Raw genomic sequence first — 56,734 nt, forward strand, 5'->3', positions numbered from 1 at the left:
TGGTACGATAGACATGAAAAACATCCTTTCCTTGGTAGATGTTGGTTTAGGCAACTTCATTTTACCAAAGGATTGGGTGTTTTTCGCGTTTTTTGGCCAAATTCCCCAGTTAAATCAAGGGATTCTCGTGTTTTTCAAGGTGCGAAAGTTGAGTTATAGAAAAGTCTATACTTGGTCGGAGACAAGGAGAAGACCAAAAGAACCACTCTGTTTACAAGGAGTGTGTTTTTTGGTCTTCTTTTTGTTTGCTGCAAGGCGTAAAATGTAAGCGTTGTAATCCGGATGCAAATCAAACCCGAGGGAGGCGATGGGATGTCTGCGTTTATTGGTGAATTGGTAGGAACCATGATCTTGATTATCTTTGGAGGAGGTGTGGTTGCTGGTGTAGTCCTTAACAAATCTAAAGCACAAAATAGCGGCTGGATTGTGATTACGTTAGGGTGGGGACTGGCTGTGGCGATCGCTGTCTATGCTGTTGAAGGGATTAGCGGAGCCCACATCAATCCTGCTGTTACCATTGGTCTGGCTGCGGTAGGGGAGTTTCCTTGGTCACAAGTTCCTCTCTATGTGATCGCCCAATTCCTTGGTGCTTTTCTGGGAGCTGTGATTGTTTGGTTACATTATTATCCGCACTGGAGATCAACCCAAGATAAAGGGGCTAAACTCGCAGTGTTTTCAACTGATCCGGCTATTAAACATACACCCTCTAATCTTATCAGTGAAATAATTGGTACGTTTACCCTTCTCTTTTGTTTATTGGCCATAGGCGCCAACCAATTTACGGAGGGTTTAAATCCCTTGATTGTTGGTTTTCTTATTGTTGCAATTGGTTTGTCACTTGGGGGAACCACCGGATATGCCATTAATCCTGCTCGTGATTTAGGGCCCAGAATCGCCCATTTCCTGCTTCCTATTCCCGGTAAGGGTGATTCAAATTGGGGGTATGCCTGGATCCCTGTCATTGGTCCGCTTATTGGCGGGGTTTTGGGGGCCTATTTTTATAAATTGGTTTTTGAAAACGGTTCTAGTGGAGCAGTGATTGGCTTTGTTGCAGCCTTGACCATCTTAGCTTTGTTTGTCCGGCTGCGCTCCTCTTCCGTTGGCGATGAAGAAAAAAGATGCATGGACTCTCGTCCTAATTAGGGGATGATGAAAAGGAAGCTTTAGCCTTTATTGAAGCCTTTCTTCAAATAGGTTAAGAATTATTTTCTAGTTACAAAACAAGGAGTGAGCAAAATGGATAAAAAGTATATCTTAGCCCTTGATCAAGGGACCACCAGTTCCCGGGCCATTCTGTTTGACAAGCAAGGTCAAATTGTGGGCATCGCCCAGAAAGAATTTGAACAAATTTACCCCCAACCGGGTTGGGTGGAGCATGATCCCATGGAAATCTGGGGCACACAGAGCGGGGTAGCCAGAGAGGTACTGGAGCGTACGGGGATTAAACCTCAAGAGGTGGCTGCCATTGGCATTACCAATCAAAGGGAAACCACGGTGGTGTGGGATAAACAAACCGGCAAACCCATTTATAACGCCATTGTCTGGCAAGACCGGCGCACGGCTGATATCTGTGATGAACTGAAACAAAAAGGGTTGGAAGAATACATTAAAGAAAATACAGGCCTTGTTATTGATGCCTATTTCTCTGGAACAAAAGTGAAGTGGATTCTGGATCATGTGGAGGGGGCGAGAGAGAAAGCTGAGGCGGGAGAGCTCCTCTTTGGCACCATCGATTCCTGGCTGATTTGGAAACTGACCGGAGGCCGGGCCCATGTGACCGATTATTCCAACGCTTCCCGCACCATGTTGTATAACATTAAAGAGTTGGCTTGGGATGAGCGGTTGCTTAAGGAGCTGGATATTCCGTCTTCTGTTTTGCCGGAGGTGAAGCCGTCCAGCCATGTGTATGGCGTGACTGACCCGTCTACGTTTGGTGGAGCCCAGATTCCCATTGCTGGAGTAGCGGGGGACCAGCAGGCAGCATTGTTTGGCCAAACCTGCTTTGAAGAGGGGATGGCCAAAAACACCTACGGCACAGGATGCTTTCTGCTGATGAACACCGGTGAATCTCCTGTCATTTCCCAATCGGGATTGTTAACGACCATTGCCTGGGGCATTGACGGGAAAGTGGAGTATGCTTTAGAGGGCAGTATTTTCATTGCTGGCGCCGCGGTCCAATGGTTGCGGGACGGACTTAAACTTATTGACTCGGCGCCAGATTCAGAGTACTATGCCACTAAAGTGGACGACACGGGCGGGGTGTATGTGGTGCCAGCCTTTGCCGGACTGGGTGCCCCCTATTGGGACATGTACGCCAGAGGGGCCATATTCGGCTTAACCAGGGGGACGCGCAAAGAACACATTATCCGGGCCACGTTGGAATCGTTGGCCTACCAAACCAAAGATGTCTTGGATGCCATGCAAAAAGATGCCGACTTAAAGTTGAAGACTCTTAAAGTGGACGGCGGTGCAGTGACCAATAACTTCCTGATGCAGTTTCAGGCCGATATATTGGGCGTCAATGTAGAGCGGCCAAAAGTCACCGAAACAACCGCGTTGGGAGCAGCTTATCTAGCCGGCCTTGAAGTTGGTTTTTGGAACAAAGATGAAATTATACACAATGCCCAATTGGATACGACGTTTCAACCCCATATGTCCGCTGAGAAAAGAGACACGCTGTATAAAAAGTGGCAAAAGGCGGTTAAGCGTACCATGAACTGGGAAAAATATGAGGAATAGGGTGAAATGAGAAAAATGCCTCCCTGTACAGGGGGGCATCGGACTGTAAAGGAGGATGGACGTGAATTCTCCTATTGTGGATATGGTTCAATCACAAGTGATTGCCGCCATTCATAAACCGGAGTTGATTGATGAAGCAGTTGGCAGCAAGGCCAACATCGCTTTTCTCTTAACCGGTGATCTGCTTGCGATCAAGGACTATGTGCACCGGTTGAAATCGGCAGGAATGTCAGTTTTTATTCATTTTGATTTTATCGAAGGGCTGTCCAATCACAAAAGTGCCATCCAATATGCGGCCAGAGAATGGCAACCAGATGGCATCATTACCACCCGCAACCAGTTGATCAAAGCGGCCAAAGAAGAGGGACTGCTGACCATCCAGCGCATTTTTCTGATTGACTCCAGTGCTTTGAAGCGGGGGATTGAACTGGTCCGGTCCTGCGGGCCGGATGCGATTGAGGTCCTGCCTGGGCTGATGCCCCGAGTGATTTATGAGTTAACAGAAGAGCTCCCCATTCCCTTAATTGCAGGTGGCCTGATCAAGCACAAGGAAGAAATCTTGGAAGCCTTGCGGGCCGGGGCGCTAGCCACCTCTGTGGGGGATCCTAAGTTATGGCACTTAGACCTCTAGATAACTGCTCTCTATACCCTCCCGCCCTGATCAGAAACAACAGGGCATCCGTGAATTTTACTGTAATTCCTGTTAAACTAAAAGTATCTTAATCTTGATGTTGAACTTGAAGTTGAAGCGGGGTGTCCAGCGTGGCTTTTGATCCACATTTCTCAGGCCTTTCTCCACGATTCGTAGATCAGTTAAAAACCTATTGTGCGGCTAACAAAAAGGTGAAAAAAGTTATTCTATTTGGTTCCCGGGCCAGAGGTGAACATCGCCAAACCTCCGATATAGATTTAGCAATAGAAACTGATCAAGCTTCTCACAGTCAGCAAAATTTGATTGAGGACGCCATACGTGAAATCCCAACACCCCTAAAAGTTGATGTTTTGTTTATAGACCGGTTGGAAAATGAAGATTTGATAGGGGATATTATGCGGGAGGGAGTGGTGATCTATGACCAGGGAGAGACTTCACCGCAAACTTGAGGAATATAGACGAGCCTGTAAAAGATTAGAAGAAGCTATTAACCTTCCGCTAGATCATGATATTGTTTATGATGGGGTCATACAACGGTTTGAATTCACATTTGAATTAAGCTGGAAACTGATGAAAATGTTCTTGGAGTATGCTGGAGTCACTGAAATCCGGAGTCCCAGAGCAGCTATACAGGAAGCATATGCTTATGGCTTGATCGAACAAGGAGAACAATGGATAGCAATGATGATCGATCGGAATAAAACATCGCACATCTACGATGAGAAGGAAGCAAGGTTGATCTATGATAAAGTTAAGAATAAATATTATAAACTTTTTAATCAGCTTAGGAAACGGATGGAGAAGGAAATGGAGATCGAACAATAAGCAAGCCTCTGAATCTATCCTGGAATTACTGATTCATTCATTAATGTTTTTATGATATAATGAACTCAAGAAGTGCATAGCACAGGTCAGAGAACTGGAGTAGACCGCACAAAATCACTACATACTATGTAGTGTAGTGGTTTTTGCGGTCTTTTTTAATTGTCGACAAGAAAAACAGAAAGGTGATCAAGCATGGGCAAAGAGAAACTGGCTTTTTCCAGAGACAACCGCACCACTATGTTGGAGCGCATGGCTGGAGAACCGTTAGACCTTTTAGTCATCGGCGGGGGAATTACCGGTTGTGGCATTGCCTTGGATGCAACTTTACGTGGACTTAGAGTAGGGCTTATCGAGATGCAGGATTTTGCGGCAGGCACCAGCAGCCGTTCTACCAAACTGATCCACGGCGGCTTGCGTTACTTAAAGCAGGGGGAGATCGGCCTGGTCCGGGAAGTGGGGCGGGAGAGAGCCATTTTGTATCGCAATGCGCCCCATGTTGTGATTCCGGAGCCGATGCTGTTGCCCCTGGTGGAGGGCGGGACATACGGCCGTTTGGCTACCTCTTTTGGTTTGTGGCTGTATGACAGATTGGCCGGGGTGGAGAAAAGTGAACGGAGAGTGATGTTAAATAAGGAAGAGACCTTGGCACGGGAGCCGTTGTTGAAGAAAGACGGCCTGAAGGGCAGCGGCTTATATGTGGAGTACCGTACCGATGATGCCCGCCTGACTCTGGAAGTGATTAAGAGCGCCGTGGAACAGGGAGCGCTGGCGGTTAACTATGCTGAGGCCACAGAGTTTATATATGACCAAGGCAAACTCATCGGCGTGGCAGTCACGGACCGGGTGGAACAAAGGGAATATGCCATCTATGCTGCCAAAATTGTCAATGCCACAGGCCCATGGGTGGATCAGCTCCGCCGAAAAGACAACTCTCTCAAGGGGAAACGTCTGCATTTGACCAAAGGGGTGCATATCGTGGTTGACCAAAGCCGCTTCCCTTTGCGTCAAGCGGTATACTTTGATGTGCCTGACGGTCGCATGGTGTTTGCGATTCCCCGGGATGGCAAGACCTATATCGGCACGACGGACACCGATTATCAAGGGGACTTGGCCCATCCGCCCGTTGACGAGGAAGACATCACCTACCTGCTGGAGGCGGCAAATGCCATGTTTCCCACCATCGGGCTTACCAGGGACGATGTGGAATCCCATTGGGCCGGACTCAGACCACTCATACATGAAGATGGCAAATCTCCGTCGGAGTTGTCCCGCAAGGACGAAATCTTCCGCTCCGAATCCGGCCTTATCACCATTGCGGGAGGCAAACTGACCGGGTTTCGCAAAATGGCGGAACGGGTCGTTGACTTGGTTGTCCGGGAACTGGAGCAAGAAACAGGGCGCACGTTTCTTCCTTGTCAAACGGCCACACAAGTGTTGTCCGGTGGCCAGGTAGGGGGACCGGAAGGATGGCCCGGCTTTGTTCAAAAGCACGTGCAGGAGCTAGCCGCACTTAATGTAGAAAAAGAGCAGGCCGAGAAGCTTGTACGTCGTTACGGCAGTAACATTAGGCATATTATCGGCTATTTGAAGCGTATGGGGGTTCAAGAGCCAGAAGTCGTGGTGTTAGATCCGGCAGAAGGGAAGCAGAAAATTGACCCAGTGCTTAAAGCCGAATTATGCTACTGCGTGCAACACGAAATGACGGTCTATGCTGAGGATTATCTGATCCGGCGCACAGGAGCTGCTTATTTCGATAAAGATACCTATGTTGCCCTTTATCCCGTAGTTAATGAATTGCTGAACTCGCCATCTCTTTCTTGCCAAGTCATAAGCTAGTAAGCGGGCCCAGTATCAAGGCCCGCTTATTTTACAGATGAAAACTTTAATCTGTGGTCATGGTGCCGCTTGCTGAACCTGTCTTCCCTGTGAACACAATAGAGAGGATATGAAATATTATGGCGAAAAAACAAATAATCTAACGAAAATGTTTGAAGAATGTCGGTCTTGACAAAATTAACCGGAAAAAAACGCTTGCAAAATGACTAACTATCCATTATAGTTGTTTATGTCAAATGTACACAAAATTAAAAACAAGATTAGGGGGTAATTGAATGAAATTTAATCGCAAATGGCTGTGGCTTGCTGTCCTGGTCCTCACTGTAGGGACGGTGTTGGCTGCCTGTGGCGGCGGTGAAGAGCCCGCTCCTGAAGATACGGAGGGACAGGGAGAAGGGCAAGCCGCTGAAACTCCCGCAGCCGGTGGGGATTTGAAAATTGCAGTGATGTCTGATGCTGTGTCTTTGGACCCGCATGGATCCAATGACAACCCATCTAGTAATGTAACTAGCCAAATCTATGAAACGTTGTTCGTCCGGGACAAAAACGGGGAAATTCAACCCTGGCTTGCTGAAAGCTATGAACAAGTAGATGACGTGACCTGGCATTTTAAATTGCGTGAAGGCATCACTTTCAGCGACGGCACTCCGTTTAATGCCGAAGCGGTAAAAGTCAACCTGGAGCGTATCCTTGACCCTGAATTGGGTTCTCCGCGTGCCTTCATTTTCGACGGCTGGCTGGAAGAAGTCAATGTGCTCGATGAGTACACTGTTGAAATCAAAACCGCCTATCCATTCTCTCCGATTCTGGCTCACTTTACCCACTCTGCCGGACAAATGATCAGCCCGGCTGCTATTGAGGCTGAGCAAAACGGGGAAACAACGATTGCTACTAACCCGGTTGGCACAGGTCCGTTTGTGCTGGAAAGATGGGAATCTGGCCAGGAAATCGTCTTAAAGCGTAATGAGAACTATTGGGGTGAGCCGCCTAAAGTGGACACGGTGACCTTTACCGTTGTGCCAGAAGATTCCACCCGTCTGGCTATGCTGGAAACTGGAGAGGTGCATATTGTTGAGCCTGTACAGCCCAATGATGTGGCTCGGGTGGAAAGTTCTTCCAATATGGAACTTTATCGGACTGACAGTGTCAGCTTAACCTACATCAGCTTTAATACTCAAAAGGAACCATTCAACGACGTGCGCGTGCGTCAAGCCATCTCTATGGCCATTAACAAAGAAGAAATCATCGAAGGCGTCGTTAATGGTATTGGTATTCCTGCTGCTGGCCCGTTGGCTCCCACTGTCTTCGGCTATCATGAAGGGTTAGAGCAGCTTGAGTATAACCCTGAAAAAGCAAAAGAGCTGTTGGCTGAAGCTGGCTATCCAGACGGATTTAAAACCACGATTTGGACCAACGATAACCAAATCAGGGTAGACATCGCTGAAGTTGTTCAAGCCCAATTGAAAGAAGTTGGCATTGAAGTGGACATTGAGGTGCTGGAATGGGGCGCTTACCTGGAAAAAACGGCTAACGGTGAACATGACATGTTTATCCTTGGCTGGGTCACTGTAACAGCTGATGCTGACTACGGCACCTATGCCTTGTTCCACAGCAACAACCACGGGGATCCTGGTAACCGATCCTTCTATACCAATGAAGAAGTAGATGCGATGCTTGATCAAGCCCGCCAGGAAACGGATGAGGCTACCCGCTTAGAGCTGTATAAACAAATTCAGGAGTACCTGGTTGATGAAGCCCCGATGATCTACCTCTATCATCCAGAATATCTGATCGGCTTATCACCCAAGGTGAACGGCTTCTGGTATTCTCCTGATGGCATTATGCATCTGAGAGAAGTATCTATTGAAGAATAATGGTTAGACAAGTGGATAGCACACAGGTGTAAACCCACTATTGTAGAGATAAAAAGGGTTGTATCTTGTCCAAGTGCAACCCTTTTTATCATGTGTTTTTATCATGTATACTAGGATTTCGAGCGTCAAATGTGATGAAGAAAGGGTGAACACACATGACTCAACCAGATGCCAGTCAGACAAACAGCACAGCAGCCCCAGGCCCTACTTCTCCCCCTAAAGTTGGACAAACTCCCTTTAAAAACTGGAAACTCTTCTACAAAAAGCTGAGCAAAAATAAAGCGGCCATGGCTGGCGGCATATTAATTGTCATTTTAGTTATTATTGCCTTATTCCCGTCATTGTTTGCCACCCATGACCCTTTGGCTCAAAATTTGCAAAATAAGTTGGCCAAACCTTCCTCAGAGCATTGGCTGGGTACTGATCACCTGGGCCGGGATATTTACAGCCGGATTATTTATGGCACCCAAATTACCTTGTACGTGGGCTTTGTTTCTGTGCTGATCGGCGCCTTTTTCGGTGTCCTTCTAGGCATTATTTCCGGATATTATGGTGGCTGGATTGACGCATTGATTATGCGAATCATGGATGTTTTGCTGGCTTTTCCAGGCATCCTTTTGGCGTTGGCCATTGTCAGTGCACTAGGGCCCGATATGATCAACGTCATTATTGCTGTGGCCATTTTTGCAGTGCCCACTTTTGCCCGTATTGTCCGGGGCTCCACATTGGCCGTGCGCAAGATGGAGTACATTGAGGCCATCCGTGCGCTGGGAGCAAGGGATGGGAAAATTATTTTTCAACATATTTTGCCCAATGTCATGTCGCCGATCATCGTTCAAGGGACTCTGTATATTGCCTCAGCCATTTTGATTGCCAGCGGTTTGTCTTTCCTTGGATTGGGAGCCCAGCCACCCACACCTGAATGGGGAGCCATGCTGGCCGGCGGAAGAAACTATATTTGGGATGCCCCCCATGTCTCCCTGTACCCGGGAATTGCCATAGTTGTTAGTGTGCTGGCCTTTAACTTGTTAGGCGATGGCTTGAGAGATGCCCTTGATCCCAGAATGAAAAACTAGATGACGAGGTGTACACAATGTTAGTCTATATTGTCCGCAGGATCCTGCAAACCATTCCGGTTTTGATGGGCGTTGTGTTGGTGGTTTTGCTCTTGATGCATCTCATTCCGGGCGACCCCGCTCAGATTATTGCCGGGGAAAGTGCTTCTCCAGAGCGGGTAGAGCAGATGAGGGAGCGTTTGGGCTTAAATGACCCCTTACACATTCAATACCTGAAATATTTAGGTAATGCCGTTCGGGGGGATTTGGGTGAATCCATCCGTTCCGGTCGTCCCGTGACTGAGGAAATTTTTAACTCACGGTTCAGAACCACGGTTGAACTGGCTGTTATCGGTACGCTGCTCAGCATTTTTATCGGTCTTATTGCTGGTATTATCTCAGCTGTTAAACGTTATTCAGTATGGGATGTCAGCGTTATGCTCATCGCCTTATTTGGATTATCCATGCCTAACTTCTGGCTGGGAATTATGCTCATTCTTTGGTTTAGTGTGAATCTGGGCTGGTTCCCTGTTGCTGGATGGGGGACATGGCAGCATATGGTCTTACCCGCCATTACCCTGGGAACGGCTGGTGCGGCTATAATTGCCCGTATGACCCGTTCCAGTATGCTAGAAGTGATCAACCAGGATTATATTCGTACGGCCCGGGCCAAAGGGGTAAAAGAGGCGGTTGTGATTTATAAACACGCTTTGCGCAATGCCCTTATTCCGGTCGTAACCGTTGTTGGCTTGCAGTTTGGTTCCCTGTTGGGAGGAGCAGTGTTAACCGAGGTCGTGTTTGCCATTAATGGTATGGGGCGTCTCATCGTAGATGCAATCTATGCCCGGGACTTTCCAGTTGTTCAAGGTACAGTTCTGGTTGCTTCCGTGTTGTTTGTTTTGGTCAACCTGCTGGTGGACATATCCTACCGACTGCTTAATAAACGGGTGGAATTGAACTAGGAAGGACGGTGAACAGGGATGGGCGTCAAAAGCGGAACCCCCATTCTGGAAGTGAAAAATCTCAAGACCTCTTTTTTTACTGAGGAAGGAGAAGTGAAAGCGGTCGACGGGGTCAGCTTCTCAATAGAAAAAGGAAAAACATTGGGGATCGTCGGGGAATCGGGATGTGGTAAGAGTATTACCTCTTTGTCCATTATGCGCCTCTTGCCCCAGCCGGCAGGTAAAATTGTAGGTGGAGAAATCTGGTTTAAAGGAGAAAATCTGCTGGAGAAATCGGATAAGGAATTCCGTCACATTCGTGGAAAGCATATCTCCATGATCTTTCAGGAGCCAATGACCTCCCTTAATCCTGTGTTTACCGTGGGAGACCAGATTGCTGAGACGATCCGTATCCACGAAAAGAAAAGCAAAAAAGAGGCCTGGGAGAAAGCGGTCGAGATGCTGAAGCTGGTGGGCATCCCTTCTCCAGAAAAACGGGCCAGGCAATATCCCTTTGAATTGTCCGGGGGGATGCGCCAGCGGGTGATGATTGCCATCGCCTTGGCTTGCAGCCCGGAGCTTTTGATCGCGGATGAGCCCACCACGGCACTGGACGTCACCATTCAGGCGCAAATCCTGGAGCTGATAAAAAAGCTGCAGGAAGAGCTGGGAACGACCATTATCATGATTACCCATGACCTTGGGGTTGTGGCCGAGATGTGCGATAAAGTGGCTGTTATGTACGCGGGTAAAGTGGTGGAGTATGCGGATGTCTACACCCTGTTTGAAAATCCGAAACATCCGTACACTATGGGTTTGTTAGAGTCACTGCCCCGCCATGACGAAGACCAGGAAGAGCTGGCCGTCATCAAAGGCTCAGTGCCGAGTCCGTTTAACATGCCCAAGGGCTGCCGTTTTGCACCCCGCTGTCCCCATGCCAAACCGATGTGTTTCGATCATCTGCCCGAACTTCAAACCATGGAGGACGGCAACCAGGTTCGCTGCTGGATCTATACGGACAAGTGGGATGAACAGAAGGAGGTGGCCACAAAATGAGTAAAGCCCCGCTGCTTCAAGTGGAGAATCTGAAACAATATTTCCCGATTAAAGGTGGTATATTCGGACGCACCATTAATTACGTCAAAGCGGTGGATGATATCAGCTTCCACGTCAATGAGGGTGAAACGGTCAGTGTCGTTGGCGAATCGGGGTGCGGCAAATCAACTACGGGGCGTGCCATCCTCCGTTTGGAAGAGCCCACCGCAGGGAGAGTGATTTTTCAAGGACAAGATTTGCTTAAATTAAGCAAGACGGAGATGCGTAAAAAACGCAAGGATTTGCAGATCATTTTCCAAGACCCATTTGCTTCCCTTAACCCAAGGCAGACAGTGCGTCAAATTTTGGAAGAAGCTTTGGCTATTCAAAATGTGGTCCCGCGCAACCAGCGGCGCCAGCGTGTCATTGAGTTACTGGAAATGGTAGGCTTAAATGCAGATCAGGCCGACCGTTATCCCCATGAATTTAGCGGTGGCCAGAGACAACGAATCGGCATTGCCCGCGCCTTGTCTGTTGAACCCAAACTGGTGATCTGTGATGAAGCTGTCTCGGCCTTGGACGTGTCCGTTCAGGCTCAGGTGCTCAATCTGTTAAAAAAATTGCAGCGTGAATTTAATTTGACCTATCTGTTTATTTCCCATGATATGGGTGTAGTCCGTCATATCTCAGACCGGATTATTGTGATGTACCTGGGTAAAATCGTAGAAATGGGAGATAAGCAATCACTCTTTGAAAACCCGCAGCATCCCTATACCCGGGCGCTGTTATCTGCCATTCCGGTGGCTGATCCGAGACGGAAGAAAGAGCGGATCATTCTTAAGGGCGATGTGCCCTCACCGATTGATCCCCCTCAAGGCTGCCGCTTCCACACCCGCTGTCCCTTTGTGATGGACCGCTGTAAAACGGAGGCGCCGCCGATGCATAAACTGGGCCCGCAGCATGAGGCTGCCTGTCATCTGCTGGAGGAAGGCCCGGTCGATTACAGCCAATTGCTGAAAGAGATCAAGATTTCCTAACCTGTGCTCATCTCAAGGGATGTTAAGTATCTCAAGGGATGTTAAGTAATGATATGATAGATCATGACAATGATCAACGGCCGCAGTTCCGTTGCTATACGGAGTTGCGGCTTATTTTTCACTTTACAGTTGATGACTTGTCAAGCTGGGAAAAATAAGAAACAATAAGGATAGTACTGAAGGGAAAGGTTGGTAGAGCATGCGTCCTCTTTTGCAAGTCGAGCACGTCACAGGCGGGTATACGGCAACGAAACCCGTCATACATGACATCAGTTTTGACATTAATGCAGGAGAAATTGTCTCGCTTATTGGACTGAACGGTGCCGGAAAAAGCACCACCATTAAGCATATCCTGGGACTTCTCTCGCCTCATGAGGGCTCCATTATGATTGATGGCTGTAGCTTCAAGGATGATCCAGACCGTTACCGCTCTTTGTACAGCTATATCCCTGAATCCCCTGTTTATTATGAGGAACTGAACTTGTGGGAACATCTGGAACTGGCGGCGATGGCGTATGGCCTGGACCGGTTGACCTTTGAAAAGCGGGCTGAACATTTATTGCAAGAGTTTCGCATGGAGAAAAAGAAGCATCAATTTCCCGCTCAGTTCTCCAAGGGGATGAAACAAAAGTTGATGATTATGATGGCCTTTCTGGTACAACCCAAACTGTATATTGTGGACGAGCCTCTCCTGGGGCTTGACCCGCTGGGCATCCGCTCTTTGCTGGAATGGCTGGTGGCTTGCAAGGAAAAAGGGGCGGGGATTTTAATGTCGACCCATATTTTAGCCACCGCTGAACGTTACTGTGACCGTTTTGTCATTATCCATGAGGGGCGCATCCGTGCCAAGGGCACCCTTGAGGAATTGCGCCAGATGAGCGGGATGCCTGCAGCCAGCCTGGATGATATTTATCTTACACTGACTGAGGTTGATGAAAGATGAAGAAAGCAGTCACTCAAGCTTCAAAACGTACCAGTACTGCCTCTGGTGCTGACCAGAACGAGCGCATGTTTCTGGATGTGGAGCAATTAGCCAGGAATCGGATTCAAGAATTTGTGACCGAAGCGGTTCGTTATTGGCAGCTGATTGCCTCGAGCGGTTTGCTGTTTACTGTGGTCGTGCTCTTAATTATCGGCATGATTTATTATGATCAGATTGTAGCTTGGATCCCGGACTGGATGCCCATGGGCTTCATTTATGCCGTTGTGTTTTGCTGGCTTGTTGCTCGGGCTCCCCAGCGTCATTTTTTGCATGAGGCCGATCTGATTTTTCTCACCCCTGTGGAGAGCCGGATGGACGATTATTTCCGGCACACATACCGCTATAACCTCATGTTACAAAGCGCTGCTGTCGTCGTTACATCAATCTTGCTTTACCCCTTTTGGCGGGATACGGTAGCCGCGGCAGAGCAGCCGGTCTGGGTCTATTTTTTGATCCCCTTGGTTTTAAAAGGGTGGAATTTTTCTTCCCATTGGAACATGTTGCGTCATATGGACGAACGTAAAGTGGAGATTCACCGGGGATTAAGAATCTTGTTCAGCTTTATTTTCCTGTTATGGTGGTTTTACCAGGGGCCTGCTTGGCTGTTGCCAATGCTGGTCTTGCCGCTAGTGGCCTTTTTCTTATATGAGCGGAAAGTGGTCCGTTCCCATGGTTACCGCTGGATGCGTCTGTTGGAGCTGGAACGGAAACAGCTCAGCCGGTTTTATGCTTTCTGTCAGGCTTTTGTGGATGTGCCGCACATGGGAACTCGTGTCCGCAAACGGCCCTGGCTCAGCTATGTGACGGCCTTACTGCCCTTTAACAGGACTTCTGTCTATCGCTACTTATATCTCAAGACGTTTATCCGTGCCCAAGATTATTTGGGGATTTATGTCCGTTTGACTCTCATCGGGACAGTGATGATTTATGTGCTGAACGAAGTATGGGTGAAGGGGCTCGTTTATCTTTTGTTTCTGTTTGTAGCAGCGACTCAGTTGCAGGCGGTATGGACACATCATCAACAGCAGTTTTGGCACCAGCTGTTTCCCCTTTCCCACAGAGAGCAAAGGGACAGCTTCGTGTGGATGTGCCGGGTCGTGCTGGGGATGCAGGCACTCGTCATGTTTATGCCGATTCTTGTGTCCGGCTCTCTGATCTCTGTTCAGCTCATGATTTTAGCGGCAGCAACAGCTTTTATATACTTCTTCACACGGAGAATCGGCATGAGAATAAGTGCCCTTTAAGATGAAACAAAATAATTAAAACAAAAAAAAAGAGGCCTTGTCCCAGGCCTAATCTCAAAAGGTGAAGGTATGAGTAAACAATTGAGGTGATACACATCATTCCATGGTTAACCAACATTAAGCGCTGCGAATTGCTGTTAGGATTGCCATACCCATCCGCCTTCAGTTTGAACCAATACCCCTCTTTGTTCAACCTGACATTCAGGACAGGTATCCGTATAGGAATCGTATAGCTCATGAAACTCTTTGTGGCAATGGGGACATATTTTTGCCGAATTGTAGCGCTCAAACTTGATCATGGTTTCTCTCCTCTCCCTCCCAAGGTGTTAAATTTGTTGTTGTTTTTATTATATGTGTTATAACACAAAAGTTCAATATTAATTTTTGATATATAACAGATTTTTTGTAAAAAAGTGCTTCTGGCCAGCAAAAAGGAGACCTGCAGTACAGATCTCCTTCTTGCCAAATGAAGATGTCTTTACTTTTTCAGCGGTTGCCATGACCAGTATGTAAGGGAGCGCCACAACCACTCTGCCGGGCCATAACGGAAATGGCCTAACCATATGCGGCTAAAGCATACTTGCAACGGATAGAGGACGGCGGCGATGATCACCCACCAGACAGGGGCCACCTGATTATACAGGCCCAACCCATAGTTATAAAACAGGAGCGTACAGATGATAGACTGCAGCAAGTAATTGGTGAGCGCCATGCGGCCCACGGGAGCCAGGTAAGCCAGACGCCGTTGCCATCTTTGGCGGCGACAGAGCTGTAGCAGCGAGGTGATGTAGAAGAAACACAATCCAGGTCCGGCCACACACACACTGACAAAATGGAGCCATTGATAGAGGGTTAACCCGGTGTGTAGCATCTGTTGGTGACTGTAGACCTGCAACAGGGCAGCAGGTACACCAATACACAGACTTAACAGGCGGATGCGCCGGAACAGTGTTTCATGTTGATGCAGCTGTTGGTAGAACCGCCGTTTGCCCACATAAAGGCCTGTTAAAAACATGGCCAAAACAAGGGGAGCAACGAAAATGGAGTTGATGGCCATAAACAGATAATCAAACATACGCTGGGCCGTAATTTCCAGAAAGGTTCCGCTCCCGTAAGCAGCAATGGAGCGCTCAATATAGTGGTAAGCCGATTGCTCCCACTGGGGGTCACTAAATTCACCGCCAAAACCTGGAGCCAAGAGCAAGGTCACCACAACCACGGGCACTGCCCACAAACCCACGGCCCAAGCCAGAAGGGTTTTGGGAGAAGAGCGACGGAAAAACAGAAGGATAAAACTAAGAACCGAATAAAGCATGAGAATATCGCCGGCCCAAATGAAAAAGGCATGGATCATGCCAATTATGAAGAGCACCACCAATCTGCGGGTAAACAGGGGCAAAACCGAATAACCTTTGGCCTCTGCTCTCTCCATAAACAGGACAAAGCCTAAACCAAATAAGAAAGAAAACATGGTAAAAAATTTGGCTTCAGCAAAAAACTGAATGCCCCACAGCGCCAATTTATCCCCCAGACTTTCCCACTCATCTATTCCTGCCATTTGAATATAAACCACCGGCGAAGCGAAAAAAGCCATGTTGGCCAATAAAATCCCTAACAGGGCGAATCCGCGTATCTGATCCAATACTTCCAGGCGTTCCTGAGGTGAGGTGGGGTGGAGAGACATCTCTTGGTTCTCAACTCCTTGACGGGTCTACATGCAAAAGGAGAATGGTTGTCAACCACTCTCCTGTCATCATTTTTTAGTAGAGGCAAAAAAGTGACGTTATTTTCCAGCGGGTGGTGAAGAAGGTCTAATACTTACTGTCTGGATGGTGCTCAATACCCAAAAATTCCTCGATTCTCTTGGTCAGCTCCTGTGCGGTACTGGCCAGGTCGTAGTTGGGGATGGAGATGTCACACTTATCTTTATAGGCCATAATTTCTTCATAGTGGCTTAAGTGACGCTTAATCGTTTCGGGATCATCCCCCCGCTCAATTTGCCGTTGAATGACAGTGTCCCGGTCGGCATAAACAAAAATGGTTAAGGTTTTGGTAAATTCCCTTTTGAAAATTTCACATCCCTCTGGGCTTAAAATAGCAATTAAACTGCCCGCTTTTTCTAATAGATCTTGGCAATCTTGTTTGCGGATTCCGTAGTAGAAGCCGTCCATTTGAACCACTTCAATAAACTCACCAGCCCCTTGCATCTCTTTGAACGTATCTTCAGTTACAAAGTTGTATTCTTTGCCATCTGTTTCACGGGGAAGTTTAGGGCGGGTGGTATAGGAGGTGACCATTGGTATATGCAGCGTGACACCGATTGCATTAGCCAAAGTAAATCGTCCTGATCCGTCGGGTCCAACAAATAACAACGCTCTTCCTTCTAAGGGCATATGATCTCCTCCAATCAAGATGAATCATAAAAATTCTGACACTATCGTTCTAAGTATACCATTCTTTTAGCAAAAAAGATAGCCTTAAAGGAAAGATATGGGGATTTTTACGTTGATTTGTTATGATGATAAAAAGGGAGATGAACGGTGAGGAGAGATAGGCATGCAGATGGATGATGAGCATAACAAGGGTAAAAAAGGAGGAGCCTCCTCATGAAGACAAATAAATATTCATTTAAAACAGAAACAAGGGATACCAAACGCCTCTTTATCGCTCTGCCCCTCCCTTATGCAGTGCGCCAACATCTTAAGGAAAGGGCCAGTCAGTGCAAAAGACAATGGCCATTTAAAAAATGGGTGCATGTTGAGGATTATCATCTCACGCTCAAGTTTTTGGGCGACACGACCCTGACACGTCTACCGCGGCTGAACCGCTCCCTTGCTGAGATTGCCTCATGCTTTTCTCCCTTTAAATTGTCCCTGGAAAATCTGGGTGTCTTTGGTGATCCAAGCCGTCCGCGCATTCTGTGGATTGGTGTTCAGGGAGAGCTTGACGTGCTCAATAACTTGCAACACAAGGTCGAAGAGGAAATGGCCAAGCTGGGTTATCCTGCTGACAACAGGCCCTACCGCCCCCATGTGACCCTGGCCCGAACATACAGGGGAAAGCAAACATTTGATATTCGCTCCCTTAACCAGGGTGTTCAGCTGAACAGCGATAAAATCACTTGGCAGGTTAAAGAGGTGGTACTATATGAAAGCCGCGCGGATCTTCTACCGATGTATAAGCCACAGTTAATAGTTCAGTTGGGGCATAAGTTTGGGAACTATTACAGTCAATAATATTTTGCTATTTTGTCAAAAGATATTCACAAATACAATGGCCCATGTTATAATTTAGATAAAACTTTTGAATACGTATACAAAAAATTAACCAAGCACTTCGACTGACGCTAGAAAGAGGACAGATCATGGTCTCATCTAAATTGGTAGCAAAACTAGCCGGGGTTTCCCAGGCTACGGTCTCCCGGGTCATTAATGGCTCGCCCCATGTGCGCAAGGAGACCCGCGAAAAAGTGGAGCGGGCCATGAAGGAACTGGGTTACCGTCCCAATATGATCGCCCGCAGTTTGGTCTTGAATCGAACAAAAACACTGGCCTTGATATCCGGGGGATTGGAAAATCCTTTCTATTCTGAGGTGGCGACTGCTATCATTAACACGGCGACCGTTAAAGGCTACAACACACTGGTCTATTTTGAACAATCCCATGGCATGGATGAGATTATTGATGAGGTATTAAGCCATCATGTCGAAGGAATCATTATTTCTTCTATCAATCTACAACACCCCATTTATGATACGTTGGAACAATCCGGAATCCCGTTTATTATGATTAACCGCAAGCACCAAAAAGAGGGCCATTACGTGGTGTTGGACAACCATACTGCCGGACGTTTGGCTATGGAACATCTGGTTCAGCTTGGGCACCAACGGATTGGGATGGTGCTGGGACCTGCTAATATTTCTACTTTTCTTGAACGCAAAGAAGGGGCACTACAAGTTTTAGAGGAAAACGGCATCAAGTTTAATCCTGCATATTTACAAGAAGTGAATTTAACCGCACAGGACATCAAATCTGCTGTAACTGAACTAGTGTATCTTGCCAATCCGCCCACTGCGCTTTTGTGCGGCACAGATCACATAGCGCTTATAGCCATGGATATACTGTTAAGTATGAATCTACGTATTCCCGACGATATCAGTGTCATCGGTTTTGATGATATTGCCTTGGCTGGCCATCAAGCCATACAATTGACTAGTGTGGCGCATAACATTGAACAGATGGGGGAATTGGGGGTTAATCTGTTAGTTAATTTAATTGAGGAAGAAAATAATACTTCAGCTTATAAACAGATTCAGCTTAAACCTCACTTGGTGATTCGTAATACCACCGCAAAACTGAATCACTAGATACACTCTATTTATGCCTGTATCTCTTTTTATAGCTTATTATGAATCCGCATACATTTTGTTTAGGGGGTGATCCTGCAAGAATAATATTTAGATTCTATAATTATGGAAATTTATAGAAGTTTTAATATTTAAAAATGTATACGTATACAATCTTGGGAGTTTTCATCAAAAATAAAGAAAAAACAATTAGGGGGAAGATTAGTTATGATTAAGCGCAGCAAATGGTTTGTCATTGCTAGTGCACTGTTTATGTTGGTACTGGCAGGTTGCGGTAATCAAACGGCTGATGATGGCGGTCAAGCCGCGGAGGAGGCCGGAACAGAGCAGGCAGTTGAACTCGTTTTATCCCATACAGCTTTACCTGGCACTCCCATCTATCTCACTTATGAAAAATTTAAAGAAGAGCTGGAAGAGCGTACCGAAGGAAGTGTCACAGTCAAAATTCACCATAGTGCCACTTTAGCTGGTGATACCCAAGGGATAGAGATGTTACAAAACGGCACTTTAGATATTGCCTCTGCGGCAACGAACAATATGGCCCCGTTTACAGATTTGTTCCTGGTGTTTGATCTGCCGTATATATTTGAGGATGTGTATGCTACTCACAAGGTGCTAAACGGAGATGTTGGGCAAGAGTTTAAGGAAAAGGCAGAAGAGGAGTTAGATTTGAAGCTGCTCTTTTTCCTTGATCCTGGTACTCAGCGAGATGTCATGAACTCAAAGAGGGAAGTGCGTGTGCCTGAAGATTTAAGAGGACTGCGCTTCCGTACAGCTGAAAGCCCAATAGAAATGGCCTATGTGGAAGCATTGGGTGCTGTAGCTACACCGATTACTTGGGTTGAGGTATATTCTGCCCTTGAACAAGGTGTAGTCGACGGTTTGGCGCAACAATTTCACTGGGTCGTAACTGCCAATCTGCATGAGGTAATTCGCTATGTCACTGAAACAGGCGGTATTCACGCGATGCATATGGCCTTCATGAATAAAGACAGTTTTGACAAGCTGTCAGAAGCCCAGCAGCAAGCTGTCTTGGAAGCTGCCCAAGTGGCACAAGATTACAATTTTGAAATTGCGCCCAAAATGGCTGATGAGATGAAACAGCAGATGATTGATGAAGGGGTACAATTCTACACCCCTACAGAGGAGGAATTGGCCCAATGGCGTGAGATTTCAGTCTCCATTTGGGATCTGTTTACTGATCGAATTCCTGAAGATCTGATTGAGAGAATCCAAGAAGCCCAGCGCTGATGGATTGATCTGCAGGCGGTTAGCTGGACAGGCTTAAGCCTCTCGCTTAACCGCCCTGTTTAAGGAGGATGTGTTGATGTTAGCCAAACTGGATCACATTTTAGGGAAATGCAGTGATCTTATCAATGTAGTCTCTAAATATGTACTGGGGATCATTGTAGCAACCATGTTTGCATCCATTATTTTACAGGTGGCCCTCCGTTATCTGTTTAACACGGGATTAAGCTGGCCTGAGGAGCTGACCACCTTTTTAATGGCTTGGATGACCTTTATTGGCTCAGCTATCGCTGTTAAACAAATGGAACATATCAGCATTAATATGTTTGTTGAACGTTTGCCACAGCGAGGGCAGTTTCTGGTGCGCCTCATCACCAAAATCATTATGCTCTTGTTTGTCATCTTATTGGTTTATTTGGGTTACAACCTGGCTGTCAATAGCGCCAACTATTTTTCCAATGCCTTGGGCCTATCCCTGTTTTGGCCTCGGCTGAGCATTTTGGTTGGCGGAAGCATCATGGTGCTCCATCTGGTTCATTTTATTGTCCGTGATTTGCGGGAGGTAAGACGCACATGATCTGGTGGCTGCTGATTCCTTTCTTAATTGCGCTGTTCATTGGTATTCCGATCTCCTTTAGTCTGGGGATTGCAGTCATTATATTTATTTTTGTCACGGGCACGCTCCCTTTTGATGTGTTTGCCCAGACGTTGTATTATCCCACTGAATCATTTCCTCTCATGGCCATTCCGTTCTTTATCTTGGCGGGAGAGCTGATGAATCGGTCAGGGATTACAGATCGACTGATCAACTTCGCTAAATTTTTCATGGGCCGGGTGCGAGGGGGATTGGCGCAGGTGACGGTTGTTTCCGGGGCGGGTTTTGCCGGTTTGTCGGGCTCTGCCGTAGCGGAAACGGCCGCCTTGGGCAAAACTTTAGGACCTGCGATGGAGAAGCAAGGCTACGGTAAAGATTTTATCGCTGCGCTGATCGCCAGTGTGGGGGTCATGGCACCGGTTATTCCGCCCAGCATCATTATGATTTTATATGGTGCACAGATGAACGTCTCTATCGGGGCCCTGTTTATGGCCGGCATTGTACCTGGTCTCATCATTGCTTGCTTGCTGATGCTGGTTGCTTATCTGATGGCCATAAAGAACCGATATCCTACATCTTCAGTCCCCTTTTCATGGAAAGGGTTGCTGGACGTTACGGTGGCTGCATCCTTAGCATTTGTCATGCCCATCATTATTGTGCTTGGGATTCGCGGAGGGGTGTTTACACCTACAGAAGGTGGTGCCGTCGCGGCAGCTTATGCTTTTTTAGTTGGCGGGTTGATTTATCGCAGTTTAACATTGAATGATATCTTTGAAAGCTTTGTGCGCAGTGGCATTACCTCAGCGGTTATTCTACTGGTAGTGGCCATGTCTGCTCCTTTCGGGTGGGTGATGACCTATTTTGCTATTCCACAGGCAGTGGCCGATGCACTGTTAGGACTAACAGATAATCATGTGATTATCTTGTTACTTATCATTTTCATCCTCATTTTTGTGGGAATGTTTTTGGAAGGTGCAGCCATCGTCATGCTCCTTGGCCCCGTATTGGCACCGGTTGCAGCAGAGATGGGGATGGACCCTGTTCATTTTGCCATTGTGATGGTTGTGGCTATTGCCATAGGTATGGCGACACCACCAGTTGGTGTTAATCTCTTTGTGATGGTTCCTATCATGGGCACAACGATGGAGAAGGCAAGCAAAGCTGTGTTGCCCTTTGTTTTGTCTTTGTTTATTGCTTTGTTAATTATTGCATTCTTCCCCGAAATCGTCTTATGGTTGCCTCAATTATTCCGATAGTTTATTCCGTTGTTCATTCTTTCTACAAATAGGAGGGATTGCAAGTGAGTCATACAGGTTTTGAAGCAGGTTCCATTATTGCTGGTCAGGAATATAAGGGGAAAGGACGCGACACTTTAGAAGTTCACAATCCCTTTAACAAAGAGGTGATTGGCCGCATTCATCTAGCCACGAGTGAGGATTTGGACCGGGCGATCGTGACTGCCCTGAAAGTGTTCCACACAACCATGAAAAAAATTCCGGCTTATCAAAGAGCAGCCATATTACGCCGAGCCGCTGATATTTTGGAAGAGCGTACGGAGGAGTTTGCTACCATCCTTGCTTTAGAGGCAGGCAAACCAATACGCGATGGCCGGGCCGAAGTGAAGCGGGGTGTGCAGGTTTTACGTTTCTCTGCCGATGAAGCGAAAAAGTTGGCAGGTGAACTGGTACCCATGGATGCAGCTGTAGGTGGGGAAAACCGATTAGGCTTAGTTAAGCGGGTGCCCCTGGGTGTAGTTGGGGCGATTACACCATTTAACTTCCCGCTGAACCTGGCTTTACACAAATTGGGTCCTGCTATAGCTGCTGGCAATACTGTGGTTTTAAAACCAGCGGAAAAAACGCCGTTTTCTGCAATACAATTAGCCAAGGTGTTTGAAGAAGCAGGATTGCCCACGGGTGCACTTAATGTTGTTTTGGGTTTTGGCCCCGACATCGGCGAACCTTTGGTACAAGATGAACGCATTTCCAAAGTGACCTTTACTGGCAGTCCGCAGGTTGGCTTGAAAATTAAACAGATGGCTGGATTAAAGAAGGTTACCCTGGAATTGGGTTCTAACTCCCCTAACATAATTTTTGATGATGCTGAGCTGGATATAGCTGTTAAAAGTCTAGTTAAAGGGGCTTTTGCTTTCTCTGGCCAAGTGTGTATATCAGTGCAGCGCATCTATGTTCAAAAAACGGTTTATGATGCGTTTGTGGAACGGTTTGTCCGCCAGGTGAATGAATTGCAGGTGGGCGATCCGTTGCAAGAGTCAACTGATATTGGACCTATGATCACTGAGGAAGCGGCAAAACGAGCTGAAGAGTGGGTGAAAGAAGCACTGGAAGGGGGAGCCAAGGTATTGACAGGGGGGACAAGGAATGGTTCCGTCATGGCCCCGACTGTGTTAGTCAACGTGAAGCCAGAGATGAAGGTGGTTTGCCAGGAAGTATTTGCCCCTGTTGTTTCCATCATCCCCTTTACAACAGAGCAAGAAGTGATTCAAATGGCCAACAACTCGAATTTCGGCTTGCAAGCGGGTGTGTTTACTCAGAATATTGATCGTGCCCTTCGATTGGCAGATGCTTTAGAGACCGGTGGGGTATGGATCAATGAGATCTCTACTTACCGGCAAGACAACTACCCTTATGGTGGTGTGAAACAAAGTGGTGTGGGAAAAGAAGGAGTTAAATATGCTGTTGAAGATATGACAGACCTGAAATTTATAGGGATTAAACTTGGTTCATAACACGCCAACTGCCACAATTATAGTAACAGAGGTGATACGCATGAATTTAGCTTACTTTAGAACACCGAACGAATTGATCATGGGGGTAGGTTCTGTCAACACTGTCGGCCGTGAAGCCAAAAAACTGGGTGCTCATAAAGTATTGGTGGTCACTGATAAAGTGATCCGCAAGACAGGTATTCTTGATCAAGTGATCAGTCCTCTTCAAGAGGAACAACTCCTTGTGGATATCATTGACGATGTGGTTGCGGAGCCTCCATTTGAGATTTTGGAACAGATAGTAGCCAAAATTAAAACAGGCGGCTTTGATGTATTAATTGGTGTCGGGGGAGGCAGCGCCCTGGATGTCACAAAAGTTTTGTCAGTGATGTTGACCAATGAGCAAAATGTCCGTGACATGGTCGGCATCGAGAAAGTAGAAAAAAAGGGTGTTCCGTTTATCTTGATTCCGACGACGGCGGGCACTGGTTCTGAGGTCACTTATAATGCCATTTTTACTGATACCCGTGATCAGGTTAAAAAAGGTATTGTGAGCACTTACTTGTTGCCTGATGTGGCAATCGTGGATCCTGCCTTAACCTTAACTGTTCCCCCTGCTGTAACAGCAGCAACAGGGATGGATGCTTTGGTGCATGCTGTGGAGTCCTATACAGCGGTGCGGGCTAATCCCTTAACAGATGGCATCGCGCTCAAGGCCATTAAACTTATTTCACAATCACTGCGCAAAGCTGTTTTTCAAGGATCTAATTTAAAAGCGCGGGAAGAAATGGCTATGGGTAGTTTGTTAGCAGGTATTTCCTTAGGTAATGCAGGTGTGGGAGCTGTCCATGCCCTGGCCTATCCGCTGGGTGGCAAGTTTAAGGTGCCCCACGGGGTAGCCAACTCTATGTTATTACCCTATGTAATGAAGTACAATGTCGTTGCTGATCTACAAAAATTTGTCGAAATTGCCCAGGCGATGGGTGAACAGGTTGAGGGATTAAGTTTGCGTGAAGCGGCAGATCGAGCTGTACAAGCCATGAGTAAACTGGCCCAGGATGTGGGAATTCCAGCTTCAATCCGTGAGGTGGGGGTTAAGCGCGAAGATATTCCTGCCTTAGCTGAGGAAGCAAGTAAGATAGATCGGCTCTTAAATAACAATCCTCGCTGGCTAACAGTACGGGAGATTACTGAAATTTATGAAGCAGCTTATGAAGGAGAAAATTAAGGGTGTGGAGTGAGTAAAGCCCAGGGCCACACGTGGTTCTGGGCTTATGACGTGAAAATCCCCCAACAACAACTGTTGGGGGATGGGGAATGATTACATTTGAGGCTGAGGCTGCCCGACAGGCTGGTAACTGTGCAGCATCGTTTTGGCCGTGTGATTGTCAAGGGTGGGTACTTGGTACCAGCCTTTTTCGTTCATATAGCATTTGTCCAGGCTGCACCTGCTGCCGGTTGTGTATGGCTGCAGGAACCTGGGCGTAATCGTGTGTGTATTCCACCAGATGATTGTAATGTTGAATGGCTTGGCCGATGTGACGGTTGAGGATTTGCACCAATTGGGCACCATATGGCATGATGATTCCTCCCTTCAAACATTGCCCATCTATAACGTACCCGGAATGGTGAAAAGTATGGCTTGAGAGTTTCGGCAAAAATGGGCCACAACTGTTGTCACCGGAGGAATCATCTTTTACCAGGCCCGCTCGTACTGGCGGGGACCTTCAATCTGCATATTTAACTCTTGCGCCGCCCGTCTCGGCCAATAGGGATCGCGCAACAATTCCCGGGCCAGAAAGACAAGATCGGCCCGCTCATTCTGTAAAATTTCCTCTGCTTGCCATCCGCTGGTAATCAAGCCGACTGCGCCGGTGGCAATATTGGCTTCTGCCCTGATTTTCTCTGCAAAAGGCACCTGATACCCCGGATAAACATTGATTTTTGCCGGCACAACACCTCCGGAACTGCAGTCAATGAGATCCACACCTTGGGCTTTCATTTTTTGGGCATAATAAACGTAATCATCAACGGTTAATCCTTCAGGGTGGTAATCACTCGCTGAAATACGCACAAACAGAGGTCCATCCCACTCCTCTTTGACCGCCTCAATCACCTCCTGCAAAAACCGGTAGCGCCGGTCACGGTCCCCACCGTATGTATCATGACGATGGTTAGATAACGGGGACAAAAATTGATTAATGAGATAGCCATGGGCAGCGTGAATTTCTACCACGTCAAAACCAGCTGCCTTTGCCCGCCGGGCCCCTTCCCGGAAAGCGGCGATGGTCTCCTCAATCTGTTCCGCCGTCATAGCTGCCGGTGTTTTCATGTTTTCATTAAACGGAATGGCTGAAGGAGCGATAATGGGTCCATCAACGGTGGCTTTTCGGCCTGCGTGAGCCAATTGGATCCCTATTTTAGCACCGTGCTGGTGGCTCAAGCGGACTAATTCGGCTAAACCCTCAATATGTTCGTCACTCCAGATGCCCAAATCATGGACAGAGATGCGGCCTTGGGGGGTGACAGCCGTCGCCTCCACAATAATCAGGCCGACTTGTCCAACCGCCCGGCTGGTGTAATGGACGCGGTGCCAGTCGGTCACTTTCCCGTCTTCATCCATACAGGAGTACATGCACATCGGGGACATAACGATACGGTTTTTAAAGGTGACATCTTTGATGGTGTAAGGGCTAAACAGCTTGCTCATCCGCTCACATCCTTCTGCCGATAGTAGTGGTGTTTTTTAGTCTCATTTTTTCGCTTCACTAAATAGTTTAGCATGAGTACGTATTTTCGTCATGTCAAAGGATGTGCGGTGTAACTTAAGTTATTTCCAGCGCAAACTTATTGATGATGAGAGCGTTTGAGCAGAGCTTGACGCAATTGTTTTTCACTGATCTCCTTGCGAATAAATTTCATGATGGTATGAATCATCTGCTTGTTCATACTCCCCCTCCTCACGTTGGCTAGTTCAATCTTTATTTGCAGTTTATTCAAGACAGGCGGGAGATATACGGGGGAAACCGGAATTATTGGGTTTGATCAAATTTTTACTGGGCAGTAAGTAAGTTTCCTGTTGCAAGCTAATAAAAATATTGACATGACACCAGATAACTTATATTATGTAAATCGTAAGTATTACTATTTATAATGACAAACAAAGGGCGGCCTGGTATAAGGCCGCCCCCTTAATGATAACGGCGAAGTTAGCAGTATTCGTTCAGGTTGTAATCTTCTGGTTCGTTTTTTCTGCGTCTGTTGTCAGTTTCAACAACTCCGTATTCACCAGCAAACTCTTCCACGGGAACAATGTCCCGCAAGTTGATGTTCTCTTCGTTCCTGTTGCGCTGGTTTCTGCGGTTTCTGGCCACCAGAGCTGCACTCCCTTTCGCCGTTAGAATAGATGGGTTGACCAAATTTATGACCAAGCCCATCTGCCCCTTATTATGGCCTGTTTTGATCGGAAAAAAGAGTGTTAATTTGTAGCAACCGCCGCTGAAGTAGGATCCGTATTTAACTTCTCCACAATGTGTCGGGCGATCCAGACACCCGAAGCGGATGCTTGGGCCAACCCCCGGGTCAAACCGGCACCGTCTCCGGCGGCGTACAGGTTGCTGATCTCTTCCACTTCCAGGTGTTCCGTCAGATGGGGACGTGCAGAGTAAAATTTGGCTTCAACACCGTACAGCAGGGTGTGTTCAGTAGCCAGTCCGGGAGTGATGTGGTTTAAGGCTTCAATCATTTCAATAATGCTTTTCATGGTGGCATACGGCAGCACCTTGGTCAGGTCACCGGGCACAGCTTCTTTCAGGGTAGGCTCCACGAAACCTTCTTTGATCCTTTTTTCAGTGGAGCGGCGTCCCTTGATAATATCCCCAAAGCGTTGCACCAGGATGGAACCGCCGGAAAGTTCGTTGGCTAGCATGCCGATCCGGCGGGCGTATTCATTGGGCCTGTCAAACGGGTCGGAAAATTCATGGGAGACCAGCAGGGCGAAGTTGGTATTTTCCGATCCCAGCGCCTCATCTTTATAACTGTGACCATTGGCCAGCATGACTCCGCTGTGGTTTTCCACCACCACGTGCCCGGAAGGGTTGCTGCAAAAGGTTCTGACCCTCGTGCCGACCGAACTGTTAAAAATAAACTTTCCTTCGTACAGGTGGGTGTTCACCTCTTCCATAATGGTATCTAAGGTCTCCACCCGCACACCGATATCCACCTGATTGTTTTTCATTTTGATCTTCCGTTTTCTGAGCAGTTCAGCCAGCCAGACAGCCCCATCCCGGCCCGGGGCGATCAGCACATATCTACCCCTGATTTCTTCGCCATTCTTTTTCAGGATGACGCCCGTTGCTTTAAGCTTGCCGCTTTTCTCTTCCGTCAAGAGGTCGGCCACTTCTGTTTTGAAACGCATCTCAATTTTATCGTTTAAATACTCAAAAATACTTTGCAAAATTTGCAGGTTTTGTTCTGTTCCCAAGTGGCGGACATTGGCCCGCAACAATTTTAGACCTGCTGCCAGTCCTTTTTTCTCAATCTGTTTGACGGCCTCACTGCTTGGATCGGTAATGGAGGTCGTGGCGCCGTGTCTAAGGTTAATGTCATCCACATATTTAATCAAGTCATACACGGTACTTTTATCCAAATAATCGGTTAGCCAACCGCCGAATTCTGTGGTAATGTTAAACTTTCCATCCGAATAAGCGCCTGCACCTCCAAAACCATTGGTAATGGAGCAGGCAGGCAAACAGCCAGCATATTCTTTTTTCGCTGTGGGCGGCGGGCATTTCTTAATTTTCCGCTCCAGAATCGGACAGCGCCGGGCGTAAATATCCAGCCCTTTATCGATGAGCAGCACCTTGGCTCCTGGCGCTTTCAAGGTCAGCTCATAGGCGGCAAAGATCCCGGCCGGTCCGGCCCCAACAATAATGACATCGTACATGGGCAATCACCTCACATCCGGAATGAAAGACGAACAATTAAAAATGAATGCGCTTTTAAAGTTCGTTTTTTTCAAGCCGTTGTTTATTCTAGCATAATCCTGGTAAAAATCAACTTTAAAAAAATTTAGTCAGGCGAAAAAAGCAGGAAAGTCATTGCTGGTACGCGAATACATAGTACAGACAGTGTGAAAAGGGAGGGCAAGGCATGAGCTTAGGGATTAACGGTAAAATTTTGCGAGTCAATTTAACGCAGGGGACCCATGCCATCGACCGGCCGGATGAAGCCTGGTACCGGATGTATCATGGCGGGCGGGGGTTGATTGCCTATTATTTGTACAAGGAGTTGAAGCCTGGGATTGATCCATTGGGACCGGACAACAAGCTGATTTTTGCAGCCGGACCGCTTACCGGTGAACCATTTGGCGGGGCGGGACGCAACAGTGTGGGGGCCAAGTCCCCTTTGACAGGGGCGTATGGTGACGGTGAAGCAGGCGGGTTTTGGGGATCATTCTTAAAGCGTGCCGGGTATGATGCCGTCATTGTGGAAGGGCAGGCAGAGAAACCTGTCTATATTGCCATTGAGGATGGTCAGGTCGCTATTCATGATGCCAGCGACATTTGGGGCAAAGATACGGCCTATGTCGATGAATACTTAAAAGCAAAACATGGCCGGGGAGCGAAAGTATGCCAATGCGGTATTGCCGGGGAAAACCTGGTCCGCTATGCCACAGTGGTCAATGACATTAACCGCATGGTGGGACGGACCGGAATGGGGGCTGTGATGGGCTCCAAAAAGCTGAAAGCCATTGTGGTCAAGGGCAAGCAAATGCCCAAGATGAGCAATCCCCAGAGAGTGAAAGAGCTGGCCGCCTGGATGGGCAAGAACCATGCCGAGTTGACCAAGGGTTTTCACAAGATGGGCACTTCAGGGATAGTACAACCCTTAAACCGGATTAGCGGCTTGCCTACCCGCAATTTCAGGGATCCTTTCTTTGAATATGCTGAACAAATTTCTGGTGAAGCAATGCACAGCCAATTTAATGTGAAAGACGACACCTGTAATGCCTGTCCCATTCGCTGCAAACGGGTGGTGGAGTCGGAAGAACATCAGGTGGACGGCCGTTTCGGCGGAGCCGAGTATGAACATTTAAGTGCAATCGGCTCTAATCTGGGCATCAGCGATTTGGCGGCCCTGATGAAAGCGACAGAGCGGTGTAATGCTTACGGAGTAGATGTCATTTCCTTGGGGGTCACCATTGCCTGTGCCATGGAAGCCTATGAGAAAGGCATCATCACCAAAGAGGATACAGATGGGATTGAGCTGACCTGGGGCAATGCCGAGGCCCTGTTGACCCTGATCGAAAAAATATGCCGGAGGGAAGGTATCGGCGATCTCTTAGCTGAGGGCAGCATGCGTTTTGCTGAAAAAATTGGCGGCGGGGCAGAGGAGTTTGCTCTAAATATCAAGGGGTTGGAGTTACCCATGCATGAACCCCGCTTGAAGCAGGGGATGGGTGTCGGCTACGCCATCTCGCCCACGGGAGCCGATCATTGCCACAATCTGCACGATACGGGAACAGCCAAAAACGTGGACTTTTTCAAACCGTTAGGCGCCTTTAAGCCAGTTCCAGCAGACGATATCGGCCCGGAGAAGATTCGCATGCTTGTATATTTTACCAATTGGCGTCACTATATGAACAGCGCAGTGGTGTGCCAGTTTTTACCCTGGACCATTGATCATCTCGTGGAGTTGACCAATGGCGTCACGGGCTGGGACACCAATGTGTGGGAATTAATGAAAGTGGGCGAACGGGCCGCCACACTGACGCGCCTGTTTAACTTGCGGGAAGGTTTTACAGCGGAGGATGACCGTCTGCCCAAGCGGTTTTTCAAGCCGTTTAAGGAAGGGTATATTAAAGGCAAAGCCCCCTCGGAAGAGGACTTCCGGCAGGCTATCCGTTATTATTACCAGATGATGGGCTGGGATGAACAAGGTGTCCCTACGGACGGCAAACTGGCCGAGCTGGGCATTTTATGGGCCCGGGATAGCGCTGCCAGGGAAGTCACCTCTATTGAGCAGAGCTGATGTATTTACCACCCGATGACAGAGTGCATTTTTATTACATCAACCACTAACATCAACAAATAAACATTAACAAAGTCATTTGCAAAGAAGGGATCGGGATGCATATTTATCTGAGAGCCTATGGTCATTTGGAACATTATCTGCAGCAAGGGGAATATGCTGGGGATGATAAACAGTGGGTAAAGCTGAAAACAGACAGTCCTGGCATCAAGAGCATCATCCGTTCTCTGGGCATCCCTGATCAGGAGGTTTGCTTTCTTGTGCGCAACGGGGAATTTATGGACTGGGATGAACAGGTGCAGGAAGGGGACCGTATCGAACTGATTCCCCCCATAGAGGGGGGGTAACCAACCTTTTGTATAAAGAAATGAAAATAGCAGCTGGCTTGCAAAAGACCGAACATTTTGACCCCACTGTGCTGGATGCCCAGACGGTGTTAAAAATAGCCACGATTGAGGGAGCAAAGCTGCTGGGGGTATAGTGCTTAACTTTTACGGCGCTTGCCCTTGTAATTGTCATCATACATGGGTATAGTATAAGTGAGGTGGGAAAGATGACGGAGTGGGAAAACAAACACGAAGCGTTAGACTGCCACGGGAGCGGGCGCCGGGGGCGGGCACCGGCTGAATTGAAAGAAAACCTGATCCGCCGCCTGAACCGGATTGAAGGGCAGGTCCGGGGCATTAAAGGCATGATCGAGCGGGATGTATACTGTGATGACATCCTCAATCAAATGGCTGCCGTGCAATCGGCTCTTCATGCGGTGTCCAAGTTGCTGCTGGAAAGCCATATCAAAACCTGTGTGATGGAGCGGCTCAAAGAAGGGGACCAGGAAGTGACCGGGGAATTTATGAAAACCATCTCCAAGTTAATTAAATAACAAGAGAGTCAATCAGTGTGGTTTCGGTTTTCTTGAATACTATACAGGGGTATGCTATATTAATAATGAATCATGTGATTCAATACAATCGACACTAACACCAAAACAACTTTGGAGGAGAGTCAATGATGAAGGAAGTCACACTGAAAGTGGAAGGGATGTCTTGTGCTCATTGTGTATCTGCTGTAGAAAAGAGTGTCGGGGCGTTAGAGGGCGTTTCTGACGTGAAAGTCAATCTGGATCAAGGTCTGGTTGAGGTCAAATTTGACGACAGCATAGTCAGTGTGGAAAAGATCAAAGAAACAATCGATGACCAGGGATATGATGTGGTATCTTAGGAGAGTATTTTAGAAAAGCTGGACTGTTTTCGGCTTCTGGCAAATCGTGTTACGGAAAAGGTAGCACGATTCCTTTTGGATTGAATGATACCCTATAAGGGTATAAACAGGTTAAAGAAACGGGGTGTCAGCTGTGACTCAAACACGGCAGACCAGTTTTAAAGTGACAGGCATGTCTTGTGCCGCTTGTGCCAACCGGATTGAAAAAGCATTATACAAACTTGACGGGGTACAAACTGCCCATGTGAATTTGGCTTTGGAAAAGGCGACAGTAGAGTATGATCCACAACAGGTGGACCTGTCCCGGCTGGAAGCACGCCTTGAACAGCTGGGATACGCTATAGTAAAAGAAAAGGTTGAATTTGAGGTCGACGGCATGTCTTGTGCCGCTTGTGCCAACCGCATTGAAAAAACGTTAAACAAAATGGCAGGCGTTTTTCAAGCCAACGTAAACTTTGCCCTGGAGAGGGCTGCTGTGGCCTACAACCCCGCTGAGGTTACCCCGGAGGAGATGATCACACGCATTGATCAGCTTGGCTTTAAACTGAGCTTAAAAGAAGATCGGGCTGGTTTGGACCAAGCACAGGACCGGGAGACCGGCCGTCAATTTCGCAAGTTTGTGTGGGCTGCCGTTTTCTCACTTCCTCTCTTATGGACGATGGTAAGCCATTTTGAATGGGCAGCTTTTATCTGGGTGCCGGATGTGCTCTTGAACCCGTGGGTGCAATGGGCTTTGGCCACTCCGGTACAGTTTGTGATCGGCTGGCAGTTTTACAAGGGGGCGTATAAAGCGCTGCGCAACAAAAGTGCCAATATGGATGTGCTGGTGGCCTTGGGGACTTCTGCCGCCTATTTTTACAGCCTGTATTTATCCATCGATTGGCTGAGAACAGGGGCTCATCATGTAGACCTTTATTACGAAACCGCAGCCATCATTATTACGTTGATTTTACTCGGAAAATATTTTGAAGCAAAAGCCAAAGGCCGCACCTCCCAGGCCATCAAAAAGCTGATGGGCCTAAAGCCCAAAACAGCGCTGGTGATCCGTAACGGGCAGGAGATTGAGATTCCAGTGGACGAAGTTGTTGTGGGTGACATTATTTTGGTTAAACCCGGTCAAAAAATTCCGGTTGACGGGGAAGTGATTGCTGGTCGTTCCGCAGTGGATGAATCGATGCTGACTGGAGAAAGCATCCCGGTGGACAAAGAAGCGGGCGATGAGGTGATCGGAGCGACGATCAACAAAAACGGCACGCTTAAAATTAAAGCGACCAAGGTAGGTAAAGATACGGCCTTGGCCCAAATTGTGCGGGTCGTGGAAGAGGCGCAAGGTTCCAAAGCGCCCATTCAGCGCATGGTGGATAAGGTCTCCGGCATCTTCGTCCCTATTGTGGTGATTTTTGCCTTTCTTACGTTCTTGTTCTGGTATTTGATCCTAACCCCCGGACAGTTGGGCAGCGCCCTGATCCCCACCATCTCTATTCTGGTAATTGCTTGTCCCTGTGCCCTGGGGCTGGCCACTCCGACTTCGATCATGGCCGGTTCGGGCCGTTCAGCGGAATACGGCATCTTGTTCAAAGGCGGTGAACATCTGGAGAAAACCCAGGAGATTACGACCGTCGTCCTGGATAAAACGGGCACCGTGACCAAGGGTGAACCGGAAATGACGGATGTACTGGTGAACCCTGATGCCGGACTCAGTGAGGAGGAGCTGTTAAGGCTGGTCGGTTCGGCGGAAAAACCCTCCGAACATCCTCTGGCCCAGGCCCTTGTGCAAGGTATACAGGAAAAGGGGATAGCGTTAAAAGAACCGGAACAGTTTGAAGCGGTGCCCGGACACGGAATAACGGCGGAAGTAGACCAGCATCAGGTGTTAGTCGGTACCCGCCGCCTGATGGCTAAACACAGTATTGACGTCTCCCCGGCCTTAGGGCAGCTGGAACAGCTTGAACAGGAAGGGAAAACCGCCATGCTGGTGGCCGTAGATAGCACCTATGCCGGGATTATCGCCGTTGCCGACAGAGTGAAAGAAACATCTCGAGAGGCCGTGGCCCGCATGAGGGCGATGGGCCTGGAAGTGCTGATGATCACGGGAGACAATGAACGGACAGCCCGCGCCATTGCCAGACAAGTGGGCATTGACCATGTGCTGGCCGAAGTGTTGCCTGAAGGCAAGGCTGATGAAGTTAAAAAACTGCAACAACAAGGGAAGAAAGTGGCCATGGTGGGCGATGGAATTAACGATGCTCCTGCCTTGGCTGTGGCGGATATCGGCATGGCCATCGGTACGGGTACTGATATTGCCATGGAAACGGCGGATATAGCCTTGATGCGGGGGGATTTGAACAGCGTGGTTGATGCTTTGCTCATGAGCCGCAAAACGATGCGCAACATCAAACAAAACTTGTTCTGGGCTTTTTGCTATAATACTGCAGCCATCCCTGTGGCTGCAGCCGGCCTTTTGCAACCTTGGATGGCCGGGGCGGCGATGGCTTTCAGCTCCGTTTCCGTTGTGTTGAATGCCTTAAGGTTGCAGCGGGTTAAATTATAACAGGCAGACCAATGAGAGCACACCCCCTCAGGTGTGCTTTTTCTTATATCGGAGTGGGCCAAAACAAGATTCATTCACTTTAAAACGGCTGTTTACACCAAACAGGATAAGGGTATCTTAATGTAAGAAACTGAAATAGCGGAGGGTGTTAGGGATGCCTGCTGAGGATATGGAGAATCGACACCGTTGGGAACGGGTATTTGGGGTTAACCTGGGCTATATTCAAGATAAATATGAACAGTACCTGCATGATCCCGGCTCAGTCGAACCAGAGCTGAAAACTTTATTTGAGCGGTGGGGACCGCCCCCTATGGTTGATCAAGATCATCAGCCTGTGCGGGACAGGAAAAGAGAAAGAGGGGCGCCACAAATAAGTGCATACCAACTGGAAAAAGCGGCAGCTGCCATGCAGTTGGCCCAACATATTCGTACATACGGCCACTTGGAAGCCAAAATTGACCCGTTGCACGAGGGGGAGACGGAGCACGTTTCCCTGCTTGATCCAACTGCTTACGGCCTGACTGAAGAAGATCTGCGCGCGTTGCCCGCAGCCGCCGTCTGGCCTGAAGCGCCGGACAGGATGGAAACAGCTTGGGATGCCCTTCACCACTTGAAGCAAGTGTATACTGAATCCCTGGCTTACCAATTTACCCATGTTCATGATCCTGAAGAACGCAAGTGGCTTTGCCGCTGGGTGGAAACGGGCCGGGCACATGAGCCGTTGAGCAGTAAGGAAAAGGTGGCACTGCTTAACAGGTTGATTGAAGTAGAAATGTTTGAGCAATTTTTGCACCGCAGATTTGTAGGGCAAAAGCGCTTTTCCATTGAAGGGTTAGATGCGCTGGTGCCTATGTTGGATGAGCTGATCAGCCAAGGGGTTCACAGCGGTATTGAGCACATCATGATTGGCATGGCCCACCGCGGGCGGCTGAACGTGCTGGCCCATGTACTGGGCAAACCTTATGAGCTGATTTTTTCCGAGTTTCATCATTCACCCAACAAAGATTTGGTGCCGTCTGAGGGTTCGGTCGGCATTAACTATGGCTGGACCGGAGACGTGAAATACCATCTGGGAGGAAAAAGGGCTATCCAGGCGGATAATGTGGTTAGGGCACGGTTGACCTTGGCTAATAATCCCAGTCATTTAGAGTTTGTGAACCCAGTGGTTGAAGGCTTCACCAGGGCTGCACAGGAAGAACGGACAAAGAGGGGCTACCCCGAGCAGGATGTCAACAAAGCGTTTGCTATTCTGATTCATGGCGACGCGGCTTTTCCGGGCGAAGGGATTGTGGCGGAGACTCTAAATTTAAGTCAGCTGCGCGGCTATCATACAGGTGGCACGATTCACATTATTGCCAACAACCGTCTGGGATTTACCACAGAAGAGCGGGATGCCCGTTCGACCAAATATGCCAGTGACCTGGCCAAGGGGTTTGAGATTCCCATTGTCCACGTCAATGCTGATGATCCCGAGGCGTGTCTGGCTGCTGTCCGGCTGGCCTACGCCTACCGCCAGCGCTTCCATAAGGATTTTCTGATTGACTTGATCGGTTACCGCCGCTTTGGACACAATGAAGCGGACGATCCAGCGGTGACCCAGCCCAAGCTCTATGCGAAAATTAAACACCATCCCAGCGTCCGGGTACAATATGCACAGGCCTTAATCAAAGCAGGTCTGGTGACAGAAGAGCATATAGAAGAGATGGAAAACAAGGTCGTGGAAAAATTAGAAGCGGCTTATCAACGGGCTATGCAGAAAAATAAAGGAGATACATTTCATTTAGATCCGCCGGAAGTGCTGAGCGGATCACTGCCTGATATTAACACCAGTGTCCCGCTGGACACGCTTAGGACCATAAACCGGAATTTGCTTGACTGGCCCGAAGGATTTACGGTTTATCCGAAATTGAGACGTATCCTGGAACGGAGGGCCAATGCCCTGGCTGATGACGGAAAAGTGGACTGGGCGCTGGCTGAAATACTGGCCTTTGCCACGATCCTCCATGACGGCATCCCCATCCGGCTGACCGGTCAGGATACGGAACGGGGGACGTTTGCCCACCGGCATTTGGTTTTGCATGACAGCAAAACGGGTGAATCCCTTTCGCCCCTCCATGTGTTGCCCGAGGCCCGGGCCTCGTTTGCTATCCATAACAGCCCACTGACAGAAACAGCGGTGCTGGGCTTTGAATACGGTTACAGTGTCTTTACCACAGATACCTTGGTCCTGTGGGAAGCCCAGTACGGGGACTTTGCCAATGTGGCCCAAGTGATATTTGACCAATTTATATCGGCTGGCCGGGCTAAATGGGGTGAAAGATCCAATCTGGTCGTGCTCTTGCCCCACGGCTATGAAGGGCAGGGACCGGAGCATTCCAGCGCCCGATTGGAACGTTTTCTGCAATTGGCCGCTGAAAATAACTGGTTTGTCGCAAACGTGACCAAAGCGGCCCAGTACTTCCACCTTTTGCGCCGTCAAGCCTTGTTATCAGGGCGTGAAGAGGAACGGCCGCTGGTCATTATGACTCCCAAAAGCCTGATTCGCAACCCGCGTGTCGCTTCTTTTCCCCAAGCTTTAAGTGAGGGCCGTTTTCACCGGGTCCTTGAACAAACCGGATTGGGACAGTATCCCGAGCGTGTCGAGCGGCTGATCTTGTGCAGCGGCAAAATTGCAGTGGAGTTAGAGGAAAAGCTGGAGAAAGCAGAGGATAACATGGACTGGCTGCATATTGTGCGTGTGGAGGAGCTCTATCCTTTTCCCAAACAAGACATCCAACAGATCATTCAACGGTACGAGGGATTGCAAGAGATCGTCTGGGTGCAGGAAGAACCGCGCAATATGGGAGCTTGGCGTTACATGGAGCCCTATCTAAGGGACGTGGCGGGAGAGATTCCTGTCCGTTACATTGGGCGGCCCGACCGCTCCAGTCCGGCAGAAGGTTTGCATGAGGCCCACAAAAAAGAACAGGAAAGGATTGTGCAGGAAGCCTTAAGACGCTAAACACACAGCAAGAATATACACAGCTTAACCTGTTATATTCCTACTGAGGGAGGTATCTGTCATGGTGGAGGTCAAAGTGCCTGAACTGGCCGAATCCATCACTGAGGGAACGATTGTCAAATGGCTCAAAGAAGAGGGGGATTTCGTCAAGCAGGGAGATATCCTGCTCGAACTGGAAACGGATAAAGTCAATTTGGAAATCAATGCTGAACATGATGGCATCTTGCGTAAACATCTCAAACAGGAAGGAGATGCGGTCACAGTGGGAGAAGTGATTGCCCTCCTGGATGAAGAAGCAACGGGTGAACATCGGACAGCAGATAAGTCACCAGGCGAAACCCAGGATGAAGAAAGGGATAAGGATGGCAACATGGAGGCGGACGATTGGGACAGCACCCTGGGTAAGGAGCAGCTGGCCACCCCTGCCGCCCGTCGGCGGGCACGCCAGCAGGGCATTGATTTGGGCCAGGTTGAAAGTCTTGATCCCTGGGGACGGATCCATGCTGCAGATATAGAAAAGCACAAGGGAGCACCCGGACGGGCAGTGAACGGAGAAAAAGGGGAACGGGAACAAAAGCAGGTTCATCCGGAACAGGCAAAAGCCTTAGAACAGAAGATGTATGAGAGCAAACCGGTGGAACGGATACGCATGTCGCGCCGCAGGCAGACCATCGCCAGACGTTTGGTTGAAGCCCAGCATACAGCTGCTATGCTGACCACTTTTAACGAAGTGGATATGACCGCTATCATGGAACTCCGTAAGCGGCACAAGGAAGCCTTTTATCAAGAGCACGGGGTCAGATTGGGTTACATGTCTTTTTTCACCAAAGCGGTCATCGGGGCCCTGAAAAAGTTTCCTTTGTTAAATGCAGAGATTCAAGGTGACGAGATTGTGGTCAAGAAATATTATGATATCGGCGTGGCTGTTGCCACCGACCAGGGGCTGGTGGTTCCTGTTGTGCGTAATGCAGACAAGTTAAGTTTTGCCGAAATTGAGCGGGAAATAGCCTCTTTAGCCGAAAAAGCCCGTCAAAACAAGCTGAGTGTCAGTGACTTGCAAGGCGGAACCTTTACTATTACCAATGGGGGAGTATTTGGCTCCCTCCTGTCCACCCCGATTCTCAATCCCCCTCAGGTGGGCATTTTGGGCATGCATAAAATCCAAATCCGTCCGGTGGCAGTAGATGAAGAGCGGATGGAGAACCGGCCCATGATGTACATCGCCCTGTCCTATGACCATCGCATTGTGGACGGAAAGGAAGCGGTCAGCTTCCTGGTCAAGGTGAAAGAGTTGCTGGAAGATCCCGAAACGTTGCTATTGGAAGGATAAAACTAGGAATAGGATTCCCTGACAGAAGCGGGGAATCCTTTTTTTTGCCGGATATCCCTACCCTTAAGTGTTATACAACGGCCCTTTTTGGTTTTGGTATAATCGTAGCAAGAAAAGAAGGTGCCTACGATGCCGGATGGGAGTGGTTCTCATGAAAGTAAAACGCTATGGATGGCTGCATTGGCAAGCATGTCACTGAAGTGATCGAAAATACAAGGATGCATATCGTGGTCAAAACAGGTGTACCTGAGCTGGCTGAGGTGTAACAGATCAAAGGCAAACAGATGATTGCCCACCGCATTCCGATCAAAAACAACAAGGGTGAAGTGGTGGCCGCAGTCCGGCCACCGTTTTGCTGGTGGGTGAAAGCGGAACAGGAAAGGAACTTTTTGCCCATGCTATTCATCAAGAAAGCAAACGGGCCTATGGACCATTTATCCGGGTCAATTGAAGATGTCAAAATTTTTGTGATTGTCAGGGAAGGAGAACAGCTTTCACCTGAAGAATTATTAGATTGGTGCCAGGAACGGATGGCTTATTTTATGGTCCCCCGCTATGTTGAGTTCACCAACGCCTTTCCCAAAACGGCCACGGAACGGATCCAAAAATTTAAACTGAAGGAAATGGGGATCGGCAATGCCTGGGACAGGGAGAAAGCTGGCTATGTCGTCAAGCGGGATTAATCAGGAAAGGAGAGGGGAATGTGGTGTCCAAAAAGGACCTAAAGCTCAGTACCTTTGCCGAGTTTCGCCTGCCGCCAGAGGTGTACTACGGACAAGGGGCTTTGTCCACATTAAAGGATGTGGTGCCCTGTCTTGGTTCCAAAGTGCTCATTATTAGTGATGAAGTGATGGAACAAATAGGCCATGTGGAGCGTTGTGTCACTTATGTGCAAAAAGCTGGAGCAGCCCATGTCACTTATATGGGTGTCAACACAGAACCAACAGATGTGTATGTGGATGAAGCACTGCAGATGCTGCAGGAACAGAACTGTGACCTCATTGTGGCGGTTGGTGGGGGAAGCTGCATAGACACTGCCAAAGCGGTTGCTGTGGTGGCTACAAACGGCGGATATATTGGTGAGTATGTGGGAGGGCAAAAACCGATTACAAAGGAACCTGTTCCGCTTATTGCCATTCCCACTACAGCTGGTACCGGATCGGAAGTGACCAGTGTCACGGTTATCACCAACACCACTGCTGATGTCAAAATGATGATCAAGCATCCGGCCTTTATTCCTGCTGTTGCCATTGTTGATCCGCTCTTGACTGTGACTTCACCTCCCAAGTTGACTGCAGCTACCGGGGTAGATGCCTTGTGTCACGCCATAGAAGCCTATCTCTCCAGAATGGCTCAGCCGCTGACAGACACATTGTCCTTAGAGGCCATTCGCTTGATCAGCTCATCTATTCGCCGTGCATATCAACAGGGAGAGGACTTGGAAGCCAGAGACAGGATGACCTTGGGCGCCATGCAAGCAGGTATTGCTTTTTCCAATGCCTCAGTCTGTTTGGTGCATGGTATGTCCCGGCCCATAGGCGCTTTGTTTCATGTTCCCCATGGGATGTCCAATGCCATGCTGTTACCGGCAGTACTGGAGTATACTTTGGAAGCTTGTATTGATCGCATGGCAGTGATCGGCCGTGTCATTAAGCCGGAGCTGGAAGGGCAAGATGATCAAAAGGCCGCACAGGCAGCGGTACAGGAAATTAAACAATTGTGTCGGGATCTTAACATTCCCAATATGAAAACATGGGGCATTGATGAGAGCCGGTTTAGAAAAGTCTTGGATAAAATGGCCCAGGATGCCCTGGCTAGCGGCAGCCCGGCCAACAACCCACGGGTTCCAACCCATGAAGAGATTGTCAAACTGTATGAGTATTGTTATGATTATGATTATTAGCGGATTAGGTTGCATGGGCGTTGGTGTTGTTACATCAGCGCCTTTACATGCTTGTTTGGACATATGTTTTTTGAGGAAGATAAGTGAATAAGGAAGTGAAAACCCGTGACTCAAATTGATTTTTTAATCTGGGTTACCTCATGGCAAAATCCATTTTTAAATGCTTTGGCTGCCGTGTTTACATTTATGGGGAATGAGGAATTTTATTTTCTTATTTTACCTTTGGTGTACTGGTGTATGTCTAAAAAAACCGGTTTTCGCCTCTTTTATATCTTTCTGGTCTCCGTTTATGTCAATGCCTTGATTAAAATTTATACCGGTCATCCACGCCCAGTGGGAGTAGAGGGGATTCACTCTATTTTTGTTTCATCGGCAGAGGTTGGCAGTCACTATCCCTATGATTCTTTTCCCAGTGGCCATGCCCAAGGCTCCACGACATTGTGGGGGTATCTGGCTTATGTGCTCAACAAGCCTTGGTTTTGGGTTGTTTCGGTTATCCTGATTTTTTGTATTTCTTTTTCCCGTTTGTATGCTGGATTACACTGGCCTATTGACGTGGCAGCTGGCATCTTGATTGGCATCATTGTCCTGGTTGCCGGGTTTAGGGCGGCACAAACGGTCAGCCAGCTTCCAGTCTGCTTGCAGTGGCTGTTGGCTGCCGGGTTTCCTCTCCTTCTTTTGGTTGTGTTTCGGGAACCTGAAGGGGTGAAGTATGCGGGTTTTTTGTTGGGAGCCGGCGCAGCCTATTTGGTGGAGCAACGCTATGTTCAAATGAACTTGCGTACAGCGGTGTGGAAAAAAGCAATAGCCTTTTTGATTGGTATGGCCGGGATCATCACCTTGCAAACCGGTCTGAAAATCATCTTTCCTACTTATCTGTTAGCTGATTTTCTCCGCTACACCATCATGGGCATCTGGGGGATTGGTCTGGCACCCTGGATCTTTGTCAAACTGGGACTGTATCCCTCGGACCTGGACATGGGCACTCCTCTCGCACAGAAATCAGTGGGTGCCCCTTAGGGCTTAGCGGGAAGCCAAAGTGGACAGAGTGCTGGTGTAAGCACCAGCCTCTTTTTATTTGTGACCGTTAATTATTTCCTAAATAACACGGATGTGTTGGTTTCGGGACTTGTATAAGCAATGACAAAATTTAAAACGGTCAAAGATGGGGATGGATTAATGTATGTATGCGGTCGGTCCCCAGAGAAGCGGATCGAGTCATGCTCCTCCAAGTGGTATGTTTCCCCGTCCACTTCAACGGTCAGTTTGCCCGACATCACGGTCACAAATTCTACGACACCCGGTGCGTGGGCTTCTGATGGGTATTCACTGTGAGCTTGCAGGTATCCCCGATAAAGTTCAAAAGATCCTTGCGCCCCGAACAAAGGTTCAACGGTAAAGGAGTCATTGGCACTGGTTAATATAAGTCCTTCATTTTTACGGGCAAGAGAGACATTGGCCTCAACAGACAATAAAGCGGTGATCGGGATTGAGAGACCGTTGGCAATTTTCCAAATAACTGACAAGGTGGGGTTCGCTTCGCCTTGTTCAATTTTAGCCAGGGTCATTTTGCTTACCCCGATCTGGTTAGCCAAAGCTTCCATACTGAGGCCTCTGCCCCGGCGGATTTGGCGCAATTTGGCGCCAATGCGCTTGCCGACATTGTTTTCTTCCCATGGGTTATTGCTAGACATGGTATGTGCCTCCAAATGGAAAGATACAAACGAAAGGTGGTCAATCGCCTGATAGTATAATATAATATACTTTAATTAAATTAAAATATACTAACGAGAGGAACTTTTCCAAATCGCTTAACATTGTAAAGTTTCATCTTACTTAGAGTCATTATAGCAAATCTGAAAGAGAAAAAGGACAGGGCTGGGGGAAGCGTATGGAGCAAATAGAAAAACAGGTTAACCGACAGATGGATAAAGGGGCGTTAGCCCAGGGCGTTTCGGCTGGCATTCCGATTATGATTGGCTATCTTCCTATTGGAGTGGCCTTTGGTGTTATCTCCAGAGAAACGGGAGTGCCGCTTTTGGATACGGTGTTGATGTCCAGCTTGGTTTTCGCGGGTGCTAGTCAATTTATGGCGATTAACATGATCGCTATGGGCGCAAGTTTTGCGGAGATTGTTTTAGCAACTTTTGTTCTTAATTTTCGACACTTTGTGATGAGCATGTCTTTGATGAACCGGGTCAGGGAAGTGCCCAGGTCGTGGAAAGCAGCGCTCTCTTTAGGCATCACCGATGAAACCTTTGCCGTCGCTTCATTGCAAAAAGAAAAGCCTCATCAACTCTTTTTGGGCGGACTGATGTTAGCGGCTTATGTCTCCTGGGTGTTTGCTACTCTCCTGGGAGCGCTTCTCTCCAATGTCATCCCTCCAGAGATCGGTGCCAGTATGTCCATTGCCCTGTATGCGATGTTTATTGGTTTGTTGGTGCCGGCCATCCGCCAGTATTGGAAAGTGGGTCTTATTGCTGCACTCAGTGCAGGGCTTTGCACGTTGTTTTCATCCATTTTAAGCGGAGGATGGGCGATTGTCTTGGCCACGCTGCTAGGTGGGTTGGCAGGAATATTGGTTATTGATGTTGAGGATGATGAGGAGTGAGCGTATGGGGTTGTTGCTGATTATTTTGGGCATGGCTGTGGTGACGTTTGTGCCAAGATTGCTGCCGGTGTTTATTATCGACCGTTTAACCCTACCTAAATGGATGCACAAATGGTTGCGGAGCATTCCTTATGCGGCTTTGGGCGCGCTTATTTTTCCCGGGATTTTATCGGTGGAACCAAGTGCCCCTGCGATTGGTGTCATAGGTGGCGGGGTGGCTGCGCTTATCGCTTATTTCCGTGGGCATATCCTGTTGGTCATACTGGCGGCCATTTTAACGGTATTTACCTTACAAATGTGGTTGTTATAGACATGTTCGTCCAAGAGAAAGCCAGCTCCTTGCAGGTTTGATTCCTGCGGGAGCTGGCTTTGAAGTTTAGAACAAGCCTTCTACTTTGCCTTCATTGTCGATGTTCATTTTCAAGGCGGCCGGTTCTTTGGGCAGACCGGGCATGGTCATCACGTCCCCTGTTAAGGCCACAATAAACCCAGCACCGAGAGAAGGTTTTAGCTCCCGGATGGTCAGGGTGAAGCCGGTGGGGCGTCCCAGCCGTTTGGGATCATCGCTGAATGAATATTGCGTTTTGGCCATACAGATGGGCAATCTACCCCAGCCATACCTTTCAAACTGCTCCATTTGCTTTTGGGCCTTGGGTGAAAACTGGACATCGCGGGCACCGTAGATATTAGTCGCAATGGCGCGTATTTTGTCGGCAATGGAAGCTGCCAAGGGATAAGTAAATCTTAACGCCTCATCAGCTGCAGGGTTTTTGTTTTCTTTATCGGCTTGTGGTCTTTCAACAAGCTTGATGACGGTTTCAGCTAACGCCTCACCGCCACGGCCGCCCTCAGCCCAAACGCGGCACACGGTAAAAGGAACGCCTTGTTCGTGGCACCATTGTTCAATCACATTGATTTCTGTTTCTGAATCATGCAGGAAGTGGTTAAGGGCCACGACACAGGGCAGACGGAAGTGGCGCATAATGTGCACGTGCTGAGCCAGATTCTCTAATCCCTTTTTCACTGCTTCCACATTTACCACTTTTAACTGGTCTTTTGGCACGCCACCATGCATTTTCAAGGCCCGGACGGTCGCCACGATCACGGCAGCATCTGGTTTGAGCCCCCCAGTTCTGGACTTAATGTTGATAAATTTCTCTGCCCCTAAATCGGCGCCAAATCCTGCTTCAGTGACGGTGTATTCTGCTAGTTTTAAAGCCATTTTGGTGGCCACCAGGCTGTTGCAGCCATGGGCAATATTGGCAAAGGGTCCACCATGAATGAAAGCCGGGGTGTTTTCCAGGGTTTGCACCAGGTTGGGTTTTAACGCATCTTTTAACAGCAAAGCCATAGCCCCTTGCGCCTTGAGATCGGCTACGGTCACCGGCTGTTTGTCATATGTATAACCGATCACCATGCGGGATAAGCGCTGTTTCAAATCCTCAATATCTTCACTTAAGCACAGGACGGCCATCACTTCTGAAGCAACGGTAATGTCAAAGCCGTCCTGCCGTGGAACGCCTTGGGCAGGGCCGCCCAAACCAACCACGACCTGGCGCAGGGCCCGGTCATTCATATCTAGAACGCGTTTCCAGATGATCCGGCGCGGATCGATCCCCAGCTGGTTTCCTTGATGGATATGATTATCGATCAGGGCAGAAAGAGCGTTGTTAGCTGCGGTAATAGCATGGATATCCCCTGTAAAGTGCAGGTTGATATCCTCCATAGGTAAAACCTGGGAGTAGCCGCCTCCGGTTGCGCCTCCTTTAATCCCCATTGTCGGCCCCAGTGAGGGCTCCCGCAAGGCCACAACCGCTTTACGGCCTAGACGATTCAAAGCTTGCCCCAGACCGACCGTCACAGTTGATTTTCCTTCTCCAGCAGGAGTGGGACTGATACCGGTGACGAGGATCAGCTTTCCATCCTGTTTGGTTTTCAAACGTTTCAGGACATCCAGTTTCACTTTTGCCTTATAGTGTCCATATGGCTCATAGTCGTCTTCCTTGAGTCCCAGTAGTGCGGCAATGTCACCGATTGGCTTCAGTTTGGCTTGTTGGGCAATGGTAATATCATCTTGTACGATGGTTGGCGTTTGCATGCTTATGTCACTCCCGTTCTTGCTGCAGCTAAAGCTGTCAAAAATGTTTGTTTGAGTGGTTCTTGCTTATCACCCTATTTAAACCTTCCTACAATCTTCTATATTGTACAATATTATCACAAGTTATGAAATTGCTTGGTTAAAATGGAACTTTGTACAGCTGTGCCAAACAAAAAATCCCCGGACTGGGGAACTTTGTAAAGGGGAACTTGAAGGGGAGTATGGTTATACGGACTACATCATTATAATATCTCCCACAGCGGTAAAAGGTGAGTGGAAACATTAGCATTGATTTTAGCTTTAACCATACGCTTTTGATTGAGAAGGGGCGTATTCCCTTATTTCCACTCTCACTTTTCTGATTCTGCGGCTTTCCGCTTCTTCAATGGTCAGTAATAAATTTTCATAATACAGTTGTTCTCCTTTTTGGGGCACCCGTTGAAATTCTTCAACCAACCAGCCGCCAAGGGTGTGATAAACAGTGTCAGGAAGCTCCACCTTGGTCATGCGGGCAAATTCGTCTAAAGAGAAATCGGCGGAGAAAATATAAGTATTTTTATCCAGCTGGGTGATCACTTTCACTTGTTCATCATGTTCATCCCATATTTCCCCTACAATCTCTTCCAGAATATCTTCCATGGTGATCAAACCGGCTGTGCCGCCAAATTCATCAATCACAATGGCCATATGAATTTTATTTTTTTGTAGTTCCGGAAGTAGTGAAGAGATTTTCATTGACTCAACGACAAAGAGTGGCTTGCGTAACAACTTCCTGATGTCGACATGCTCGTGTTGAAGCAAAGAGGATAAGAACTCACGCTCGGATAGGATGCCGATAATATTGTCGATGCTCCCTTCATACACGGGAATCCGGGAAAATTTTTCCCTCAAAAAAACTTGTTTAATTTCTTCCACGGGTTGGTTAACTTCAACGGCCACCATATCGGGACGAGGAGTTAAAATTTCACCCACAATAATATTGTTAAAGTTAAGGGAACGGTGTACCAGTTCTTTTTCTGTTTTATCGATAACCCCTTCTTCCTCACTGATATCCACCAAAAGCTTAATTTCTTCCTCGGTAACGGATGGAACATCCTGTTTAGGACGTATAAGTTTGGACATTAAGCGCTTCAATTGGGCAAACAGCCAGCTGATCGGCGTAAACAGTTTCATCAGTAAATACAAGATGTTGGCTACGGCTAGGGAAAACGACTCAGCATGTTCTTTGGCAAATGATTTGGGCAAAATTTCACCAAAAACCAGGATAAGGATGGTCATGACGATGGTGCTGACGAGCATCCCCGTTTTTGGTCCGAACATCGCAACAAACAAAGAGCTGGCAATCGTGGCTGCTGCAATGTTAACCAGGTTATTTCCCACTAAAATGGTGGTCAGTGCTTTGTCAAAATGCTCTGATATATACAGTGCTTTTTGGGCTCCTTTTCGTTTCTCATCTGCAAAGTGTTTGAGCCGGATTTTGTTTGCACTGGAAAAAGCCGTTTCTGATGCAGAAAAAAAGGCTGACAGAACGAGTAACACCAACAAGATAATCCCAAAACTAACCGACACCTCGTCCAACTAAGCATCACACTCCAATACAAATGGGATTAAACACTATGGTATTTATTATAATTTATTATATATTAATTCTCATTATAAATTAATTAAGCGGCTAATTGAATACTTAGTCACCGCAGGGCCCGGCTTAAGTTACTGCATCAGCTGCAGCAGCTAAAAAGGCTGTGGAATTGCTCCACAGCCTTTTACTGAACCATGTTATAAGGTTAGCCGTCAGCTTTAAAGCTGCCTGTTTAAGCACTTTGCACCATTTGGCGCAACACTTTTTGCAAGATACCGCCGTTACGATAGTACTCGATGTCCACCACACTGTCCAGGCGGACAATAACGTTAAATTCAAAGCTGGATCCATCTTCACGGGTAGCCCGCACGGTGATGGTTTGACCCGGTTTCAGGTTATTGTCCAAGCCGAGGATATCAAAGGTTTCGTTACCTGTAATACCGAGCTGCTTCCAGCCCTGTCCTTCTGCAAACTGCAGCGGCAGAACGCCCATGCAGACCAGGTTGGTGCGATGGATCCGTTCGAAGCTTTCGGCAATGACTGCTTTGACGCCCAGCAAGTTGGTTCCCTTGGCTGCCCAGTCACGGGAGCTTCCGGTACCGTATTCTTTACCGGCCAGAACAACCAAGGGTGTGCCATCTTGTTGATACTTCATGGCAGCATCGTAGATCGGCATAATCTCACCGGTCGGCAGATATCTCGTATAGCCGCCCTCTGTGCCGGGGACCATTTGGTTGCGAATGCGGATGTTGGCAAAGGTACCGCGCATCATCACTTCATGGTTGCCGCGGCGGGAACCATAGGAGTTAAAGTCTTTGCGCTCTACACCCCGCTCCAGAAGATACTTGCCTGCCGGACTGTCAGGGGCGATGTTACCAGCCGGTGAAATATGGTCGGTGGTTACAGAGTCACCCAACAGGGCTAGTGCTCTCGCACCTTTAATTTCTTCGATGTCCCCCACTTCGGGCTCAAGGTTTTCAAAGAACGGAGGCTCCTGGATGTAAGTGGATTCGGGATCGAATTCATACAGGTCTCCCTTCGGCGCGTCAATTTCGTTAAAGCGCGGGTTGGATTCAAACACATTTTCATATTCTTTTTTGAATAAGTCTGAGTTCACCGTTTGCAGGGCAGCCTGCAACTCTTCCGGTGTAGGCCAAATATCTTTCAGGTAGACAGGATTGCCGTCTTTATCATGGCCAAGCGGTTCCTTCTGCAAGTCAATGTTCATGGTGCCGGCAATGGCATAGGCCACGACAAGGGGCGGTGAAGCCAAGTAGTTGGCTTTTACCTGAGCATGAATGCGGCCTTCAAAGTTGCGGTTGCCGCTTAATACGGAGCAGACGGTCAGATCGTTTTCGGCAATCGCTTTGGAGACCTCATCCGGCAACGGACCGGAGTTACCGATACAGGTGGCACAACCGTAACCAGCCACATGGAAGCCAAGGGCTTCAAGCGGTTCCATTAAACCGGCATCAATCAGGTATTGAGTGACCACTTTGGAGCCCGGGGTTAAGCTGGTTTTAACATAGGCGGGCGTGGTCAAGCCTTTCTCAACCGCTTTTTTGGCCACAAGACCAGCACCCAGCATCACGCTTGGGTTGGACGTGTTGGTACAGCTGGTAATAGCCGCAATCACCACAGAGCCATTAGTCAATTCGGAAGTTTCTCCGTTAGGATGCTCTACTTTTACTTTTTTGTTCAGTTCTTCATCGCTTAAGCCAAAGCCGCCATCCTCAACCGGTGCACGCAAGGTTTTGTTAAAGCTTTCTTTCATCTCGGACAACACAATGCGGTCTTGGGGACGTCTTGGCCCGGCAAGGGTGGGTTCAATGGTGCTGAGATCCAAGGTGATGGTGTCAGAGAAGACAGGCTCAGCACTGTCATCCGTTCTGAACAAGCCTTGGGCTTGATAATAAGCTTTGACCAGTTGGACTTGCTCTTCACTGCGTCCAGTGAGGCGGAGATAGTCCAGCGTTTGCTCATCCACAGGGAAAAAGCCCATGGTAGCCCCATATTCCGGTGCCATGTTAGCCACAGTGGCGCGGTCAGCCACACTGATGTTGGACAATCCGTCACCGTAGAACTCAACGAATTTGCCTACAACGCCTTTTTTGCGCAAGATTTGGGTTACGGTTAAGGCCAGGTCTGTTGCTGTGGCCCCTTCAGGCAGACGGCCAGTCAATTTGAAACCAACAACCTCCGGAGTCACGAAGTACAAAGGTTGTCCCAGCATACCGGCTTCTGCTTCAATACCGCCGACACCCCAGCCAACCACGCCGATGCCGTTAATCATGGTGGTGTGGGAGTCGGTTCCGACCAGAGAATCAGGGAAGACAACCTGTTCGCCGTCAACTTCCTTGGTTGCTGCCACACTGGCCAGATACTCCAGGTTCACCTGGTGCACGATACCGGTGGCCGGCGGAACGATTCTGAAGTTGTCAAAGGCCGTTTGAGCCCAGCGCAAGAAACGGTAACGCTCCTGGTTGCGTTCAAACTCCACCTTCATATTGTATTCCAGGGCATCTTTCGTTCCAAACTTATCTACCATCACGGAATGGTCGATAACCAAGTCAACGGGAACGAGAGGATTGATTTGTTTCGGATCCCCGCCGTCCTTGGCCACTTTGGAGCGCATGGCCGCCAGATCCACGACAGCAGGCACCCCCGTAAAGTCCTGCAGTACAATACGGGCAGGTTTAAACGGAATTTCACGGTCTTTATCTTCCGTTTCGGCCCAGTTGGCGATATGTTTAACGTGATCTTCTGTGATGGCTACCCCATCCACTTGGCGCAAAGCTGCTTCCAGCAGCACCTTAATGGAAAAAGGCAGCTTGGAGACCGGGCCAACTCCTTGTTCTTCCAGTTTGGGAAGGGAGAAATAGGTGTACGTTTGATCCCCTACTTGCAGTGAGGATTTGACGGAAAAAGGATCACGATACGTCATCAAAAAACCTCCTCCTCATGAGTGCCAAGCTTTAGCTGTGAAGCTGTCCCACCCTTGTTTTACTCTTTGAAACTTAGTTTCTTTTTACGACCTTATTATAGCTTAAATAAAAGGTGATGTACATATCAAATTCAGTAAAAGGGCTTTCAAAGTCGAAAAAATAACGAAAAAAATGATTTCAACCAAAAGTGGAGTTCAGCTCCAAAAAACAGTTTACCTTTACCTTCCAACAGAGTATAATTAGAAACTAAAAACAATGTTTCATACAATGAAACATTTGAGGGTGAACAAAAATGGAAAAAAAGACTGTAAGGTCTGTTGAACGGGCGCTGGATATTTTATTATGCTTTACAACCCAGCACGAATGGTCACTGACAGAAATTAGTCATCAGGTTGGTTTAAATAAGAGTACGGTTTATCGTTTGTTAGCCTCACTAGAGAAAAAAGGATTTGTCGCTAAAAATGAGGCCACGGAAAAATACCGCTTGGGCTTCCGCGTGTGGGAACTGTCCGCCCATTTAGAGCGGGTGGACGATCCAGCCGTGATGCTGTTGCCTGAAATGGAACGTTTGCGGGACATCCTGGATGAAACCGTCACCCTGTATGTACGGGATGGCAAGGAACGGGTCAGGGTTCAGGCCGTTGAAAGCAAGCAGACCATTCGCAGGGTAGCACCCATCGGCGTGCGCATGCCCTTAAATGTAGGGGCTTCAGGTAAAATCCTGGTGGCTTACGCAGAGCCTGATGTACAGGAAATGATTCTTAATGACCCCGATTGGCCTGAGCATATTGATAAAGAAGCCTTCATGCTGCAACTGTTGAAAATCCGCCAGTTGGGCTATGCTACCAGTGTGGAGGAACGGGAAGCAGGAACGTCTGCCATTGCAGCGCCCATTTTCAACCGGCAGGGTAAATGTGTGGCTGCTTTGGCTGTGTCCGGACCAACCGGAAGGCTGACTCTTGAAAAAATGGAAGAGATTGCACCAACCGTGATGGATTTTGCCTCCCGCATGAGCAAAATGGTCGGTTAAACCGGCATTTGTAATATTTTCCTGTTGCGTGTATCTTATATTCATTTCGGGCATGGGTCATCCTACTCCCAAGGAGTGATGACTCATGTCTTTTTGGCAGCGTATGGCAGACATTAATTTGCTCGTATGGATTAGTGCTGTCTTCATTTTTCATGGTTTGTTGTATTTGCTTTTGGGAACGCCCAACTGGATGAGTGTGACGCTGATGGCGACCTCGGTATGGGCCCTTGGTTTATTGATCATTCGGGCTGTCGGCCGGGCCTTGATCCGCCAAAAAACATAGACAATCTAGACAACGCCGGTCTGTGATGGAGGAGGCGATGCTGGTGAAAAAATTATGCCGTTTCAGCCGGGCTTTGGGAAGCGGTATCTTGATGGCCTGCTGGATCGTATTGCTTTTTAATGCCGGTTGCGCCATGTATAACCAAGAACAGCCGTTTCAAGCCGATTACAAGTTGCAGCAGCAAATGGACAAGAAAGGGAGCAAACCTCACAAAATTAAAGTAGATCATGATACGGCCAACCGTTCCAAACTGATCGCCAAGTCAGTGGAGGGGGTTACGGATGCAGCAGCAGTTGCCATTGATCAGGAGCTTTCTGTAGCGGTTGATGTGGCCCAGATGAAACGTTTTCAACTCAAAGGGATTCGCAAAGAAATATTCCATCGATTGCGCAAAGCCTACCCTGAATACCAGGTGCATGTCAGTACGGACCGCAAAATTCTGCAGGAGTTAAAAAAACTGGAGAAAAAAACGTACCAGCAGCAAACGGAGGCTGAGCAAAAACGTCTGCAAAAGATCAATCAAGATATGAAAGGGTAAAAGCGAATTGTAAGAGCGTGTTGTTGCCACACGCTCTTTTGCATGATGACGGGCCAATCTTCTACCTTAAAGAGTAGGGTGATCTCTTGTGTCATGAAAATCACTTCCTTCGCTTTCAGTCCTGTTTTTTATCATTTAATGTGCGCGGCTCGGTTGTCCGCATCCGCATGAGGGGCATTGGGGCCCGCAGGACAACGTCTAGCCAATGCAGGAAACGGTAGGGGGCAAACGGAGAGAGGTAATAACTTCCAAAACTGCGCAAACCGACCAAATGAATGTTAATTAAGATATAGACCATGATAATCCCGTACAACCCCATGGTGGCAGCCGCTGCCATGAGCACGAAGCGGAGCAGCCGGAAAGTAATGCCCACATTGTAAGCGGGAATGGCAAAGGAGGCAATGGCTGTCAGGGCCACCACGATGACCATGATGGGGCTGACGAGTCCAGCTCTGACGGCTGCATCGCCAATGACCAGACCACCTACAATGCCAATGGTTTGGCCAATAGTGCTAGGCAAGCGGATCCCTGCTTCCCTTAATAACTCTATCGAAAATTCCATCAGCAGTGCCTCGACAAAAGCAGGAAAAGGCACGCCCTCCCGCGCACCGGCAATAGATAAAGCCAAGGGGGTGGGGATCATCCCCTGGTGGTAGGAGACCATGGCGACATAGAGAGAGGGAAGAAACAAGGCCATAAAAGCGGCTCCATAACGGAGGAAGCGGATCACAGAGCCAATCTGCCAGCGTTCGTAATAATCCTCAGGGGATTTGAGCAATAGATGAAAGGTGACAGGCATTATTAAGACATACGGGGTTCCGTCCAGCAAGAGCACCACTTGACCATTGGTCAAGGCAGAGGATGCTTTGTCGGGACGTTCCGTTTGTTGCACCTGGGGGAAAGGGGATAAGACATCGTCTTCAATCAGCTGTTCCAAAGTGCCGCTTTCCGCCATGTCATCGACATCAGCACAGGCGACACGATAGCGTACTTCGTCGATCAGATCTTGGGTGGTAATCCCTTTGATATACATGATGGCAAAATCCCTTTTGCTACGCCGCCCCAGCTGACCGATTTGAATGACCAGGTTGGGATCCCTGAGCCTGCGGCGAATAAGGGAAATGTTGGTCCGCAAGTTTTCATTAAACCCGTCCCTCGGTCCGCGAATCACCACTTCACTCTCTGGTTCCTCAACGGATCGCTCATGTTTAATCTCCTTGGTCCCCAGAACAATTAATCCCTTAACCCCATCAATGACCAGGAGGATGGGAATAGGTAAGGCTTTGATATTATCTCCGCCTTTTCCCCTCCCCCACACCGTACGTGAGAGTTTCCCCTCATACGGCGTTCCATCCAAGTGAGTTTTAACCGATAAGTTCCATCTTGGCTTTCCNAATACAGGGAGGACGTTTGATGAAAAAGAAGTTTTTCTATAAAATGACTCTATTGTTATCATGTTTTGCATTAATATTTTCTACGGTCACACCTTATTATGCTAATGCTGTAGTTGAAGAAGATGAGGCTAACTGTGCATGCTGTGAGGCAAACGCTTATGCTAATACAAATGAAGTTGGTGGGGAACAACCGACTCAATCTGAGAGAAATAAAGTTTTGGCTGCTATTAATAGTTCGGAACAGTTTCGATCAACGAATAGTGAAATAAGAGCAAACGATGGAGCGATTGATAGAAGTCAAACTGAGGTTATAAAGGTTGATGAAGATAAGTTTATAGCAAACTTTAAAGTAGAAGATGCTGAAAATGGGTTAAGCATTCTTACTTACTTTGTGGAAATGGACAATAGAATGAATCATAGTATTGCCCTCGAACAAAAGCAATATTATGTAGCAGTTTCTGATAATGAAGTAGAATTTACTTGGGTTATGAACGATGAGACATTTCTAAATGTCATCATAAATGATAGTGGTAACATCGTTTATGATGGGGTGGAGTATGAGGTCAACGAATACATTGAACTTAAGCTGAGTGAATTAGAAGGAGAAGTCGGCACACAAAGTCTTTGTGCTTGGGCAGTAGGTGTCTTATGTGGGACTGGAGGAGGAGCAGCTTGTTACGGAGTTTGTGCTGTAAAAGCAATCGTTAACTTCCTCGGTGGATTAGGATGTGCCACAGCTTGTTGTGAGCGTCAAGTACAATTGAACAATTTTCGCTAAATAATTTTGAGCACCTAGTCATTTCCAAATATGGTTTTCCTGTATTTCAAACGATAACTGTCACCAGTGAGATGAATCACCTCGCTTTTATGGAGTAGCCGATCCAGAATGGCTGTGGTAATGGCCGGATCACCCAATAACTCTCCCCAATCTTCCGGTCCTTTGTTGGAGGTGATGATCACAGATGATTGGCCATATAGTTTGTTGATGAGTTGAAAGAAAAGATTGGCTTCATGCCGGTTGATGGCCATAAACATCAAATCATCAATGATGACAAGATCTGACTGAGTGATTCTTTTCAATTTGGTTTGGGCGCTTCTTGTTACTTCTTGGGTACGCAGCAACTGGATTAAATGATCCATGGTCACAAAGCTGACTTTGTACCCTTGCTGAACGGCTTCTACTCCTAAGCCAATGGCCAGGTGAGTTTTACCCACCCCTGGCGGGCCCAATAAGATGAGGTTATAAACTTGTTCAATCCATAAGAGTTCACGCAACTGTTGAAATTGCTGCCGGCTTAGGGCAGGCTGGGCGCTAATGTCGAACTCATCGAGGGATTGGTGGACAGGAAAGTCTGCCCACTTGAGCCGTTTGGCCAATTGTTTTTCTTCCCGCTTGCGTATTTCGTATCCCAACAGTTTCGTCAGAAACTGTTGATAACTGAATCCATTTGTTTCGGCTTCCATCAGTTGTTCCTCAATCACTTCGGCGATGGAGGCCAATTTGAGTGTTTTCAAGCTGTGTTTCAATTGCACTAAGCTTTCTGACATANTCCATCCAAGTGAGTTTTAACCGATAAGTTCCATCTTGGCTTTCCTGCGGTATTGATTGATTTTGTTTAACACCGGTTTGGACAGTTTAAGTTCGGATATCAGACGTTTGATTTCATCCATATTACTCATATGGATGATTTTATGGATAACCTTATCAACAATTCGCAGATTGTCGAATTCATCCGTACCTCCAAGATGTTTGGGTATTAGGTGATGGCAGTGCACTTCATCTGCTGTTAGGAGTCTTCCTGTGATTTCACATCTGCCCATTTTCATGCTATAACGGCTCAATCGGTTATCCATGTATTGGACTGTCGAATTAGGTAGGTTCGATTTCATTAGTTTGAGAATTTCTCTTGTTACATATGTTTTTAATTCCTTGTGTATTTTGTCTCTGCCTTTTTGTGTAAATGGTGTTGTGTCTTGATTAAATAGTTTTTGCCATGAATGTTTGACGTCCGCCAATGGGTATAGGTATACATCTGCTATTTTATATGTTCTGTATTTGTTTCTGTAAAATTTTCTATATGTCGGTGGTGGTTTGACCGGTATTTCATATTTTGACAGTCCTTTTAGTCTGTTGTGTATATATCTCCTAAGGTCATAGGCTATACGTGAGAATTCTAGGTTGACGTGGGTTGCTTTCTTGAAGTAATTGTGTATACCAAGGACAAAGCTATTGTATAGTAGTACGTTTTGTACTGAGGGTGATTTCTGTATTTGTTTGATAAGTTTCTTTGCCTGTTGTTTGATTTGCTGTTTCTTTTTGTCCCTGATACCCGAATATGCAACCCATTTATCCCCTTTTCTTTGTGTCCAAATAGTAAATCCCAGAAATTCAGTCTTCTGTTTTCTTAGGTTTACTATTCTGGACTTTTTAGGAGATATCTCCAGTTTCAGCCTGTCCTTGAGGTAAAGCCTAACAGCGTGATACCATTTTTGGGCTGTTTTCCAGTCTCGACAGAGTATTTTGAAGTCATCTGCGTACCTTACAATATATCCTTCTTTAAGATTTGTCTTTTTAAGTTCCCTGTATTTAGTGCTTTGATTGTTGTATTGGTGACGTGTTTGGAATTTCTCCCATTGTCCAGCTATCCATTGGTCTAGGTCGTTTAGAACAATATTAGATAGCAGTGGTGAGATAATTCCGCCCTGTGGTGTGCCCTTTGTAGGTACTCCTTCTCCCTGTATGGGAGCTTTAAGCATTTTCATGATGATACGGAGTATCTTTCTGTCCTGGATTCCCATATTCCACATTTGTTTCATTAGTCTTGTGTGATTGACATTGTCAAAGAATCCTTTAATGTCGATGTCTATTACGTAGTGTAATTTGGATTGATTAATGAGGCGTTTTACTCTGGCTATTGCGTGGTGTGTAGAGCGTAAGGGTCTGAATCCATAGCTGTGTTCATAGAAATGTGCTTCGGCTATAGGTTCAATGACCTGTTTAATTGCCTGTTGGATAATTCTGTCCATTATGCAGGGAATACCAAGCGGGCGTTTGTCACCGTTAGGTTTGGGGATGAATACCCTTCTGACCATCTTTGGTTGATAGTTAGAGAGTATGTCCCTGACCTTCTGGACAAGCTGTTCGTCTGATATCTGCTTAATATCCTCAATGTTTTTACCATCTGTGCCCGGAGTATTGGAGCCTTTATTTCTTTTAATAGTACGGTAGGCAAGGAGAATATTTTCCCGGCTAGTAATGATGTCATATAACCGATTAAATTTTCCGCCTTGCTTGGCTTCGTAGTATAGTGTGTCAAATGTTTTGGTCATGTTGTAATACTCCCAATACCGTAAGCTATCCATGATGGCATTCCCCCTTTCCTTTAGGGAAATGTCCCCATGTTCTTACCCGACCTCATGGAACGATGGAAAATCGGTTTTGTACTCTCCCGGACTAGGGGCTGTTCCTCTACTCCCATTACAGGAGCTTCTTCAGTCGTACCCCCGCTCTCACAACGGTAAACGCATTTCGGCATTTTGCCTTATAGCGACCATCCCGGTTGGCAGACCGTTTGAAATGGATGTCCGTTGCTTTCCTCGTTCCCTGTTCCCTAGCTATCCATGCCGGTTTTAGGTGTCCTCTCTGAGCCTGTGGGCTGGATACCGCCATTGTCCGGTATAGCGTGTTTCCTAAGAACCATTCGTACTCCACACCACCCACCCTGCGTTAGGCAGGCACTGTCTTTCGATCAGTGTGGGAGTTTAGACCCGTACATTCGAGGATTCGTCAGTCCTTATTGGACATTCTCACCATAACCGACTTTTCAGCCGCCCGGCCTATCTCATGCCATACCTTCCCTTGCGGGTGGCTTTAGGCATGATTCAGCCGACTTCACCTGGCTTCATACCTCAAGTTCTGCCAGACATGACGCATGCAGGAGTATTAGCGGTGCAGTTTCAGGCAGACATGGTGCCGTCATTCCTGCACTCAGGAACAGAGTTAGGTCTTATTAGGACCCTCCCATTTCCCGCAGTCCTGCGGTTATAGGGAAACGAGTCGCACG

51 protein-coding genes and 2 pseudogenes are annotated in these 56,734 nt (G+C 47.8%); 39 read left to right on the top strand and 14 right to left on the bottom strand.

The features are described 5' to 3' along the window. The 14 genes from IEW48_RS17055 to IEW48_RS09340 all read left to right on the top strand — a co-directional run. A partial coding sequence (locus IEW48_RS17055; RefSeq protein ID WP_229704007.1) for a hypothetical protein occupies positions 1-268 on the top strand: 268 nt, incomplete at its 5' end. A 44-nt stretch (positions 269-312) separates the two neighbouring features. Next, positions 313-1,143 carry an MIP/aquaporin family protein gene (locus IEW48_RS09280; RefSeq protein ID WP_188622645.1) on the top strand — a complete coding sequence of 277 codons (831 nt, stop codon included), beginning with the start codon at positions 313-315 and terminating at the stop codon, positions 1,141-1,143. A gap of 93 nt (positions 1,144-1,236) precedes the next feature. Further along, on the top strand, positions 1,237-2,739 hold the full coding sequence (gene glpK, locus IEW48_RS09285; RefSeq protein WP_188622644.1) for a glycerol kinase GlpK: 1,503 nt from the start codon (positions 1,237-1,239) through the stop codon (positions 2,737-2,739). A gap of 55 nt (positions 2,740-2,794) precedes the next feature. Further along, positions 2,795-3,370, top strand: a complete 576-nt coding sequence (locus IEW48_RS09290) for a glycerol-3-phosphate responsive antiterminator (protein WP_188622643.1) — start codon at positions 2,795-2,797, stop codon at positions 3,368-3,370. A gap of 131 nt (positions 3,371-3,501) precedes the next feature. Further along, positions 3,502-3,840, top strand: coding sequence for a nucleotidyltransferase domain-containing protein (locus IEW48_RS09295; RefSeq protein ID WP_188622642.1), 339 nt, complete (start codon positions 3,502-3,504; stop codon positions 3,838-3,840). Continuing rightward, entirely contained in the window at positions 3,809-4,216 is a 408-nt protein-coding gene (locus IEW48_RS09300; protein WP_188622641.1) for a nucleotidyltransferase substrate binding protein, read from the top strand. The genes IEW48_RS09295 and IEW48_RS09300 overlap by 32 nt, the downstream gene beginning before the upstream one ends. A 192-nt stretch (positions 4,217-4,408) precedes the next feature. Further along, positions 4,409-6,052: a glycerol-3-phosphate dehydrogenase/oxidase gene (locus IEW48_RS09305; RefSeq protein WP_188622640.1), complete on the top strand. Its 1,644-nt coding sequence runs from the start codon at positions 4,409-4,411 to the stop codon at positions 6,050-6,052. Positions 6,053-6,327: 275 nt separating this feature from the next. Next, positions 6,328-7,926, top strand: coding sequence for a glutathione ABC transporter substrate-binding protein (locus IEW48_RS09310; protein ID WP_188622639.1), 1,599 nt, complete (start codon positions 6,328-6,330; stop codon positions 7,924-7,926). Positions 7,927-8,081: 155 nt separating this feature from the next. Next, a complete protein-coding gene (gene nikC / locus IEW48_RS09315; RefSeq protein WP_188622638.1) occupies positions 8,082-9,002 on the top strand; it encodes a nickel transporter permease in 921 nt (306 codons plus the stop codon). 17 nt (positions 9,003-9,019) lie between these two features. After that, positions 9,020-9,943, top strand: coding sequence for a nickel ABC transporter permease (gene nikB / locus IEW48_RS09320; protein WP_188622637.1), 924 nt, complete (start codon positions 9,020-9,022; stop codon positions 9,941-9,943). Between the two features lie 18 nt (positions 9,944-9,961). After that, positions 9,962-10,978: an ABC transporter ATP-binding protein gene (locus IEW48_RS09325; RefSeq protein WP_188622636.1), complete on the top strand. Its 1,017-nt coding sequence runs from the start codon at positions 9,962-9,964 to the stop codon at positions 10,976-10,978. Beyond that, complete coding sequence (locus IEW48_RS09330; protein WP_188622635.1) at positions 10,975-11,994, top strand: ABC transporter ATP-binding protein; 1,020 nt, start codon at positions 10,975-10,977, stop codon at positions 11,992-11,994. The genes IEW48_RS09325 and IEW48_RS09330 overlap by 4 nt, the downstream gene beginning before the upstream one ends. A gap of 199 nt (positions 11,995-12,193) precedes the next feature. Next, positions 12,194-12,937, top strand: a complete 744-nt coding sequence (locus IEW48_RS09335) for an ABC transporter ATP-binding protein (protein ID WP_188622634.1) — start codon at positions 12,194-12,196, stop codon at positions 12,935-12,937. Next, the gene (locus IEW48_RS09340; protein ID WP_188622633.1) at positions 12,934-14,220 is read left to right on the top strand and encodes an ABC transporter permease; all 1,287 of its coding nucleotides are present in this window, start codon (positions 12,934-12,936) and stop codon (positions 14,218-14,220) included. Before IEW48_RS09335 ends, IEW48_RS09340 begins: the two co-directional genes overlap by 4 nt. Before the next feature lie 137 nt (positions 14,221-14,357). Here the strand turns inward: IEW48_RS09340 and IEW48_RS09345 are convergent, their stop codons facing one another. From IEW48_RS09345 to IEW48_RS09355, 3 genes are all read right to left on the bottom strand, one after another. Next, complete coding sequence (locus IEW48_RS09345; RefSeq protein WP_188622632.1) at positions 14,358-14,519, bottom strand: hypothetical protein; 162 nt, start codon at positions 14,517-14,519, stop codon at positions 14,358-14,360. Between the two features lie 179 nt (positions 14,520-14,698). Then, the gene (locus IEW48_RS09350; protein WP_188622631.1) at positions 14,699-15,904 is read right to left on the bottom strand and encodes a DUF418 domain-containing protein; all 1,206 of its coding nucleotides are present in this window, start codon (positions 15,902-15,904) and stop codon (positions 14,699-14,701) included. 127 nt (positions 15,905-16,031) lie between these two features. Beyond that, positions 16,032-16,613, bottom strand: coding sequence for a guanylate kinase (locus tag IEW48_RS09355; protein ID WP_188622630.1), 582 nt, complete (start codon positions 16,611-16,613; stop codon positions 16,032-16,034). Between the two features lie 213 nt (positions 16,614-16,826). Between IEW48_RS09355 and thpR the strand changes: the two genes are divergently transcribed. The 7 genes from thpR (at position 16,827) to IEW48_RS09390 (ending at position 24,385) form a co-directional block, all read left to right on the top strand. Further along, positions 16,827-17,456: an RNA 2',3'-cyclic phosphodiesterase gene (gene thpR / locus IEW48_RS09360; protein ID WP_188622629.1), complete on the top strand. Its 630-nt coding sequence runs from the start codon at positions 16,827-16,829 to the stop codon at positions 17,454-17,456. A 128-nt stretch (positions 17,457-17,584) separates the two neighbouring features. Further along, positions 17,585-18,586 carry a LacI family DNA-binding transcriptional regulator gene (locus tag IEW48_RS09365; RefSeq protein WP_188622628.1) on the top strand — a complete coding sequence of 334 codons (1,002 nt, stop codon included), beginning with the start codon at positions 17,585-17,587 and terminating at the stop codon, positions 18,584-18,586. Between the two features lie 207 nt (positions 18,587-18,793). Further along, positions 18,794-19,837, top strand: a complete 1,044-nt coding sequence (locus IEW48_RS09370) for a TRAP transporter substrate-binding protein (RefSeq protein WP_188622627.1) — start codon at positions 18,794-18,796, stop codon at positions 19,835-19,837. A gap of 76 nt (positions 19,838-19,913) precedes the next feature. Then, positions 19,914-20,411: a TRAP transporter small permease gene (locus tag IEW48_RS09375; RefSeq protein WP_188622626.1), complete on the top strand. Its 498-nt coding sequence runs from the start codon at positions 19,914-19,916 to the stop codon at positions 20,409-20,411. Further along, positions 20,408-21,685, top strand: a complete 1,278-nt coding sequence (locus tag IEW48_RS09380; RefSeq protein WP_188622625.1) for a TRAP transporter large permease — start codon at positions 20,408-20,410, stop codon at positions 21,683-21,685. The genes IEW48_RS09375 and IEW48_RS09380 overlap by 4 nt, the downstream gene beginning before the upstream one ends. Positions 21,686-21,729: 44 nt before the next feature. Further along, the gene (locus tag IEW48_RS09385) at positions 21,730-23,178 is read left to right on the top strand and encodes an aldehyde dehydrogenase family protein (RefSeq protein ID WP_188622624.1); all 1,449 of its coding nucleotides are present in this window, start codon (positions 21,730-21,732) and stop codon (positions 23,176-23,178) included. Positions 23,179-23,218: 40 nt separating this feature from the next. Then, on the top strand, positions 23,219-24,385 hold the full coding sequence (locus IEW48_RS09390) for an iron-containing alcohol dehydrogenase (protein ID WP_188622623.1): 1,167 nt from the start codon (positions 23,219-23,221) through the stop codon (positions 24,383-24,385). A gap of 160 nt (positions 24,386-24,545) precedes the next feature. Here the strand turns inward: IEW48_RS09390 and IEW48_RS09395 are convergent, their stop codons facing one another. From IEW48_RS09395 to IEW48_RS09410, 4 genes are all read right to left on the bottom strand, one after another. Further along, complete coding sequence (locus IEW48_RS09395; protein ID WP_229703929.1) at positions 24,546-24,737, bottom strand: hypothetical protein; 192 nt, start codon at positions 24,735-24,737, stop codon at positions 24,546-24,548. Positions 24,738-24,853: 116 nt separating this feature from the next. After that, complete coding sequence (gene namA, locus IEW48_RS09400; RefSeq protein ID WP_188622622.1) at positions 24,854-25,867, bottom strand: NADPH dehydrogenase NamA; 1,014 nt, start codon at positions 25,865-25,867, stop codon at positions 24,854-24,856. Positions 25,868-26,366: 499 nt separating this feature from the next. Further along, a complete protein-coding gene (locus IEW48_RS09405; RefSeq protein WP_188622621.1) occupies positions 26,367-26,588 on the bottom strand; it encodes a hypothetical protein in 222 nt (73 codons plus the stop codon). 47 nt (positions 26,589-26,635) lie between these two features. After that, entirely contained in the window at positions 26,636-28,102 is a 1,467-nt protein-coding gene (locus IEW48_RS09410; RefSeq protein WP_188622620.1) for an NAD(P)/FAD-dependent oxidoreductase, read from the bottom strand. A 206-nt stretch (positions 28,103-28,308) separates the two neighbouring features. Between IEW48_RS09410 and IEW48_RS09415 the strand changes: the two genes are divergently transcribed. The 12 genes and pseudogenes from IEW48_RS09415 to IEW48_RS09465 all read left to right on the top strand — a co-directional run bounded on the left by IEW48_RS09415 (position 28,309) and on the right by IEW48_RS09465 (position 41,212). Continuing rightward, on the top strand, positions 28,309-30,189 hold the full coding sequence (locus IEW48_RS09415) for an aldehyde ferredoxin oxidoreductase family protein (RefSeq protein WP_188622619.1): 1,881 nt from the start codon (positions 28,309-28,311) through the stop codon (positions 30,187-30,189). 98 nt (positions 30,190-30,287) lie between these two features. Next, entirely contained in the window at positions 30,288-30,536 is a 249-nt protein-coding gene (locus IEW48_RS09420) for a MoaD/ThiS family protein (protein WP_188622618.1), read from the top strand. Between the two features lie 8 nt (positions 30,537-30,544). Next, positions 30,545-30,670 (top strand): hypothetical protein, encoded by a 126-nt coding sequence (locus tag IEW48_RS17430; protein ID WP_268236531.1) that lies wholly within the window; start codon positions 30,545-30,547, stop codon positions 30,668-30,670. A gap of 72 nt (positions 30,671-30,742) precedes the next feature. Next, positions 30,743-31,069: a metal-sensitive transcriptional regulator gene (locus IEW48_RS09425; protein ID WP_007503848.1), complete on the top strand. Its 327-nt coding sequence runs from the start codon at positions 30,743-30,745 to the stop codon at positions 31,067-31,069. A 128-nt stretch (positions 31,070-31,197) separates the two neighbouring features. Further along, entirely contained in the window at positions 31,198-31,407 is a 210-nt protein-coding gene (gene copZ, locus IEW48_RS09430; RefSeq protein ID WP_188622681.1) for a copper chaperone CopZ, read from the top strand. 133 nt (positions 31,408-31,540) lie between these two features. After that, complete coding sequence (locus IEW48_RS09435) at positions 31,541-33,958, top strand: heavy metal translocating P-type ATPase (protein ID WP_188622617.1); 2,418 nt, start codon at positions 31,541-31,543, stop codon at positions 33,956-33,958. Between the two features lie 154 nt (positions 33,959-34,112). Further along, the gene (locus IEW48_RS09440) at positions 34,113-36,959 is read left to right on the top strand and encodes a 2-oxoglutarate dehydrogenase E1 component (protein ID WP_188622616.1); all 2,847 of its coding nucleotides are present in this window, start codon (positions 34,113-34,115) and stop codon (positions 36,957-36,959) included. Between the two features lie 61 nt (positions 36,960-37,020). Beyond that, on the top strand, positions 37,021-38,289 hold the full coding sequence (gene odhB / locus IEW48_RS09445; protein WP_188622615.1) for a 2-oxoglutarate dehydrogenase complex dihydrolipoyllysine-residue succinyltransferase: 1,269 nt from the start codon (positions 37,021-37,023) through the stop codon (positions 38,287-38,289). A gap of 328 nt (positions 38,290-38,617) precedes the next feature. Then, positions 38,618-38,737 (top strand): annotated as a pseudogene (locus IEW48_RS09450) (sigma 54-interacting transcriptional regulator); the annotation flags it as partial. Between the two features lies 1 nt (position 38,738). Continuing rightward, positions 38,739-38,972: pseudogene (locus IEW48_RS09455) on the top strand (AMP-binding enzyme); the annotation flags it as partial. Between the two features lie 20 nt (positions 38,973-38,992). Beyond that, positions 38,993-40,192: an iron-containing alcohol dehydrogenase gene (locus IEW48_RS09460; protein WP_188622614.1), complete on the top strand. Its 1,200-nt coding sequence runs from the start codon at positions 38,993-38,995 to the stop codon at positions 40,190-40,192. Positions 40,193-40,429: 237 nt separating this feature from the next. Next, positions 40,430-41,212, top strand: coding sequence for a phosphatase PAP2 family protein (locus tag IEW48_RS09465; RefSeq protein ID WP_229703928.1), 783 nt, complete (start codon positions 40,430-40,432; stop codon positions 41,210-41,212). Positions 41,213-41,283: 71 nt separating this feature from the next. Here IEW48_RS09465 and IEW48_RS09470 read toward each other — a convergent pair whose 3' ends face one another. Continuing rightward, positions 41,284-41,886, bottom strand: coding sequence for a helix-turn-helix domain-containing protein (locus IEW48_RS09470; RefSeq protein ID WP_188622612.1), 603 nt, complete (start codon positions 41,884-41,886; stop codon positions 41,284-41,286). Between the two features lie 197 nt (positions 41,887-42,083). Between IEW48_RS09470 and IEW48_RS09475 the strand changes: the two genes are divergently transcribed. Together IEW48_RS09475 and IEW48_RS09480 are read left to right on the top strand one after the other, a co-directional pair. After that, positions 42,084-42,803: an AzlC family ABC transporter permease gene (locus IEW48_RS09475; RefSeq protein WP_188622611.1), complete on the top strand. Its 720-nt coding sequence runs from the start codon at positions 42,084-42,086 to the stop codon at positions 42,801-42,803. 4 nt (positions 42,804-42,807) lie between these two features. Further along, complete coding sequence (locus tag IEW48_RS09480; protein ID WP_188622610.1) at positions 42,808-43,113, top strand: AzlD domain-containing protein; 306 nt, start codon at positions 42,808-42,810, stop codon at positions 43,111-43,113. Positions 43,114-43,179: 66 nt separating this feature from the next. Here IEW48_RS09480 and IEW48_RS09485 read toward each other — a convergent pair whose 3' ends face one another. The 3 genes from IEW48_RS09485 to acnA form a co-directional block, all read right to left on the bottom strand. Then, complete coding sequence (locus tag IEW48_RS09485) at positions 43,180-44,901, bottom strand: formate--tetrahydrofolate ligase (protein WP_188622609.1); 1,722 nt, start codon at positions 44,899-44,901, stop codon at positions 43,180-43,182. A gap of 300 nt (positions 44,902-45,201) precedes the next feature. Then, on the bottom strand, positions 45,202-46,479 hold the full coding sequence (locus tag IEW48_RS09490; protein WP_188622608.1) for a hemolysin family protein: 1,278 nt from the start codon (positions 46,477-46,479) through the stop codon (positions 45,202-45,204). Between the two features lie 233 nt (positions 46,480-46,712). Continuing rightward, complete coding sequence (gene acnA / locus IEW48_RS09495) at positions 46,713-49,424, bottom strand: aconitate hydratase AcnA (protein WP_188622607.1); 2,712 nt, start codon at positions 49,422-49,424, stop codon at positions 46,713-46,715. Between the two features lie 293 nt (positions 49,425-49,717). Between acnA and IEW48_RS09500 the strand changes: the two genes are divergently transcribed. From IEW48_RS09500 to IEW48_RS09510, 3 genes are all read left to right on the top strand, one after another. Next, on the top strand, positions 49,718-50,455 hold the full coding sequence (locus IEW48_RS09500; RefSeq protein ID WP_188622606.1) for an IclR family transcriptional regulator: 738 nt from the start codon (positions 49,718-49,720) through the stop codon (positions 50,453-50,455). An 85-nt stretch (positions 50,456-50,540) separates the two neighbouring features. Next, positions 50,541-50,738: a hypothetical protein gene (locus IEW48_RS09505; RefSeq protein ID WP_007504324.1), complete on the top strand. Its 198-nt coding sequence runs from the start codon at positions 50,541-50,543 to the stop codon at positions 50,736-50,738. Between the two features lie 43 nt (positions 50,739-50,781). Continuing rightward, positions 50,782-51,276: a YhcN/YlaJ family sporulation lipoprotein gene (locus tag IEW48_RS09510; RefSeq protein ID WP_188622605.1), complete on the top strand. Its 495-nt coding sequence runs from the start codon at positions 50,782-50,784 to the stop codon at positions 51,274-51,276. A 115-nt stretch (positions 51,277-51,391) separates the two neighbouring features. Here the strand turns inward: IEW48_RS09510 and IEW48_RS09515 are convergent, their stop codons facing one another. Next, complete coding sequence (locus IEW48_RS09515; protein ID WP_229704008.1) at positions 51,392-52,594, bottom strand: spore germination protein; 1,203 nt, start codon at positions 52,592-52,594, stop codon at positions 51,392-51,394. 95 nt (positions 52,595-52,689) lie between these two features. Here IEW48_RS09515 and IEW48_RS09520 point away from each other — a divergent pair, with 95 nt between their 5' ends. Next, positions 52,690-53,448, top strand: a complete 759-nt coding sequence (locus tag IEW48_RS09520) for a hypothetical protein (protein ID WP_188623569.1) — start codon at positions 52,690-52,692, stop codon at positions 53,446-53,448. A gap of 14 nt (positions 53,449-53,462) precedes the next feature. On the opposite strand, the gene istB is transcribed toward IEW48_RS09520, so the two are convergent. Together istB and ltrA are read right to left on the bottom strand one after the other, a co-directional pair. Then, on the bottom strand, positions 53,463-54,218 hold the full coding sequence (gene istB / locus IEW48_RS09525; protein ID WP_036174224.1) for an IS21-like element helper ATPase IstB: 756 nt from the start codon (positions 54,216-54,218) through the stop codon (positions 53,463-53,465). An 18-nt stretch (positions 54,219-54,236) separates the two neighbouring features. Beyond that, positions 54,237-56,033, bottom strand: coding sequence for a group II intron reverse transcriptase/maturase (gene ltrA / locus IEW48_RS09530; RefSeq protein WP_188623570.1), 1,797 nt, complete (start codon positions 56,031-56,033; stop codon positions 54,237-54,239). Between the last annotated feature and the right edge of the window lie 701 nt (positions 56,034-56,734).

The organism is Caldalkalibacillus thermarum, assembly GCF_014644735.1.
Classification (GTDB): Bacteria; Bacillota; Bacilli; order Caldalkalibacillales; family Caldalkalibacillaceae; genus Caldalkalibacillus; species Caldalkalibacillus thermarum.

What these genes read in the sequence shown, in the direction of transcription:
- IEW48_RS09280 (WP_188622645.1), top strand. Translation starts at nt 313, where the DNA reads ATGTCTGCGTTTATTGGTGAATTGGTAGGAACCATGATCTTGATTATC.
- glpK (WP_188622644.1), top strand. Translation starts at nt 1,237, where the DNA reads ATGGATAAAAAGTATATCTTAGCCCTTGATCAAGGGACCACCAGTTCC.
- IEW48_RS09290 (WP_188622643.1), top strand. Translation starts at nt 2,795, where the DNA reads ATGGACGTGAATTCTCCTATTGTGGATATGGTTCAATCACAAGTGATT.
- IEW48_RS09300 (WP_188622641.1), top strand. Translation starts at nt 3,809, where the DNA reads ATGACCAGGGAGAGACTTCACCGCAAACTTGAGGAATATAGACGAGCC.
- IEW48_RS09305 (WP_188622640.1), top strand. Translation starts at nt 4,409, where the DNA reads ATGGGCAAAGAGAAACTGGCTTTTTCCAGAGACAACCGCACCACTATG.
- IEW48_RS09310 (WP_188622639.1), top strand. Translation starts at nt 6,328, where the DNA reads ATGAAATTTAATCGCAAATGGCTGTGGCTTGCTGTCCTGGTCCTCACT.
- nikC (WP_188622638.1), top strand. Translation starts at nt 8,082, where the DNA reads ATGACTCAACCAGATGCCAGTCAGACAAACAGCACAGCAGCCCCAGGC.
- nikB (WP_188622637.1), top strand. Translation starts at nt 9,020, where the DNA reads ATGTTAGTCTATATTGTCCGCAGGATCCTGCAAACCATTCCGGTTTTG.
- IEW48_RS09325 (WP_188622636.1), top strand. Translation starts at nt 9,962, where the DNA reads ATGGGCGTCAAAAGCGGAACCCCCATTCTGGAAGTGAAAAATCTCAAG.
- IEW48_RS09330 (WP_188622635.1), top strand. Translation starts at nt 10,975, where the DNA reads ATGAGTAAAGCCCCGCTGCTTCAAGTGGAGAATCTGAAACAATATTTC.
- IEW48_RS09335 (WP_188622634.1), top strand. Translation starts at nt 12,194, where the DNA reads ATGCGTCCTCTTTTGCAAGTCGAGCACGTCACAGGCGGGTATACGGCA.
- IEW48_RS09340 (WP_188622633.1), top strand. Translation starts at nt 12,934, where the DNA reads ATGAAGAAAGCAGTCACTCAAGCTTCAAAACGTACCAGTACTGCCTCT.
- IEW48_RS09345 (WP_188622632.1), bottom strand. Translation starts at nt 14,519, where the DNA reads ATGATCAAGTTTGAGCGCTACAATTCGGCAAAAATATGTCCCCATTGC.
- IEW48_RS09350 (WP_188622631.1), bottom strand. Translation starts at nt 15,904, where the DNA reads ATGTCTCTCCACCCCACCTCACCTCAGGAACGCCTGGAAGTATTGGAT.
- IEW48_RS09355 (WP_188622630.1), bottom strand. Translation starts at nt 16,613, where the DNA reads ATGCCCTTAGAAGGAAGAGCGTTGTTATTTGTTGGACCCGACGGATCA.
- thpR (WP_188622629.1), top strand. Translation starts at nt 16,827, where the DNA reads ATGAAGACAAATAAATATTCATTTAAAACAGAAACAAGGGATACCAAA.
- IEW48_RS09365 (WP_188622628.1), top strand. Translation starts at nt 17,585, where the DNA reads ATGGTCTCATCTAAATTGGTAGCAAAACTAGCCGGGGTTTCCCAGGCT.
- IEW48_RS09370 (WP_188622627.1), top strand. Translation starts at nt 18,794, where the DNA reads ATGATTAAGCGCAGCAAATGGTTTGTCATTGCTAGTGCACTGTTTATG.
- IEW48_RS09375 (WP_188622626.1), top strand. Translation starts at nt 19,914, where the DNA reads ATGTTAGCCAAACTGGATCACATTTTAGGGAAATGCAGTGATCTTATC.
- IEW48_RS09380 (WP_188622625.1), top strand. Translation starts at nt 20,408, where the DNA reads ATGATCTGGTGGCTGCTGATTCCTTTCTTAATTGCGCTGTTCATTGGT.
- IEW48_RS09390 (WP_188622623.1), top strand. Translation starts at nt 23,219, where the DNA reads ATGAATTTAGCTTACTTTAGAACACCGAACGAATTGATCATGGGGGTA.
- IEW48_RS09395 (WP_229703929.1), bottom strand. Translation starts at nt 24,737, where the DNA reads ATGCCATATGGTGCCCAATTGGTGCAAATCCTCAACCGTCACATCGGC.
- namA (WP_188622622.1), bottom strand. Translation starts at nt 25,867, where the DNA reads ATGAGCAAGCTGTTTAGCCCTTACACCATCAAAGATGTCACCTTTAAA.
- IEW48_RS09410 (WP_188622620.1), bottom strand. Translation starts at nt 28,102, where the DNA reads ATGTACGATGTCATTATTGTTGGGGCCGGACCGGCCGGGATCTTTGCC.
- IEW48_RS09415 (WP_188622619.1), top strand. Translation starts at nt 28,309, where the DNA reads ATGAGCTTAGGGATTAACGGTAAAATTTTGCGAGTCAATTTAACGCAG.
- IEW48_RS09420 (WP_188622618.1), top strand. Translation starts at nt 30,288, where the DNA reads ATGCATATTTATCTGAGAGCCTATGGTCATTTGGAACATTATCTGCAG.
- IEW48_RS09425 (WP_007503848.1), top strand. Translation starts at nt 30,743, where the DNA reads ATGACGGAGTGGGAAAACAAACACGAAGCGTTAGACTGCCACGGGAGC.
- copZ (WP_188622681.1), top strand. Translation starts at nt 31,198, where the DNA reads ATGAAGGAAGTCACACTGAAAGTGGAAGGGATGTCTTGTGCTCATTGT.
- IEW48_RS09440 (WP_188622616.1), top strand. Translation starts at nt 34,113, where the DNA reads ATGCCTGCTGAGGATATGGAGAATCGACACCGTTGGGAACGGGTATTT.
- odhB (WP_188622615.1), top strand. Translation starts at nt 37,021, where the DNA reads ATGGTGGAGGTCAAAGTGCCTGAACTGGCCGAATCCATCACTGAGGGA.
- IEW48_RS09465 (WP_229703928.1), top strand. Translation starts at nt 40,430, where the DNA reads ATGTCTAAAAAAACCGGTTTTCGCCTCTTTTATATCTTTCTGGTCTCC.
- IEW48_RS09470 (WP_188622612.1), bottom strand. Translation starts at nt 41,886, where the DNA reads ATGTCTAGCAATAACCCATGGGAAGAAAACAATGTCGGCAAGCGCATT.
- IEW48_RS09475 (WP_188622611.1), top strand. Translation starts at nt 42,084, where the DNA reads ATGGAGCAAATAGAAAAACAGGTTAACCGACAGATGGATAAAGGGGCG.
- IEW48_RS09480 (WP_188622610.1), top strand. Translation starts at nt 42,808, where the DNA reads ATGGGGTTGTTGCTGATTATTTTGGGCATGGCTGTGGTGACGTTTGTG.
- IEW48_RS09485 (WP_188622609.1), bottom strand. Translation starts at nt 44,901, where the DNA reads ATGCAAACGCCAACCATCGTACAAGATGATATTACCATTGCCCAACAA.
- acnA (WP_188622607.1), bottom strand. Translation starts at nt 49,424, where the DNA reads ATGACGTATCGTGATCCTTTTTCCGTCAAATCCTCACTGCAAGTAGGG.
- IEW48_RS09500 (WP_188622606.1), top strand. Translation starts at nt 49,718, where the DNA reads ATGGAAAAAAAGACTGTAAGGTCTGTTGAACGGGCGCTGGATATTTTA.
- IEW48_RS09505 (WP_007504324.1), top strand. Translation starts at nt 50,541, where the DNA reads ATGTCTTTTTGGCAGCGTATGGCAGACATTAATTTGCTCGTATGGATT.
- IEW48_RS09520 (WP_188623569.1), top strand. Translation starts at nt 52,690, where the DNA reads ATGAAAAAGAAGTTTTTCTATAAAATGACTCTATTGTTATCATGTTTT.
- istB (WP_036174224.1), bottom strand. Translation starts at nt 54,218, where the DNA reads ATGTCAGAAAGCTTAGTGCAATTGAAACACAGCTTGAAAACACTCAAA.
- ltrA (WP_188623570.1), bottom strand. Translation starts at nt 56,033, where the DNA reads ATGGATAGCTTACGGTATTGGGAGTATTACAACATGACCAAAACATTT.